Raw genomic sequence first — 57,496 nt, 5'->3', positions numbered from 1 at the left:
GTTTTGATAGAGGTGTTGTAATCCTGAGCAGCCTCGTTATAGTAAACAGTTTCTGTTCTGATGCTGTTCTCAATAGCTGTATATTCTCTCTGGAAGTTAATATACTGCTGGTCTGCTTTTAAATTAGGATAAGACTCCACTACAGCCATCAATCTGCTTAGTGCACCGGATAATTCTCCCTGTGCGGCCTGAAATTTAGCAATATCGGCTTCCGTCATATTCGTAGGGTCAATGTTAATTGAAGTTGCTTTAGAACGTGCTTCAACGACCTGCGTTAAAGTTTCCTGTTCAAATTTTGAATACGATTTTACAGTGTTTTCCAGGTTAGGAATAAGGTTGGCTCTTTTCTGGTATACGGTTTCTACATTAGACCATTTGGTATTCACAGTCTGCTCTTTTGTAACAAAATTGTTATAGCCGCTTTTTCCCCAGAAGAACAGAACAGCAACAATAATAAGGAGGGCAATACCAAGAGTTCCGGCGCCCAGACATCCTTTATTTTTCATAGTTTATTTTTTTAAATTTTTTGTGCTAATCAAATATACAAATTATGTGCTAATTTTGCAGAAAATTATATTTGAATGACAACAATAGTGGTAGCAATGGGAGAGAAGAATGAAATTGGTTTTGAAAACCAGTTGCTTTGGCATCTTCCCAAAGATTTAAAACATTTTAAAGAGATTACGTCAGGGCATCCCGTGATTATGGGAAGAAAGACGTATGAAAGTATTGGAAAGCCTCTTCCTAACCGTACGAATATTGTTGTTTCAGGAAAAGCAGACTGGTTTGAAGAAGGGATTCTTATCGTGGGAAGCATCAAAGAAGCCATTAAGTTTGCTAAAAAGATTGATGAAGAAGTTTTTATAATCGGTGGCGGTACTATTTATGAACAAACGATGGCTGTTGTGGACAAACTTGAGGTCACTTTGGTGAAAGCAGATCTGCAGGCGGATACTTTTTTTCCAAAAATTGATGGTAAAATCTGGAAAAAGACCAGCGAGGTATGTCATGAGAAAGATGAGAAAAATGCTTATAATTTCTGTTTTCAGACCTTTGAAAAAATCAAAAGTGAATAGTTGAAGGAATTCTAGCCTCCAACTACTAGCTTCTAACCTCTAATTTATTTATCTTTGCACTTCTAAAATTTAATAATGAATAAATACATAAAAATTGCAATAGCGGCAGTTCTTATCCTGACAGGAGTTTATATGATGTTTTTTACGAGAAATATCGGTTGGGGTGTTGTCGTTTTTCTTTTGGCTGCATTCCCTATTGTACTTTTCTTTAAAAATGAATATATTCTGCTGGCATTCTGGCAACTGAGAAAACAGAATATGGAAAAAGCTGCAGAATGGCTGACTAAAATTACGGATTATAAGACCCAGCTTCATCAATCCCAATACGGATATTTTCACTATTTGCTGGGATTAACACAAGCTCAGGATCATCCTGCGAAGGTAGAACCTTTCATGAAGAAGGCACTGGAATATGGTTTGAATATGAAACATGACCGTGCAATGGCGACTTTAAATCTTGCAGCTGCTGCAATTTCTAAAGGAAGAAAACAGGAAGGACAAAAACTACTGGAAGAAGCTAAGAGACTGGACAGTGCAGGTATGATGACAGATCAGATCAAAATGATGAAAGATCAGTTAAAGATGCCATCCATGCAAAAGCATATGCACAACCCGAATATGAGACAAAGAGGAAAATTCCTCTAACAAAAACAGAATAAGAATAAAAAAGCACCTATCCGATAGGTGCTTTTTTTATGTTGGTATCGTACTGAATTTACATTTCCGAGTTATGATCATAGCCATAAAACTTAGGCATTTGCCAATGGTATTTTACAGCAAAAGTCCGGATAGCAACGATCAGTAAAATCGTAAAGATCTGGATAAAAGTATAGGATAACGGAGTGTATTTGGTCATCAGTAAAAATGCAGCTCCTCCGAGAATACATGCCGTAGCATAAATCTCTTTTCTGAAAATCAGGGGAATTCTGTTCAGCAAGATATCCCTGATAATACCTCCAAAGCAGCCGGTAATAGTACCCAATGCAATACATATCATAGGATGGATGCCTGCATTTAATCCTTTTTGAATTCCAATGATGGTAAATAGTCCCAATCCGAAACTGTCGAAGATAAATAAAGTTACCTTGAAATTTTTTTCCAGTGATTTGAAAACCATTGAAAAAATACTGGTGACAAGAATCAGTGCACACATCAGAAGATCATGCATCCAGAATACGGGAATGTCCAGCAGCAAATCTCTTACAGTTCCTCCGCCAACAGAAGTCACAAAGGCAATAATAAGTACTCCAAACGGATCAAGCCGCTTCTGCATGGCTGCAAAGCTTCCTGACATGGAAAAGGCAATAGTACCAAGTACTTCTATTGCAAAATTGAACTGTTCGTGCATACGATTATGAGTAATAAATAATGAGCAATCAGTAATAAAAATTATGCCATTTAAATTTGAGATAACCTAAATTGATTTGCAGTCATAACTTTTATAGGTTTTCACATTTTTTTTAAATGTAAAATTTTTTTCGGACTTAAATATTCTAATTTTTAATAATTTTTCAAGCCAAAGTTGGGTCTCATCAGTTTTTTCAATTATTTATTACTCATTGTATAGTGATCTTTATACTCTCACTGAGTCCGGAACCATCAGCTCATATTCTCCGCCATGGGTAATGATTTCCCTTACGATACTGCTGCTGATGAATGATTTTCCTGATGAAGTCAGTAAAAATACGGTTTCCAGCTTTTTGTGAGCTAAAGTTCTGTTGGTGTGGGCAATCGCTTTTTCGAATTCAAAATCGGCCGGATTTCTCAATCCGCGGATAATGTATTGGGCATTTTTTTCAAAACAGTAATCTACCGTTAATCCTTCGAATGAGTCTACTTCTACATTGGGAAACTCTGCCACAGAGTTTTGAATGAATTCCATCCTCTTTTCCAGAGGAAACATATATTTCTTCTGAGAGTTTTGTCCGATGGCAATAATTAATTTGTCGAACAGCGGTGCCGCTCTTTCTATAATATCATAATGTCCTAGTGTAATCGGGTCAAAAGACCCTGGGAAAACAGCAATTTTCATGTTGTACGAGTTATGATTTTGGATAGTGAATTATCTGTTATAAGCTGTAAGAGTATATATCTCTAACGTTTAATCTGTAATTTCTAACTTCTGATTATTTATTAAACGCTTTTTCAACTTCGTTCCCACAGAGATCCATGATGGAGATCCCATAATGTCTGGCCTGTTGCGGAAGGATACTTGCAGGAGAGAATCCCGGATTGGTATTCATTTCAAGCATGTAAGGAATTCCGTCCATTAAGATATACTCACTTCTTGAAAAACCACTCATCCCTAATGAATCATAGGCTCTTTTAGCAATTTCTTCTACTCTTTTTGTCGTCTCTTCATCAATTCTTGCCGGTGTAATTTCTTCAGAAGCCCCTTCATATTTGGCTTCATAGTCGAAGAATTCATTGGTAGGAACAATTTCTGTAATTCCTAATACAATGGTTTCACCTTTGAAATCAATAACTCCTACGGAGACTTCCATTCCGTTAAGGAAACTCTCAATAAGAATTTCATTATCCTCTTTAAAGGCTATTTCTGTAGCCGCTATCAGTTCAGATTTCTCTTTTACTTTAGAAATTCCTAAAGAAGATCCGGATTGATTAGGCTTTACGAAAACCGGAAGACCCAGCTCATCTATTATTTTATCAACGTTGATGTTTTCTCCTTTTCTTAAATAAACGCTTTTAGCGGAAGGTATACCATATTTAGACAATACGGCAAGCGTATCTTTTTTGTTGAAAGTAAGGGCGCTCTGATAAAAATCGCAACCTGTGTATCGTTGGCCGATAGCATCCCAATAAGCCTGAAGAATACCATTTTCACCAGGGGTACCATGGATAATATTGAAGCAGACATCGAATTTTAATGTTTCACCGTTATCTAGAGTGACAGAAAAATCTCCTCTGTTGATTTCATATTTTTTATCATTTTCACCTAAAAAATACCATTCGTTTTTAAGGATGACAACCTTATATACATCATACAGATTTCTGTCTAAAGAATCATAAATCAACTGCCCGCTTTTTAAAGAAACAACATATTCATCAGAATAGCCTCCCATTACTACGGCAACGCTTTTTTTGTTCATAACCATATAGTATCAATTAAGGCAAATTTAAACATTTTATGTCATGCAATAGGGGAAATCCGTAAATTTTAAGATCAAAAATGAAATGTGTTAAATAAAAAGCGCATTCTAAAATTATTAGCTATATTTGCCGTTATAATTAAAGTATTTTTAAGTATGCTTAAATCACTTTTCAATTGGAAAGTTTTACTGAATCTGGTAGTAGCCATCGGCGTTTTCGTGGGATTGGTGTGGCTTACATTCCGTTGGTTGGAATACCACACAAATCATGGCCAGGAAATACCTGTTCCCAATGTAGTTAATAAATCTGTGCACGATGCAATTAAAATATTAGATGACACAGGTCTTGAGTATGAAGTAGATAGTGCTAATTATGATCCTAAGTTCAGACCTTTTCAGGTTCTTCAGATCTATCCTGCGCCGGGTTCCCGTGTAAAGGACGGAAGAACAGTGCGATTAAAAGTTAATCCTAGAACATGGGCTCAGATTGCTGTACCTGATGTTATTAATAAATATTCCGGACTGGCATTCCAACGACTAGATCAGGTGGGACTTAAAATCGGAGATACCATTTATGAGCCTAGTATTCAGAAAGATGCCCTTTTAAGAATATTATATAAAGGAAATGCCGTCAATCCGGGAACCCGTTTACCTAGATTTTCTGTCATTGATGTAGTCGTAGGTACAGGACCTATGAGAAATATCAGTATCCCTAATGTAGTAGGCCTTTCGGTAAAAGAAGCGAGAGCCGTAATTACCAAAAGTATGTTTGAAGTAGGGCTGGTAGAACATGAAGACGGAGGTAAGGATGAATCTGATATTATTTATTATCAGGATCCGGCTTCAGGGGATGTTCGTGATCAGGGAATGCAGATTGATCTATGGGCAAGTAAAAGAACTCCGGCAGAGCTGAGAGCAAAGGTAGAACAGCTTAATTCTATTTACAGAATGAAAGTAGACACTTCTCTGCCACCGGTACGATATGAAGAAGTGCATTCGGAACCAAGCTACGCGCCACCGGTGGTACCTGTTCCCGTTCCTAAGAAAGAAACTCCCAAAGCGGAACCTGTAAAAGCTGAAGCCCCTAAAGCTCAGACAACAACTCCCAAACCGGCTGCTTCAACATCCGGTATGGAAAAATCTAAAACTCCTGCTGGTAACAGCAGCAATCATACCGCAGGAACTCCTGCAAAATCAGCTACAACAACACCGGCAGGACAACAACCTGCTCAAAAGCCAAAAGCTAAAAAAGTAGTAGTAGAGTAACGGTAGAACTATTAGTAACAAAATACAGGCTTCAACTGCAAAATGTTGAAGCCTTTTGCGTAAAAAATATAAAACAATGTCAGAAGATAACGAAGATTTTTTAGATGAAGAATTATTAGATTCCAACAGTATTGACAACATTGATATTGATGAAGAGAATAAAGGATTATATGAGCATCTTAATATCACCGTTGATCATAAACAGGAACCTCTCAGAATTGATAAGTTTCTGTTGATTTACAGACAGAATTCTTCAAGGAATAAAATTTCACAAACCTGCAGAGCAGGAAATGTTATTGTGAATGGAACTGCGGTAAAACAAAACTACAGAGTAAAACCAGGAGATCAGATTTCAGTATTGCTTACTCATCCGCCAAGGGAAAATGTAATTATTCCGCAGGATATCCCTGTTAATATCATTTATGAAGATGATGATCTGGTAGTTGTAGATAAAGAAGCAGGTATGGTTGTACATCCGGGATTCGGAAACTGGGATGGTACTCTTGTGAATGCGTTAGCATTTCACTTCGAAAAAAATGGTGAAAAATCTGACCTTGACAGGGTAGGGCTTGTTCACAGGATCGATAAAGATACTTCCGGATTATTGGTGATTGCTAAAAACGAATATGCTTTAAGCTTTTTAGCAAAGCAATTTTTTAACAGAACGACCAAAAGACTTTATTGGGCATTTGTATGGGGAAATATGCAGGATGATGAGGGAACCATCAGAGGGCATATCGGAAGGCATCCTAAAAACAGAATGCAGATGTCGGTATATGAGGACGGAAGCCAGGGAAAACACGCTGTAACGCATTATAAAGTTCTGGAAAGGTTTAAATATATGACCTGGATAGAGTGTAAACTTGAGACGGGAAGAACGCATCAGATCAGAGCGCACTTCAGACATATTGGTCATACTTTATTTAATGATGAAAGATATGAAGGACATACGCCTTTAAGAGGGGTAAACCTTCCAAAATATAAACAATTCATTAAAAATGTATTCGAAATTTTGCCAAGACATGCACTTCATGCACATACCCTAGGTTTTATACACCCAACAACAAAGAAGGAATTATATTTTGAGAGCCCAATGCCCAAAGATATGGCGGATGCCGTAAAAAAATGGAGAATTTATTTGGAAAACTAAAAATATATTGAGATTTTTTTTATATTTGTTGAATTGAAATCAAGATTTGTTATGAGAAAACTATATGCTATCGTATGTTTAGCTCTTTTGTCAAATGCATACAAAGCACAAGAATCACTACCATACTATCAGCAATATCTTATGGATGGTGAGTTCCTGTTCAACCCAGCTCAATACGGAAAAACAGACTACGTACAGCTTAATGCCAACTATCAACAACAATTTTCAAAATTCAGCAATTCTCCGAATGTACAATCAGTGGGGATTCATGCGAATATTTTTGATAGAGTGGGTGCCGGTCTTTCTGTATTCAGAGATAGCAATGGTCCTATTTCTGCGGGGGGAATTACAGCGGGTGCTTCGTATTTTATTCCGCTAAGCAGCGAGGGCGATAGAAAAGATCAGTTCTCTTTTGGTACAAGTGTTAACTTCTATAATATGAATTTTGATTATTCAAAAATTAATACGGAAGAAGGCGGTGACCCTTTATTAAGAGGAGAAGAAAGTAACATCTTTATGGTATATGCCAATTTTGGTTTAGCGGCTACCTATAGAGGACTATTCGGAGGTATTTCCGTAAATGATATTGCATTGAGTAATGATGCGTCTATCGTAAACAACTATGAACCTTCCCCTATCAAATTCTTTTTAAACCTAGGATATAACTGGAATATTGCAGATAACATTACTTTAGCGCCATCAGCATTGATCAACCTGAATACCAATTCAACAAGAATGATCGACTGGAATTTAATGGCAACTTTTTCTAACGAAATTAACGCTTTCTCTTTTGGGGTAAGCTACAGAACTGTTCAGAACAGATTTAATAATCAGAATCTGAGTATTTCTCCAATTGTTAAAGTGAGATTCAATAAATTTATGATTGGAGCTACTTATAACCTTGGAATATCCGATATCCAGACGTATGGAGGAAACAGCTTCATGCTTGGTCTTGGTTATAACTTCGATAACTTTATTAATGTTAGAGGATTTAGATATTAATCAATTTAATTTAAATAAATTTGAGCTCTGAATTTTTTCAGAGCTTTTTTATGATATATATTCACATTCCCTTCTGTAAACAAAAGTGCAGTTATTGTAATTTTCATTTTTCAACATCCCTGAATTCTAAGGATGAAATGCTTCATGCCATGAAAACTGAGCTTATGCTTCGGAAAGGGGAGCTGCAAAACAAAACATTACAGTCTTTATATTTTGGCGGAGGTACTCCTTCCATTCTTTCCGCAGATGAAATCCATTCTTTAATTGATGAAACGTTAAAATATTTCAGCTTTGAGAATGATATTGAAATTACTTTGGAAGCCAATCCGGATGATCTGAATCAACAGTTTTTAAAACAGCTAGCAGGAACTCCTGTTAACCGCTTGTCTATCGGAACACAAAGTTTCTTTGAAGAGGATCTGAAACTGATGAACCGTGCCCATACTGCTTCTGAAGCCGAAGGATCTATTAAGCGTGCACAGGATTTTGGATTTGAAAATTTAAGCATCGACCTGATCTATGGTTCCCCGACTTCCAATCTTGAAATATGGAAGGAAAATTTACATAAAACCATAGCTCTCGAAGTCCCTCATATCTCCTCATATGCTTTGACTGTTGAGCCAAAGACAGCTTTGGAAAACTGGATTTCAAAAGGAAAAGTAAAAAGCCCGAAAGAAGAAGAACAAAACAGAGAATTTTATTACCTGTCAGAATTTTTAAAGGATAATGGTTTTGAACATTATGAAGTTTCCAACTTTGCCAAACCCGGTTTTTATTCCAGACACAATTCTTCATACTGGAAATATCAGGAATATCTGGGGATAGGTCCTTCAGCGCATTCATACAACGGGCTTGATGTCAGAAGCTGGAATGTTGCCAATAACCAACAGTATATCAAAAAACTTCATGATAAGGTCTTAGCAAAAGAAGAAGAAATTCTTTCTCAGGAAGATCAGTTTAATGAAATGATTATGATTGGGTTGCGAACCATTTGGGGAGTGGATCTTGCCAATTTAAAAAACAAATTCTCAGATAAGATATTAGAACATTTCCAAACAGAACTAAAACAGAAAATAGAGGAAGGTATTTTAATTGTTGAAAATGATCATTTAAAAATTCCTGAAAAGCATTGGTTTATGGCGGATGGAATTGCTTCGGATTTGTTTTTGGTGTAAAATTTATTAGTGTATATTTGAAGTTGAACTTTAAATAAAAACTATAAACTATGAAAAGAAATTTATTGTTATTCTTTCTTTTTTCCAGCACTCTATATTTTTCTCAAAAACCAATTTTTACAAAAGCGAAAGTCAATGCAGTAAATGTATACAAAAGTTCTGCTGAGTTGCAGAATACTGTGAATGTTTCTTTACCTGCTGGGAATTCGGAAGTTGTTATTACCAATATTTCAGATGAAATTGTTGAGAAATCTATACAGATCAATACTAACAATAAAAATATTTCTATTCTTTCTGCTCAATATAGGGATAGTTACCAATCAAATTATTTCGAAAGAAATAATCCTACTGGGAAAAGGATAAAGGACAGTATTTCCATTTTAGAGAATCTTACCATGAAAATTGGAATCGAGAGGCAAACGAATGAAAAGACACTGGAGCTTTTGGATAAAAACCAAGCACTGTTAGTGGGAAGTAATACATCCAGTGTTGCTCAACTCATGCAATTGACTGAATATTACAAAACCAAGAGAAATGAAATAAGTATTGCTCAACTCGATATCAACAAAAAATATAATGAAGCGACATTAAAACTTGAAAATTTAAAAAATCGTTTAAAATCATCACTAAATTCTGAGGAAAATTCTTCTGATGGTGTTATTGTTCTGAAACTTGCAAGCAGTGCATCTGGAAATGCAAAAATAGATATTGGATATTTAGCAGAAAATGTTTTTTGGGAGCCATTCTACGAAGTGAAAGGAACTAAGCTGACTGAGCCACTAGATATAACTTTTAAAGCAAAAGTGAAACAAGATACAGGGCTTGATTGGAAAGATGTAAAACTTTCTCTAATTAACGGAAGATCTTCGAGAAATAATAATGCGCCAACAATGCATCCTTGGTTCTTAGATTCTTACAAAAAAGAAGAAAGGCCGGTTGTTTCTTATTCAAAAGGGAAAAGAGATACTGCTTCGAGCAATATGAAGATTGAAGAAGTTGTTGTGGTGGGATATAGCGGATTTAAGATTAATGAAAACCAATTAAATGTTAGTTTTGATGTTGATATTCCTTATGATATCTTATCTAATAATGAAGATCATTTTATTAATTTAAAGCAGATTAAAGTTCCTGCAGAATATAAATATTATACAGTGCCCAAAGAGGGAGCTAATGCCTATTTAATAGCAAATGTTAAAGATTTCAGTAAATACAATCTTATTTCAGGCCCAGCGAATGTGATTTTTGAAAATATGTACATAGGAGAAACAAAAATAAATCCTAACCAGACAGATGATGCATTAAATATTACTCTTGGCGATGATAAAAGAATAAGTGTTCGAAAGGAGATAATTAACGACAAGGCAAGTGAGAAACTCTTTTCTTCCTATCAGGAAAAAACATATACTTATGATCTTATTGTTCGAAACAATAAAAAAGAAGCAATTACTATTGATATAAAAGATCAAATTCCTCTAAGTAAAGATGAATCTGTAAAGGTTGAGCTTCTGCAAAGTGATAATGCAGAGCTTGATAAAGAGAAAGGATTCTTAACATGGAACGTTAAAATATCTCCTTCTGAAACGAAAAAAATCAGAGTAAGCTATAAAGTGAGATACCCGAAAGATTTTTCGATCAGTAATCTTAATTAAGTATCCGATTATTCACTATTTTTGTATAAAATTTCAGTTTACAATTTGAAAACAAAAAAGAAAGACTATTCGCACCTTTCACCTGGTCAGCCTATTGGTATTTTTGACAGTGGTGTAGGAGGACTTACCGTAGCTAAAGAAATCAAAAGACTTCTTCCCAATGAAGATCTGATTTACTTTGGAGATACTAAACATCTTCCTTACGGAGAGAAGTCTAAGGAAGCGATTATTGAATATTCGACAAAGATTACTAATTTTTTACTTCAGCAAAATTGTAAAGCTATTGTAATAGCCTGTAATACGGCTACAGCCAATGCTTTAAATGAGGTTATGCAATCTGTTGCGGGAAAAGTACCGGTGATAGATGTCATTAATCCCGTTGCTGAAAAAGTGTCTTACGAAATTCATAATAATGTAGGAGTCATTGCTACTAAAGCAACGGTGAATTCAGGACTCTATAAAAAGAGCATCCGCAAGCATAACAAATGGATTAAGGTAGATGAACTGGCCACACCGTTACTGGTTCCAGCTATTGAAGAAGGATTTAAGAATCATCCGATTACCCACGCTATTATTTACAATTATCTCAGCAATAATAAACTGAAGAATATTGAAACACTGATTCTGGGATGTACCCATTATCCGCTGTTAATTGATGAGATTAAACAGTATTACGGAAACAGGGTTCGCGTAATTGACTCCCCGAATATTGTAGCCAATCATCTGAAAATTATCCTGGATAAGTATCATCTTCTGAATGAAAATAATCCTAAACCGAATTATCACTTCTATTTATCTGATCTGACCAAAAACTTTGAAAAGATCTCCAAGAAGTTCTTTGGTAAAAGTATTGATCTGGAATTAAAAGTATTATAAAAAAAGCAGTCTGGATGATCAGGCTGCTTTTTTTATAGTGTAAAGAAAAGTCTATGCTTCTATAATTACATTTTCAGCTTTCAGTCTGATCTTCGGATTAAGTTCGGGCTGATTGGCATCTGCTTCATCTTTCTGTCCAAGAGCCACAGCAAACAAGGTTTCGTATTTCTCATTTTTCAGAATATCATCATACTGACCCGGTTCAATACCTTCCATTGGTGTAGAGTCTATTCCCATGGCTGCACACGCCGAAAGCAATACTCCCAATGATAAATATACCTGATGTTTCATCCAATATTTTATTCCTTCTTCTCCTTTAGGTTTTACAAAGTTTTTATAATAATTGACTGATCCTTCAGGGAGAACTCCATCAATCTGTTTTTCAAAATCATCAGAATTTTTAAGGACCTGAAAAACGATCAGATGGCTGCTTTCCAGAATCTTATCTTTGTTCCAGTAAGAGGCTTCTGCCAATTGATTCCTTACTTTAGAATGATTATTAACGAAAGTGAAATTCCATGGCTGGCTATTAATGGATGAAGGACTGAGATTCAGAATTTCTTTTAATTCAGCGATCTTCTCTTCACTGATATTTCCCTGTGGGTTATACTTTTTTACAGTATACCTTTTTTTCATTTGTTCTAAAAAAGTCATAATTTTATACTATCATTTTTATAGTTACAAAATTAATTTAAGTTTATTAACTTTGCAATAACGGTTAAAAATGATAGTATAAAAATGTATACAATAGATAACAAATCTTACCCTTGCTGTACCAGTGTAACCATGCGGTTTATAGGTGGAAAATGGAAAGCTGTGATTTTATACCACTTAATTGATGGTGCGAAAAGATATAATGAGATAAGAAAAGAAATTCCTACGATTACAGAAAGAACACTGAGCCTCCAGCTTAAGCAGATGGAGGATGACGGTATTATCGACAGAAAGGTATTTACAGAGAAACCGCCGCTTATGGTAGAATATACGCTGACGGAATTCGGAAAAACCCTGTTACCGGTTTTGAATGAAATTACCAGATGGGGAAAAGCAGCTCCGGACCAGTGTAAAAAAATAATCAGGAATTAAATTTCCTGATTATTTTCTTTATTAGGTTCGAAAAAGCTGAAACTTACATTTCCGTATTTTCGGGTATCTGTCAGATTGGGGTGTTCAAGCTTCATACGGCTTTGATGTTCTACAATAAGAACACCGTTTTCTTTTAAATATTTATTGTTTAGTACCAAAGAAATTAATTCATAATATTTTTTCTCTTCCATTTCAAAAGGAGCATCAGAAAAAACAATTTCGAAAGATTTTTTGTTTCTGAATTTCTTAAGCCAGTCAAAGACATCTCCTCTTTGTACATTGATCTGAAGTGCCATATCAAGATCTGAAGCGGTAGAATTAATAAAAGCGGTATGCTTTGGGTTCATTTCTACGGAGGTCACATCCTGACATCCTCTGGAAGCAAATTCTAAAGTGATGGAGCCTATTCCCGCAAACAAGTCAAGAACAGAAATCGACTGCATATCATATTTGTTTTCCAAAATACTGAATAAAGCTTCTTTAGCAAAATCTGTTGTGGGTCTTACATCGAAGTTTTTAGGAGCGGCAATTTTTTTGGCTTTCCATTTTCCGGAAATGATTCTGTACATACTGAAATTATTATAGACAGCGAAATTACTAAATGTTAACTAATAAAAAGAAATCAGAGTCCAATTATTTTTTATTCCGAAAGAATATCTATTTTTGCGCCCAGAAAATGAATAATCATGAATAAACAGTTCTTAACACTATTACTAAGTGTTATGTTAGGTGCTAAATTATCAGCTCAAAACAAATTCGAAAAAGGGTATATTATTAATAATGCCGGAAATAAAGTAGAAGGTCTTATTAAAAATATGGACTGGAGCAGATCTCCTTCTCAGATTGAATTTCAACAAGATACCAATACGCCTGCAAAATCATATGGCATTGAAACCATAAAAGGATTTGAAATCGAAGGAAAAGCTAAATACATAAAGGCAGAAGTAGATGTAGATACTTCCAGTGATGATATCAATGCTCTGAATGATGACGCAAAACCTCTTTTTGTAAAGCAGACAGTATTCCTTAAAACCGTAGTAGAAGGAAAATATACACTGTATAGATATGCAAATCAGAATGTAGAACGTTTTTTTTATCAGAAAGAAGATAAAACAGAACCTTTGGTTTTCAAGAGATATATGGTCTCTGGTTCACATATAGGAAAAAATAATACGTATCTTAAGCAATTAGAAGACGTATCGGATTGCGGAAATACGACTGCCGGTTCTGCTGTAGAGTACAGAGAAAATGATCTGAAAGCGCTCTTCATTAAGTTTAATACATGCGGCAACGAAGAATATAAAAGTTTTGATGAAAAAAGCAATAAAAAACTATTTCATTTATCTATAAGACCCGGAGTTAATTTTTCATCGCTGGAGATCAAAAACAATTCACCTCACAATGTTTTTAATGCTGATTACGGAAGCAAAACCAATTTCAGAATCGGAGTGGAAGCTGAATTTGTACTGCCTTTCAACAATAATAAATGGGCAATAATCGCAGAACCTACTTATCAGTATTTTAAGGCTGATCAGGAAGTATTCACCACAACTATTTTAGGCGAGAAAGTTTCTAATAAGGCTTCTGTAAAATATTCCTCAGTTGAAGTTCCTGTAGGACTGAGATATTATGCTTTTTTAAACGACAAATCCAAACTGTTTTTTAATGCTTCTGCTATATTTGATATTCCTATGGGAGATTCGGAGATTGTATACAATATGCATTATTATGCTGAGGAAAAGTTTAAAATCGAATCCAGTGTCAATCTGGGACTGGGAATCGGATATAAATACAATGACAGATACAGCATTGAATTCAATATGCATACGAAAAGAGATTTTGTGAAGCCGGGTCAGAACGAAACCGCTTATAAAAATTTTTCCATTATTCTGGGATATACATTGTTCTAAATAATTCTAAACAAAAAAGGTACTGTAATCACAGTACCTTTTTTAATTTAATATAAAATTTTTATTGGGAACGTTGTCATAAACAATCTTCAGGTTTCGTACAAACTTCTGAAGTTCGGAAATAAACGTTTCATTTTCTGTAGTCTCTCCATAAGCAAAAAAACTGGTTTCATTGATTCCGAATCCTATTTTACTTAAAGTAAACATGATGAAATAAAGGAAGTCCACCTCGGAATTGACATCCAGGTTATTATACAGAATGATTTTTTTCTGATCGATAGCAAAAAACTCACACTGGTTATGATAAAGATTGATATGAATTTCTTTAGTGTTTTTATTATTGAGAGCACTCAAAAACTTTTCCCCGGAAAAATTAAAATGAACAGGAACTGCGAGTTCTTTTATTTTTTTGTAGTAATATTTAGGGAAAGTATAATAAAACTGGATATTGAATTTCTTGTTAATAGAAAGCATCAGTTCTTCTTTTTCCCGGGCAACAGGAGCATTGAAAGAAATAAGATCAAATCCCGCTTCATGTTCTGAAAACCCTTCCGGCATCAGTGTGAAATGATTTAAGGCAGAAATGACCTGAATCTCATCAAAACGCTGTTTGATAAGAACTTCATCAAGTTTTTCTTCAATAAGATTCGCCGGAGTTTCTTCTGTGACGAAATAAGATTTTTCCTCCAGAATGCTCTTGTTTTTAACAATCTGATAGATTAATCCGTCTTTGGTAAAAAGTAAATTAAGTACGTTCATAATTCAATTCCTGCAAATTTAGTGAAATTCTACCATTACCGCACCTGATTGGTGATGAAGTATTTCCTTATTATAAAAATCAATATTGACCTGGCTTTCCAAGACATCCCGCACCATTCTTTGTAAGGTTCCGTCACCAATTCCATGAACGATTTCGAGCCTTTTTAAATTATTTTTTCTGCAGAATTCCAGGACTTCTATTAATTTCTCCTTCTGAATAAACAACCTTTCAAAGCTATCATAATCATTAGGATTTCTGACTAAATTATGAAAATGAAGGTCTAAAACCAAATGATTTTTCTGATGTTTTTTAGAAATTATTTTTTTAGGCTCGGCTTTTCTGACTACTCTTATATTTTCATACAGATCTGCATTTTTAGGGACTAGTTTTTCTTTCGGATATTGATGAGTAAACCCGTATTCATCTTTAAAAACCACAATATTCCCCTTCACGGAAGTCACAACTCCGCTTAAATCCTCATCTACTACAGAAACTGTATCTCCGATTTTCATAATTCTTTACCTTATTCTTTTACCCTGTATTGCATAATGTACAAGATAAAAGGTATCATGTATTTTGTACAGCAATTATTACATGATGCATCTTACCTCTCTCGTGTACTTTATACATTCATATTCTAAAATGCTGCCATTTTTAAACTCTTGGTCCCAGTTCTATAACTTCCAGATCCTTTATTTCCTCACCGTCCACTACAAACCGCATCATGGTTCTTACTTTATGCCATCCCTGTTTTCCGCAGGCTCCCGGATTGAGATGTAAAAGCCTGTTTTTTTCATCATACATGGCTTTCAAAATATGGGAGTGGCCTGAAATGAATAATTTCGGAGTCTTGTGAGCGATCTCGGCTTTTGTTAATGGGGTATATTTCCCGGGATAACCTCCGATATGAATCATTAAAACTTCAAGATTTTCACAGAAAAATCTGTTGACTTCCGGAAATTCAGCACGGATCTTTGCATCATCTATATTGCCGTAAACCCCTTTCAAAGGCTTTAGCTTCTCAAGCTGTTCAATGACATTCATACTTCCGAAATCTCCGCAATGCCATACTTCATCAGCCTGAGCGGCATATTCCAGGATCCGGTCGTCAATATAAGAATGGGAATCGGAAAGAAGAAGTACTTTTGTCATTATCTAAGGGTTCTTTGTGTAATATTCTCGTCATATTTTTCTTTGAACACAGCTACACGTTCAGGATTGATTTCTCCTTTCTCATTGAGCACTCTTTCCTGTAATAGCCATTTCACGATTTTTTCCATTCCTTTTCTGGAATTCATAAAGTTGGATACCTTTCCAAGGTCTGTAGATTCAACTTTTACTTTTGCCGTTAAAAAATTAAGAATAAAAAAATCATCACGTACATTACTTGGCGTTTCATTATCCATGTATTTATAAAGTAAAATTTCATCATCATCTTTCATAGAGAAAAAAGAATATTGGGCAAGACTGATTTTTTCTGCTTTAAGAATCTGCTTTCCGTCCAGTAACACCTTATTGTCTTTAATGGTTACCTCCTGAGAAAAATATAAGTTACAGCTTATCATTAATAATAAGAAAGCCAATAATCTTTTTACTACCATTTTAATGCTTTTAAATTGCAAATATAAAGAAGCTTTGATGTTATTTACTAAATTTGGGAAAATTAAAAAGTAATGAAGAAGAAACTTTCTTTTTTTGTTTTTCTTTTAAGTGTAGGACTGGCTAATGCCCAGGTAGAAGAAAAAAAAATGGATGAACTGATCCGGAATACCCTGAAAACCTTTGATGTTCCCGGCATGTCTGTAGGAATTGTTAAAGATGGAAAAGTTACCTATTCCAAAGGTTTCGGAGTCCGTTCTCTTACAACAAAGCAGCCGATGGATGATCAGACATTAGTGGGAATTGCCTCCAATTCTAAAGGATTTACCTGTGTGGCATTGGCAATTTTGGCAGATGAAGGAAAACTAAACTGGGACGATAAGGTTTCAAAATATATTCCTGAGTTTCAGATGTATGATCCGTATGTCTCTCAAAATGTTACGATAAAAGACCTGATTACCCACAGGGCAGGATTAGGACTTGGGCAGGGAGATCTTATGTTTTTTCCTGAAGGAGGAAACTTAACGGTAAATGATATTGTTCACAATGTACGATACCTGAAACCAGAAAATCCTTTCAGAACAAAATTAGATTATAATAATATTATGTTTATTGTTGCCGGGGAAATCATCCACAGAATTTCGGGATTAAGCTGGGCAGAATTTGTTGAACAGAGAATTATGAAACCTGTAGGGATGACCTCTAGCTTCGGAAGTTATAACAGAGCAAAGGCGGCAGCTAATAAAATTGATGCTCATGCCCCGGTAGACGGAAAGGCAATTGCTGTTCCGCATGACTGGAATGAAACAGCGAATGCTGCCGGCGGAATCATGAGTAATATTAAAGATATGACAGCCTGGGCAGAATGTCTGCTCAATAATTTCACGACTAAAGACGGGAAAAAATTGGTTTCGGATAAAAATGCACAACAACTTTGGAGCATTCAGATTCCTGATAGAGTAGCGGCAAAAAATCCTTATGATACGAGTTTTTACGGATATGGTTTAGGCTGGTTCCTGAGTGATGTGAAAGGACATAAGCAGGTACAGCACACAGGAGGTCTGATTGGAACGGTTACACAATTTACATTGATTCCGGATCTGAAGTTGGGAATTGTCGTGTTAACGAACCAACAATCCGGAGCTGCTTTCAATACCGTTACCAATACCGTAAAAGATTCTTACCTGGGTGTAGAAGACAGAAACTGGCTGAAAACATATGGGGAAAGAGTGTCTAAAATGGAAACCGAATACAGTAAACAAAAGAAAGATGCTTTTGCAAAATCTGAAATGTTTAAAAAAGAAAAAGCACTTCAGCCGAAAGCAGAACAGTTTACAGGAACCTACAATGATATCTGGTTTGGCGATGTCGAAATTACACAGCAGGAAAACACATTCCGGATTTCATGTAAAAACTCCCCAAGATTAAAGGGAGAATTACTTCCGTATTCTAACAGCTCTTTTATTATCAAATGGGACGACAGAAGCTACGATGCGGATGCTTATATTATTTTCAGTTATGATGAGAACGGAAAAGCCGTGTCGGCAAAACTGAAACCTATTTCTGATGTGACCGATTTCAGTTTTGATTTTGATGATCTGGATCTGAAGAAAAAGTAGTGATACTCAATTTAAAAAGGAACGGGTCTTAGCCCGTTCTTTTTATATATGGCATATGATAACCATTCCTTGAGATAAGTTTTAGTAAAAAATCATTACTGAAATAAAGTAAGATCCTGTTCAGTACGGGAAAGTTCCGTATTGAGATGTTGTTTTTCAAAGAATTTTTTTAATTCAAGCAAACGCTTCTTATGGCTATAGGATAGGCTTGAATTTAGCTTCATCTGACATAGGGAACATGCTCTTGCCGGATGAAAATCTGTTTCTGTAAGGGTATTGGTTCCGTTCATGACACAGTAGGCATTCAGACAGTGACTGATCCCAAACATATGTCCGATTTCGTGCGAACTGATCTTTATAAGTCTTAAAAAACTTTCATTAAAATTAGATTCGGTTAATCCGCCATTTGCAAATCTGTAGATAGAGGTTACCCCTACACCGTCATCATAAGAAGCGAATCCGAAAACGTAGTTCCAGTCTGGTCTGGGGAAAAGATCTTTTTCTGTAATTCCCATAAGAATAACGGCATCCTTGGGTTTGTTTTTAATTAAAATATCATCAAGGACATAGCCTGCCCATATTTGCTCATGTCCTTCTTTAGAAATTCTTTTTGCTGACTTAGGAAAAACAGTAATGGATAAACCGGGCAGTATCTTGGTTTCCAGCTGAAAATAAATCTGCAGATATTCTTGGGTACGTGCTATTTCCTTTCTTTGAAGCGCATCGAAATTTCCGATAGGCTGTAGATAAATTGTTTTTTTTCCCGGTTCGGGTTTTATTTTTTTTGATTTTTGAAAATCTTTAAACTGCTGAAATTTTTCATCATGATGATATCTCCAGCTTCCGGGCTTGGGAGTGGAGAGTTGAATATCATTGGCAGCAATGGTTTGAAAATAATTTTTTTCTTTTTTCTGACATGAGAAAAAGAAAATACATACTAACGGATAAAAAAGGAATGAGATCAAGTTATATTTTCCCGGGTTCATAAAAAAACAGGAGTTTCTTTTTAGCCCCGTCAAATTCGGACCATGAGTTACAATCAACTTCAAAGCCTGCAACACCACAAGTGGGAAAATGGAAAATATCTTCAGAAATGGAATTGGCAAAATTAGAAATTCCATTGTTATGGGAGAAAAAAGCAACTGAGCTTAATTGGTCATCCAGATCATAAATGACGGATTCAAAATTCCTTTCCGAAGGATTATACAATTTATCATTGGTAGAAAAATTAAGCTGGTAAGTCTGATTGAAAATTTTACATGTATTCAAGGCGCGGACTGCCGGGCTTGAAATAAAATGATCAATAGAAATATCATGGCTTTTCAGGAACCTGGACATGTTCATGGCATCCTCCAGACCTTTATCTGCCAAAGGTCTGTCAAAGTCCTCTGTCTCTTCCGGCCAGTCGCTTTTTGCATGTCTTACGAGGATCAGTTTCTTCATATATCTGTTTTTTGGAAGATTAAAATTATAAAAAAAAATACGGAATAAAACATGATTTATATAAAAAAACTGCGTTATGAATAAAATCATTAAATTTTACTAAATTTGCAGACTTATGGGACAAATCCTTGCAATAGACTATGGAAAGGCCCGTTGTGGTATTGCTGCAACGGATGATATGCAGCTTATAGCCAGTGGTCTGGATACGGTGGATACTCGTTTTCTTATAGATTTTTTGAAAAAATATGTAAGTGAAAACAAAGTAGATGAAGTAGTGATTGGGCTCCCCATAGATTTGAAAGGAAACATTTCAGAGGTGGAAACCGATATTTTAAAATTCATTGAAGTATTTAAGAAAGAATTTTCGGATATTGCGGTTCATCGTTTTGATGAAAGGTTTACTTCCAAAATGGCCTCTTTTTTCATTTCTCAAAGTGGGAAAAGTAAAAAAAAGCGGCAGGAAAAAGGATTAATAGATAAAGTAAGTGCAACAATTATATTGCAAAATTTTTTAGAACAAAGATTAAGATGATTTTACCGATAAGAGCTTTTGGAGATCCTGTTTTGAGAAAAGTAGGAAAAGATATAGACAAAGATTATCCGGGTTTGCAGGAACTTGTAGATAATATGTTTGAAACGATGTACAGTGCAAACGGAATAGGTCTTGCAGCACCTCAGATCGGTTTGGATATCCGTCTGTTTGTAATAGATGTAACCCCTCTTGCAGAAGATGAGGATTATGAAGATATTAAGGATGAACTGGCAGAGTTCAAAAAAGTTTTCATCAATGCCAGAATTCTTGAAGAATCAGGAGAAGAATGGAAATTTAATGAAGGTTGTCTGTCTATTCCGGATGTGAGAGAAGATGTGAAAAGAAAAGGGACGATCGTTATTGAATATTATGACGAAAATTTTGTGAAACATACAGAAACTTTTTCCGATATTAGAGCCCGCGTAATTCAGCATGAGTACGACCATATTGAAGGGGTTCTGTTTACCGATCATTTAAGCGCTTTGAAGAAAAAGCTGGTAAAAGGTAAACTGACAAAAATCTCTCAGGGTGATGTCAGCATTGGTTACAAAATGAGATTTCCAAAATAGTTTAAACAAGGATTAAAAAGAGATAATAAAAAGCAAAAAGCTAAAGCTAGTTGCAAAATTTACAAAAAATAAAATTATGCTGTTAGAAAAAATAATTTCAATTTCTGGAAAACCAGGACTTTTCAAATTAGTTTCTCAATTAAGAAACGGATTCATTATCGAGGATGTTACCAATAAGAAAAAAGTGAGCATTGGTAATTCTAGTCAGGTAAGTTTATTGGATAATATCGCGATGTTTACCTTTGAAAAAGAAGTTCCTTTGTTCGAAGTTTTTGAAAATATTGCTAAAAACAACGACTATAAGGAGACTATTTCTCACAAATCTTCTGATTCAGATCTGAAAGACTTTATGTTGACTTCTCTTCCTAATTATGATACAGAAAGAGTATATTCTTCTGATATCAAAAAATTAGCTCAGTGGTACAATATTCTTCAGAAAGCAGGATACATTACTCCTGAAAGCTTCGTAAAAGCAGAACCGGAAACTTTAGAAGGCGAGCCTGCAGAAGAAGTAAGTGTAGAAAAAGAAGCTCCTAAGAAGGCTGCACCAAAAGCAGAAAAGCCTGCTGCACCAAAAGTGAAGGCTACTTCAGCGGCAAAGTCAGCTCCTAAAAGTACACACACTAAAAAAGGATAATTCATTTATTGAATTGAAAATACAGTCCTGTTGAGATTTTTCTTGACAGGATTTTTTTTAGTTTATTGTGGCTATCTGATATCGGAAACCTGAGTATTCCGGGGATCACATTTTTTTGTAAACCTTCAGTAATGAACTTCCGAACTCCTGTCTCCCAACTTTCAATTCAAACGTTTGCAGCGGATCCCAAATAACCCTTACCTTTGTATAAGATTGAATGACTCATTATTATGAATACGAAACAGGAAAAGTTAGAAGCCTTCGGAAGATTACTGGATATCATGGATGATCTTCGTGAGAAATGCCCATGGGACCAGAAACAGACGCTACAGTCACTTCGTCATCTGACTCTGGAGGAAACATATGAGCTTTCAGATGCTATTTTGCAGGAAGACCTGCAGGAAATCAAGAAAGAACTCGGCGATGTACTTCTTCATCTGGTTTTCTATTCTAAAATTGGTTCTGAAAAAGGAAGTTTTGATATCGCAGATGTCATCAATTCTCTCAATGAAAAGCTGATCTTCCGTCATCCTCATATTTATGGAGATACTGAAGTAAAAGATGAAGAAGAGGTGAAACAGAACTGGGAAAGACTGAAACTGAAAGAAGGTAATACATCTATTCTCGGAGGAGTTCCTAAAAGTCTTCCGAGTATTGTAAAAGCTTACAGAATTCAGGATAAAGTAAAAGGGATCGGTTTTGAATTTCATGATGCAGAAGATGCCTGGAAAAAAGTAGATGAAGAAATTCAGGAGTTTCATGAGGAAACGGATCCTGATAAAAAAGAGCAGGAATTGGGAGATGTATTTTTTTCACTTATTAATTATGCCAGAATTTCGGGAATTAATCCGGATTCAGCTCTGGAAAGAACCAATCTTAAGTTTATTTCAAGATTCCAGAAAATGGAAGTTCTTGCTGTTGAACAAGATTTAAAACTAGCTGATATGTCACTGGAAGAAATGGATGTTCTCTGGGAAAAGGCTAAACAACTATTATCATGTTGAATTTGGAATAATTAATGCTACTTTAGTTTCTGTTAAATGTTAAAAAACAAAAAAATGCTGCGCTTTCTTATCTTACCTTTTGTCTTTTTACTGAGTTGTAATCCTAAAGCTCAGAATTCTCCGTCTAATAATGGGGAATTAGAACTACAATTTTCTTTACCTAAAAAATTAAAGGAAGTATCCGGTATTACGCTGTCACAAGATAAAAAAACAATTTGGGTAATTGAAGACCGGGGAAATAAAAATGCGGTATACGGGATGAATGACAAAGGAGAAATGCTTGCCAAAGTTCCTGTGGAAAATGCCGAAAATACAGACTGGGAAGATATTATTTCTGATACTCAGGGTAATATTTATATTGGTGATTTTGGAAATAATGATAATGACAGAAGAGATCTCGCTATTCTGAAAACCGATCTGAGAGATCCTTCCCAAAAAACGACAAAAGTAGTTCAGACCACTAAGTTTCATTATGAAGGACAGACAGACTTTCCGCCTAAAAAATCAAATCTGCTGTATGACTGTGAAGCATTTGTAGAAATGAATGGTAATTTTTATCTGTTTACAAAAAACAGAAGTAAAGGTTTTGACGGTACTTTTTTAGTATTTAAGGTTCCTAATAAGGAAGGTGATTTTGAAGCTAAATTAATCGGAAGACTTAAATTGCAGGGGGGGTACAATGATGCTGCGATTACCTCCGCGACAATCAACAGTACAAAAAATAAAATTGTGCTGCTGACTCATAAGAATGTGCATGTGCTTACAGGATTCAGTGCAGATAATTTCAGTACGGTGAACATTCAGAAAATTCCTCTACATCATAACTCACAGAAAGAAGCTATTGTATTTTCGGATGATAAAACACTGATCATTGCAGATGAGAAAGCTAAAAATGAAGGCGGAAACGTATACAAGTTTTCGCTTTAATAAGATGTTCTGTTTACAATATATAAGAAAATCCACAATACTGATTGTGGATTTTTTCAGATGTTATGGTGTCAGATAAGAGATGTGAATATTTCCGCTTGAAAGCCTGAAATCCTGTGTATAACGACAGCGTATTCTGAATGTATCTCCCACGTTAAAAAAATTAATAGAAGAAAGATTGTGATTCAGCCCTGTGGTACGTTCTCCATGACCGGTGGATAGGGCCGAAAGAGTTACTGTAGAAGGAGAGACTCTCTGGATGTAAGAATTGGCTGTTCCGGCAGTATACCCGTTTCCGTTTAAATTGAGATCATAGGTAATATAGGGCACAATATTATAGTATCCCTGTTTGGCTACGGTAAAAAGACCGGTACTGGTATTATAGGTCAGATAAGCATTATCAATTTTATTACTGATGTTATACACATAGGTTTGTGAATAATTTTCATGAGTACTGACCGGGGTGCTATGTGTGCCTGTATAACTTCCACTACCGGGACTGATTGTTGTTTTGTTTCCCACGAAAACAACTTTCAGGAAATTCTCAGATTCAATACTTCTCCATACAGGAGCATTATCAGTACCATTTGACATGAGAAATTCTCCTCTGTTTCCTGAATTCCCTCTGGTATTTGCAGTTCCTCCTACATTCAGATCTTTTACGACCTGAAGAGAACCGTTAACATGTAAAGAGCTTTGTGGGGTAGGAGTAAGGATCCCTACTTGTGCGTTTGAAATTATGGACATAGCAAATAAGGCCATGTATAATAGCTTTTTTCTCATTCCGAAGTGTTTTTTTATTGAATAATTTTAAGCAAATATAATTTTTTAGAAATATTTAATTTTTTTTAAAGTCGGCAAACATATTCATCTATGGATAAGTGAAGCATGCAACGCTTGAAATATGGTACCTGTTTGAAATTCATATTTACTTTATTGCTGAAAATCTGTAAATTAAATAAGTGAATATTAAATTTTATTTATTTTTGATAAACGTCTGAAAAGTGATTTTTCAACGGCATAAAAAAACAACCACGTATGGGTTGTTTTTATTAGTGTTTTAACATGTATTTTCCGGATATTATTAAAAATTCATTCCGATACCGGCAGAGATTCTTCCACCATCTGAACCATAGAAATAATTTAATCTTGCGGATATCATTTCTACAAGGCTCAGCCAGACTCCGGCTCCAACAGACTGGTGCCATTTTCTGGAATCTTCATTGTCATTCCAGACACGTCCCACATCATAACCAATAAGAATTCCCAGATTGGCAGGGATGATGTTATTCCTTATTCTGCCAAAATCCCATCGTACTTCCGAGTTATTGGTAAAATAAGATCTGCCCGAGAACCTGTCGTTTCTGAAAGCCCTCATTCCGTTGTCCCCTCCAATGGCTGCCGCCTGATAAAATTCAAAATTATTATTATTGATCCAGAAGGCATTGCTGGAATTGGCAAATACAAAATTTCCTTTTTTATCGATTCTGTGATCAATAGCTAATCTTCCTTTTAAGGTCAGGAAATTCCGGTTAAAGTCTGAAAAGGCAGCTTTCCAGTCTGCATTAAGCATAAACTCCAGTCCAAGGGTAGGAAATGCCACATTATCTGCATTTTTATAGCTGAATGTATAGTTGGCTCCTACAAATTGCTGACTGTCAAAAACCTCAGGCCTTACATCCGGTGAAATGTTGATGAAACGATCCGCTTTGCTTTGTACTTTATTATCTTCAAAAGTCAATTGAATCTGATGGGCAAAATTCATCCAGCTTTTTTTGGAGATGGAAGGAGCGAAATTGAATTTAGAGATTCTGGCTCTGTTGTATTCTCTTTCTGTGTTTTCTTTATCATATTCACTTTCATTAGACAATCCAAAGAAGTTCTGGGAAAATCTAGGGGTCGTATAAGCCGCATCCAGATTAAAATCCCAGCCTGAAATAGCTTTTTTGAATATTCCTTTATAAGCAAGGCTGAATCCTGCTGTAGCAGTGTAGAAATTCGCTTTTAAACTATGCTTTTGGGTAAAGGGATCGCGGATGAAATTATTGACTGTATAATTAGCCAGAACACCAATGATTACTCCGTCATCCGGGTTGTAATCAGCATTGGGATAGCCGGCAAATGAATTGTATTTGGGATGTTTATAATTATAGGTATTGATATCATAATCATCACTGATATTCTTTGTAGCGTTATGGGAATTATACGTGTTCTTTTGAGATCTGAAATCATAGATTTTCACCTTTCTTCCGTCTGTAACATTGTAGGTGTCATGATTGTATCCACCTATCAATCTGATATTCATTTTTGGATTCCCGCTACCCGTTACTTCATACACATCATCATCCTCTAATCCGTAGATCCAGAGTTCTTTGGTTTTTGAATCGTCATATGTCTTTTCAAAAACCAACTCGTTTTTATCTTTATTTTTTCCTAATTTATATTGCTGTACCTGTACAGAATGGCCTTGTTTTGTAATCACAAACTTATCAGGATTTACAGTTCCAACAAGCGGAACTTTTTTCTGTAATACATCATAATACTCTGTAGCGTACGTTTGTAACTTTGTCTTCCGTATTTTTAATTTTTTCTGGATATCGGCAATGGTTTCATCCTGCACTTCTTTTGGCAGGTTGTGGAAAGCATCATCAATATCGGTATCGGTAAGGTGTTCCTGAATGTATTTCGCCTGTTCCCGCCATTCTTCCTGAGTTGAACTCTTTAAAAATACCAGATCCATTGGATAGGGCTCCATATTTAACCATTTAACACTGCTGATATCTTCCGTAAATGTTTTCATATGGCGGATGGCCGGTACATTCATAATAATTTTGAAGGCAGCTCCGTCGTATTTACTGAAAGCCTGATCTCTGTCTTTTGGAATAGGTTTGTAAATAACCTTATCTCCGTCTTCATATTCCGCCCATTTCCACTGATCGGAATGTCTGTCCCAGTCTCCGATGAGCATATCAAAAATCCTTGCTCTGATATAAGACTCTCTGTCAACAGAATATTTGGGACTTTTAAAAATGTTTTTCAGAACATCATCGGTAGACAGAATATCCCTGGCATTATCAAGAGAAGCTAATGTTTTGGGATCGGAAGAAAAACGTTCTTCGATCATATACATTTCATCCCCATAGTTTTCGTTGTATTTTCCTAAAGCCTGCTGCTTAGGAATGTAATATAATTTTGGATTACTATGGAAAATATTCAGTTTATCCGACATATTTCCAATGGTAAACGGAGTAAAAGGATGATTCGTTGTATAAAAGTCTAACAAAAACTTTTCAGGAAATGTGTCGTTGAGTTCTTCCCCAAAAGTACTTTTTGTAAAAGCCATATTGTTAAGGAAGCGGATGGCACTTTTTTTCACTCCTCTCATCACGAATTCCTGTCCGTCTTTTGCTTTTAGCCTTAAACTGTTGGATTGATTTCCGCCTCCTTCTCTGAAAGGAATGTATCCTCCATTCAGTTCTGAAAGGTTGGCGGTGGGAGCTTCAACAGGAATTCCGTAGTATCTTCTGTAATGATCCCCCCAAAGCCATCGGTAAAACTTTCCTTTTTGAGTAAGCTGAACCGGATAAATGGTAGAAGTAACAGTTGGTGGTAGTATATTAGGAAAATTATTCACAAATACATCAGGTTTGGAAATGACAGATATATGAGTGAGCTTTTGCAGACGGGCATCTTTTGTTGAAAAAAACTCAACATCTGTGCTTTGATCTTTTCTTACGTTTAAGACGGCAAAACCATTATTTCCATAAGAGAAGTCTGTTTTTTCAGCAATGGTAGACGGGTTGGTTTTAGAGCCTGCTCCGCTGATGATCTGTCTTATATTTCTGTCTTCGTGATATTGTAAATTATGATCGTGTCCTGAGACAAAAACAATATTTTCTTTATCCTGAACAATACTTTTCAACCGGTTGGCAAGATCTGCATAATGCTGGTTGTTGATATCTGCGGGGCTTACTCCTGAGGAACTCCTCAATACATTAATAAAGCTGGCAATAACCGGAACCGGAACTTTACTTCCAAGTGGAAAAAGATGAGACTTTGCGGAGGTAAAACCTGCATGGGTTGAGCTGCTGATCACGGGATGATGCAACGCTACAATTATTCTTTTTCCCTGATTTTTAATAATAAGATCTTTAAACTCATCGAAAAAATCTTCACGGGTTTTGATATCACAATTTTTATTGATTCCCGGGTGCTGGTCCCAGTTGGTAATAGCCCATTCGGTATCAACAACAATTAATTTAATATCTTTAGAAATGTTGATATCATCTATAGGACATCCGTTTTTGGGAAGAAAAGACTTTTTATCATCGAAGTATTTCTTGACAAATGTTTCCTGGGCCTGTAGTCCGTCTAATCCGTTGTACCAGTCATGGTTTCCCGGAATGACTAATGTTTTTCCTTTAAAATTTTTGGTAATATCAAGCTGGTTTTTGAGCTTTTGTTCAGCCAGAGCATAGCCTTTGTCCTTTTTTCTAGGCATTCCGTTGGGATAAATATTGTCTCCCAAAAAAATCAGCATGGAATTGCTATCAGCGGAATCCAGTTTACCTTTCAGTAAATTTAATGTTTTTTGTGCCTGAGGTTCATCTGCATTTCCGGCGTCTCCGATGAGGAAGAATTTAAAATCATTTTCGGATTTTATTTCGGAATCTTTTATTTCAAATACGTTTTTGCCCTTTTGTACGTTATATGTTGCGCAGGAATACAGGACTCCGGCGGACAATACTGTTCTCAGAACAATAGAAGTATTTTTTAGATGAGTTTTAAAGGATAAATTCATAAATTTACATTAACAAAAATTCAGGAATGAGCATTCTACACAAAGCGAAAAATTATGTTGAAATCTTATTCAAAGATAAGCTATCTTCAGTATATTTTTATCATAATTTTATTCATACCGCTTATACGGTTAACAAGGCGGAAGAAATCATGAAAAACACCCCTGTTTCTGAAGAGGAGCAGGAGAAGGTGCTTGTGGCGCTATGGTTTCATGATACCGGTTATATAGAATGTGCACAGAACCACGAAGAGAGGGGCGTGGAAATTATGAGAGATTTTCTGACCAAAGAAAATTATCCTGATAATTATATTGCAGATGTAGCCAGGCTGATTATGGCCACTAAAATCAATTATGAGCCTCAGAATTTACTGGAGAAAATTGTAAAAGATGCCGATTTCAGCCATTTTGCGGGACATGATTATAATGATATTTCTGATGCTTTGAGAAAGGAATGGGAACTGACGAATGTAAGATGTTTCTCCAATAATGAATGGAATACCGGAAATCTGGATATGCTGAAAAATAGGCATACCTATTATACGGATTATGCTAAAGAAAACTGGGAGCCTTTAAAAAAGAAGAATATTAAAAAGATCGAAAAGAAGTTGGAAAAAGAAGAGGAAAAGAAAGAGGGTAAAAAAGAAGACAAGAAAGATAATTCTGAAGGGAAAAAAGATAAAGAAAAATCAGACAGAAGCGTAGATACGCTATTCAGAGTTACTTTAAATAATCATACCAGACTGAGTGATATTGCAGACAGTAAAGCCAATATTCTGCTGTCCGTTAATGCCATTATTATTTCAGTCTGCCTTTCGGTACTGGTTCCGAAGCTGGATGCACCTAAAAACTCGCATCTTATTCTTCCGAGTTTTATATTGCTGCTATCCAGTGTACTGACCATTATATTTGCTATTCTTTCTACTAAACCCAATGTAACGAAAACAACATTCACGGCTCAGGATATCGCAAACAGAAAAGTAAATCTGCTGTTCTTTGGAAATTTCCAGCAGATGTTATTTGATGATTACCACAATGCGATGCGCGACCTGATTAAGGACAGAGATTATATTTACGATTCTATGGTGAAGGATTTATATTATTTGGGAAAGGTACTGGACAGGAAGTATAAGCTTTTATCCATTACTTATAAGATCTTTATGGCAGGAATTATTATTTCTGTATTATCTTTTGGAGTGGCTTTTCTAAGCCTGTAAGTGATAAAAAAGTTTAAAGAAAAAACATATGAAAGCCGGAATCTGTTCTTTCATCGTATTGATCACATGTTTTTTTTCATATGGAAATCTTACTGCAGCCTTGAAAAAAGAAAGGGCTGTTGCTGTTACTTATTATGTGTCTCCTGATGGGAATGACAGTAATTCGGGAACAAGAGCGGGTACTCCCTGGAAGACCATTGCCAAAATAAATTCACTCAGCTTTTCTCCTGGCGACAAAATCCTTTTTAAAAGTGGCGGAATATGGAATGAGATGCTTGTTCCCAAAGGTTCAGGTGCCGATGCTTCCCCAATTACAATTGATAAATACGGAGGAGAGGTTCTGCCAGTGATTAATGGTGGAGGAAAAACTAATAATTCAAGTACTCTTCACCTCAATAAGGTATCTTACTGGGAAATTCGTAATCTGGAAATTACAAATACAGCTCCTGCAGGAACTGATTATGCTCTAACCGGAATTCGTGTGTCTGGTGGAACAATTTCTGAGGATGGTGTTCGTGGTATTACAATTAAAAATTGTTATGTACATGATGTTAATTCAGCAACTGACGGGCAAACTAACTATAATAAAAGCTCCGGAGGAATTATTCTTGATGGAAAAATATACGGTGCTTTAGTTCAAAACTGTCATATAGCAAACTGTGCTGTTGAAGGCTTACGAACTTCCGGCTCGCGAGAGATGCAGGCGCGTTCGAAAGATATCATATTCGATCATAACAGAATTGAAAATATTTATGGGGACGGCATTGTTATGTCAGGAGTGACCGGAGGATGTAAAATTATTTACAACAAAGTTGATAATGTATGTATGAATACCGGACTGCAAAACTATGCCGGTATATGGACGATCGGGAGTATTAATACGCTTGTCGCATATAATGAAGTCTGCGGATTGAAAGGCGGCGGTAAGAACGATGGGATGGCATTTGATGCAGACGGGTATGATGAGCAGAGTACAACTGATGGAGATATTTTTGAGTATAATTATTCTCATGATAACAACGGTGGCTTTTTCTTATTCATGAAAGATGCTAAAAATATTAGTGTACGATATAATGTAAGTGTTAATGATGTAGGGGTTTTAAAAGCCAGGAAACTTTTTCTGATTCAGAATAGTGTGAACACTTCAAGATATGTACATGATAATATATTCTTTATTAAGAACCCTGCAGATAAGCTTTTATGGGAAGGCAGCGGAGTAGAGTTTAAAAATAATATTTTCTATACTGTATCAACTATAAACATTCTTTCTGATAAAGAGATTACCGAAAAGGCGAGGTTTAATAATAATGTTTTTTATCCGGAATCGGTATTCTCATCATTGAATTGGGGAACATCAATTCAGGTCGGGAATCGTTTTTATAAGAAACCTGATTTTAAAGATGTTTTATTAAAAAGCGATTGTAGCTTTGAGAAAACATTTTTGCCCAACATATTCTATCCTCATGTGCAACCTCAGAATATACCTTCCGGGTATAACCGAAATTGCATACCTGTACAGAATAAAAACAATATTCTCAAATAAATCAGTGGAGAGACGATACCAGGGAAACTCTTAACGCAAGGAGCCCTGTAATTCCCTGAAGGTCTTCAACCTTAAGAAATTCTATATCATGCTGTAGAATTTCTTTCTTCTGTAGCTTTGTTACATAGTCCAGATATTCCTTTTGGTTTTCCATACCAAAATAGACAATGGTAATTTTTCCGGGTGCTGTGATTCTTTCCGAAGAATCTTTGACGTGGGCTTTATCCAGACGTTTTTTTATAATTTCATAGTAAGAATTATAGGCACCGTCTACATCAAAACGCTTTTCATCCATTCTGAAACGGATGTCTATTTTTTCATTATACACAAAAATAAGTGAAGCGATATCCAGAGGAATAGGAAGGTCTTTCTTAAAGGACTGGAATTCCTGTTCTATTTTACAGATGGTTTTTAACTGCCAGTATCTTAATTTGTGAACAACCTTTGTCGTATAATGAAGATCAGGTGCGATGGTGGTCCCAATATACAGGTTGTGCTCTATACCGTCAGACTTGAATCGTTCAAAATAATGCGGGAAAATCTGTTGAGCTTTCACCTGGCTTTCATCCAGTATATCTGCCAGTTTCCGGTTGACAAGAGTAATAGAATCATCCAGATTTTTCCGGTGGTTATAAAACAAATCAGTTTGTGCCCTTACTTGCAGGAAGTAATCTTTTATTTTTGATTTTACCTCTCTGGGAGCTCTCATTTCCAATTTCCCCTGCAAAAAAGGATGAATCTCTTCTCTCAGTAATCGCTGAAAGCGTTGTTCTGTATCTGCTTTGATTTCGTTATTCAGTTCGTTTTCAAAAACATCCAGAGCCAGCATGAATTTTTCCGAATCAGAATTCGTTAATATCAAAATTTGATTGAGCCACTCAATCTGCTGATTAAGATCTTCAAGCATTAATCTGAAACGTTTTTCCGATGAGGAACGGATGTCTGATACTCCAAATAACGGAGTGAGATTTTTAAATGATATTTCCTTTAAAGTATATATTTTCTTCCCAAGTGATGCTGTGAAATATTTTTCTGCCTCATTTCTGAACTTCCATACAACGCTGTCGTGAATGGTGGTATATTCACGCTGGATAATGGCTTCGATCTGATAGTTTTTCTCGAAGTAGAATCTGCTCAGTGAGAACAGAATCATATCGGTGAAAAATTCCATTTTTCTGAGTTTTAACCCGTTAAAACTAGCCGCGATAGGGGAGGTAAACTCCATGATGGCCAAGAGTTCATTGTCTTTCATAATAGGAATGACCATGAAGCTATTGACATTGTTGTCTTTCAGAATACTGAAGGAAGGAAGCTGTCTTATGTTCTCATCAAGATTGTTCACATCAGAAACAACGATTGATTTCGAATTATGACTTAAATTACTGAATGTATTTTTACGGGTTTCATCATCAAAGGTATTGATCCAGAAATCCAGAATATGATTGGTCAGAAGGCTTTCATATATGGGGAGTTTATCCAGTTTCTGTTCTTTTTTATTGAAAGTCATTAATCCAAAGCTTAATTCCGGAACATCAAAATAAGACTTGAAAATTTCAGTCAGGTTCTCATTCGGATTGAAATGCTCGGGATCAATCTCTATCATACTTGATTTTAAGTCTGATAATGCCACTTCAGAAGTACAGTCTACAAGAGAAATAATGGTAAATCCCTTTAATACCCATGACTGGGAGGGAAAATACTTTTTCCATAATTTAAAATCGTCGAGGTTTTCCAGCAGCATATCCATAATCTCATCAGATGGAATCTTAGCTTGTTCTGTAGGATAAATTTCTGTGAAATCTGAGTTGACCGTTATTTTATAATGTTTCATGATTCCCTGTTGATTCGGGATATCATAATAAAGCGGGATGGTACTTTTAATATCTTTTTTGAAGTAACTCTGAAGGATCAGGCAACAACAGAATACATAGAATTCGTTATCTGTAATATTTCTGAGTTCTATTTCAAAATCCTTTCCTGCGTCTTTAAGGATCGCTTTAAATCTTTCCGTATAATTAAATGTAATATTGGAAAGTGGGATACTTGCTGCTTTGATTTCATTATGGGTAAGACCGGTAGGAAAAAGGTCAGCAAGCAGTAATTTGATGAGGTCTTCGTGTTTTTCCAGCAGGCTTATATCCTGAAACCCCTCCTTGAGCTCTTTAAAATTTCTGGTACTCTCAATCAGGGATTCCGCATAGTTGACTCTGTATTCCAGACGGTCATTGTAGCGGATATGCTCCAGCACATCCAAGTATTTTTTGAATGATATGTAAACCTGAAAGGGGGAGTCTTTTTTGTAGAGATTAGCCAAAGCTGAAATTTAAAGTAAAGTTATGAAAAAAACATCATTTCCAGCTCTTATTCTTTTAGGATAGACCGTACTTATCGGGAAATTTATTTTATTTTTCTAATTAAAAAAATAAAACATGATATTATTATTTGCCTGAGTTTTCCTTTTAGGAAACCATCAGTAGACTATAATTTTATAAAAAAACCTTCCAGATCAACTGGAAGGTTTTTGATAGTATGTGGATAACTTTTTTTATAATCCGAACACTCTTGCAAACAGATCCGGGAAGATTCCAAGGATAATAATTGTTGCAATAACTACTACCGCAATAATGTTGTAAGTAAGTGTTACTTTTTCTGAAGACTTGAATGTTGATTCTTTAAAGAAGAACATCGCTACAATCAGTCTTAAATAATAAGCAATGGATAATGCTGAACCTAATACGGCTACCAATACTAAGAAAGCGGCACCATTCATAGCCTGAGAGAATAGGGCAAATTTTCCCATGAACCCGGCAGTTAGAGGAACTCCGGCCATTGAAAGCATAGAGATCGCAGCTGCTGTAGCTAATAAAGGTTCTGTTTTTGCTAATCCTTTGAACGCTCCGTAAGAGGTTTCTCTCTTTAATTTCTCTACCCAGATCAGACACATGAAAACACCTACTGTAGATAAAGAATAAGCGAATAAATAGAACGCTAGGTTATAAGTAGAAAGACTGGTCATTCCGAAGAATACCAATCCGATGTATCCTGCGTGAGAGACTGAAGAGTAAGCCAGCATTCTTTTAGCATTGGTCTGGGCAAGACCCATAACGTTTGCCAGTAATAAAGTGATGATTAAGAAGACTCCTAAAACATTGATCCATTCGTGAGTTACTCCTGCGAAACCGATGGTCATTAGTCTGAATAAGGCAAAGAAACCTGAAATCTTAACAACACTGGCCATAAAAGCAGTGATCAATGAAGGAGAACCCGTATATACATCAGGGCTCCACATGTGGAAAGGAGCTAATGCTACTTTAAATGCCAATGCACAAAGGATTAATAATACCCCTAGGATAAACATTACATTCGTAGCGTTGGCTACCCCAAAGTCATGAATTTTATAGAGATCAAAACTTCCTGCACTTCCGTAGATGAACGCAATTCCGAAAAGTAAAAAACCTGTCGCAAAAGCACCCATTAAAAAATACTTAATTGAAGCTTCGTTTGATCTTAGATCTGTTTTGTTGGCTCCGGCCATTACATATAACGGGATAGAAAGAATTTCAACACCTAGGAACATAGTGACTAAGTTCTGGTATCCGAAAAGAACAATCCCGCCACATAATGCAAATAGCATCAAAGCATATAATTCCGACTGGTGGCTTCTGTGATTGCTGAAAGCAAAACCTCCCAGGAAGAATAACAATAAGGTGGTTACAATTGATATTTTAGTGAATAATGCAGTATTAGCACTGTATTCATACATATGCTTGTAATGATCAAAGAATGAACATTCAGGCATGAAGCTTACATACAATGCAATGATTAAACCCAAAATCCCAATGTATCTTGCGAATTTTCCTTGTTCAAAAACTCCTGAAAATAACGCAACAACTGCCGTTAGGAAAACAATAATTAAAACACTCATAATATAGATTTGAGATGCGAGATTTGAAGTTTAAAGTTCAGTCTTTCAGGGTAAAGTTTCAGATTTAAAATCTCCTGCCTGTTTCCCTGTTTCTTGTCTTTTACTCTTCTCTAATCTCTTAATTTTTTAATTTTTAAATCTTTTAATTTTTAGTTGGCCATCGCCGTGTAGATAAACTTCACTGAACTACTCACCATTTCAATTACCGGTTGTGGGAAAATACCTAGTATAATCACAAAAACCGCTAAACTTGCCAGTACAGAAAATTCTACTCCTGATAAATCTTTTGCTGTACTTAAAACGGCTGCATCTCCTTCTCCAAACATTGCTTTTCCGTAAAATCTCAATAAGTATACTGCACAAAGAATTACTGTAAGACCAGCAATAATTGCTGCAGTTCCGTTGAAATCATACACTGATTTTAACAGGATAAATTCTCCGATGAATCCATTCGTCAATGGAACTCCCATTGAACCTAATATAATGATCAGGAATAAAACAGCAAATTTAGGCGCTACTTTAGCTAAACCACCCATTTGTCTGATGTCTCTTGATTTAAATCTTTTGTATAAAATGTCACAGCAGTAGAATAGTCCCACTACGTTGATACCGTGAGCGAAAGTCTGTACCAATGCTCCTTCTGCCCCTTCAACATTGAAAGTTCCTTTTAAAGTAACTACCGCTGAAGCGAAGATACCTGCTACCATCAATCCTACGTGAGAGAATGATGAATAAGCAATAATTCTCTTCATATCAGTCTGGATGATCGCGATCAATGCTCCGTGAACAATTCCAACGATCGCGAGAATGATGACAATCTGCCCTGAAATTCCTGCAATCGGAAGCGGGGTAATCGGAAGTAAATAACGCATTACACCATACACTGCCATTTTAAGCATAATTCCCGATAATAACATCGATCCCTGAGTAGGAGAGTAGGTATAGGTATCAGGTTGCCATGTATGGAAAGGGAATACCGGTAATTTCACTGCAAAAGCAAAGAAGATAAACCAGAATACCACAGTCTGTTGTGTTTCGTTCAGTTGTGCATTGTAAAGATCTGTTAATGCGAATGATGCAGAGTGGTTGTACACATAGATCAGCCCGGCTAACATAAATAAAGATCCTACGAATGTATACACGAAGAATTTCGTAGTGAATTCAAACCTTTTATTCTCCTGTCCCCAAAGTCCGGCAATAAACCAAATTGGAATCAATGTTACTTCCCAGAAAATGTAGAATAATAATCCGTCTAAAGAAGTAAATACTCCTACAAGACCGAATTGCATCAACAGAATCAGACCATAGAAGGTATTTCTGTAATTTACACTTTCGTTGAAAGAAGATAAAATAATGATCGGCGCCAAAATGTTTGTCAGCAATAAAAGAAGCATGCTCATCCCATCGATACCGAAGTGAAGAGAGCTCTTCATAAATTGTGACCAGGGGTAATTGATCTCGTGCTGCAATACACTGTCTACAGTCGGCGTAAAATCGAAATCCGAAAGTATATAAAATGTAAGGAGCATTTGTACCAATGCAATTCCCAGTGCCAAATATTTGCTGGAATTATTCTTCCAGGCAAAAACTAATCCCGAACCTACTAGAGGTAATAGTAATAATGTTAATAATAAACAAGACATTATTATTGTAATAAAAAGTTAACAATTAATATAATTCCCACAGCTAAAGACATGATAAGAATATACGTCTCTACATTTCCGTTTTGAACTCGCTTCATAGCTTTTCCGCTGTCTTCAGCTCCATCCCCTACAAAGTTTACAAAACGATCTAAGATACCCTTATCAAACATTTTTCCACCGCGTCCTAATCCTTCAACAGTTTTTACAATCAATGCGTTGTAAAGTTCGTCAACATATAATTTTTTAGCAGAAAGCTTTTCCCATCCGGTATAGCTTTCTTCTGCAATAGCCATTTTTTTCTTTTTCACATAGGTATTTCTAACGATAAACCATACAGAGAAGAACATAAGAACTGTCGCTGCTAATAAGATCATTTCAGTATTGAAATCTACTCCTGAAAGAGTAGCTTCCATCTGACTGTAGCTTTGTTCCGTAAGAACAGGCTTCAACCATTCCATCAGTTTGGCATAATGGCCGTGTCCGATAAAATGCGGAAGATTTATTAAACCTCCGATTACTGAAAGAATAGCCAATACGATCAATGGTAATGTCATATTAGACGGGCTTTCATGTAAGTGGTGTTTTTGTTCTTCCGTACCTCTGAATTCTCCGTGGAATGTCAGATAGTAAAGTCTGAACATATAGGTTGCAGTGATTGCCGCTAAAACAAATAAAATGACCCAGTAAATAGGGTTTTTAGCGAAAGCTGCTACTAAAATTTCGTCTTTGGAGATCATCCCTGATAATAAAGGAAAACCTGAGATCGCTAATGTTCCGATCAGAAATGTAGCGTGAGTAAGAGGAATATATTTTTTAAGACCTCCCATAAAACGCATATCCTGTTCGTTACTCATCGCGTGGATCACAGAACCGGCACCTAAGAATAGTAATGCTTTAAAGAATGCATGCGTCATTACGTGGAACATCGCTGTAGTATACGCTCCAAGACCTAAAGCAATGAACATAAATCCAAGCTGTGAAACGGTAGAGTAGGCTAATACTTTTTTGATGTCATTCTGACGAAGTGCATAGAATCCTGCTAAAGCTGCCGTCAGGAATCCGATGAATAAAATAACTCCCTGTACAGTAGGTGCTAAAGTAAATAAGAAATTTGATCTTACTATCAAATAGATCCCTGCCGTTACCATCGTTGCTGCGTGGATCAACGCTGATACAGGAGTTGGTCCTGCCATCGCATCCGGTAACCAGGTATATAAAGGAACCTGAGCAGATTTACCGGTAGCACCGATGAATAAACTCGCTGTGATAAAGATAATCACGGTTCCGTCTAATTCAAATTTTGAAGCATTTTCAGCTACAGAAAGATAATCTACAGCGTTCGTTTGAGAAGCAATCATAAAGATACCAATCAATAACGCAAGGTCACCGATTCTGTTCATGATGAAAGCTTTTCTTGCCGCTTTACCATATTCTTCATTGGTATACCAGAATCCGATCAACAGATAAGAACAAAGACCTACCCCTTCCCATCCGATGAATAAGATCAGGTAGTTGCTTCCCATCACTAAAAGTAACATAGAGAAGATGAAAAGATTCAGGTAAGTAAAGAACTTATAGAATCCTTTGTCATGACTCATATATCCGATAGAGTATAAGTGGATCAGTGAACCGATACCCGTGATGATCATTACCATCATTAAAGAAAGCTGATCAATCTGGAATCCAAAATTAATTTGAACACCATTGACTCTAAACCATTCAAAAGCTTTTACGATTACAGGCTGGCTTTCAGAATTGAAATTCATGAAAATACTTACCGCAATACAGAATGATCCGAAAACCATAGCTGTTGCCAAAGATCCAACCAGTATTTTTGGAAGATTTTTTCCGAACAAACCGTTAATAAGAAACCCTAAAAGTGGTAAAAGTACTATTGCATATACTAGATTCTCCATTCTTATCCTCTTAATTTATTAAATATACTAACATCTACAGAACGGGTATTTCTATACAGCATGGCAATAATTGCCAGACCTACCGCTACTTCCGCAGCAGCAACCACCATAATGAAGAAAACTAAAAGTTGTCCGTCGCCGTTGCCTTTATACGCTGAAAAAGCTGCCAATAAAAGGTTTACAGAATTCAGCATAAGCTCTACACAGCCCAGAATCACAATAGCATTTTTTCTAAGCAATACGCCCATCACTCCTAAGCAGAACAATACTGAACAAAGGATGATGAAGTAATCCAAAGGAATGCTTTGTATAAATGTATTTACTTCTCCCATAATTTTATAAATCTTTTTTACCGATTAATACCGCGCCTACAATACCTGCCAGAATTAGGATGGAAGCAAGCTCAAACGGTAAAACATATTCATTAAACAAAAGTTTACCCAGATTTTTTGTAAGACCAATTCCTCTGTCTACATGATCAACAACAATGTGCTTGTCTTTTACTCCTCTGAATACTCCCAGTACTCCTACTAAAAGAAGACCTGCTGTAAAAACCCCAACAAATTTTAAAGTATTGTTCTTCTTACTTTCGTCTCCTTTATTAAGATTAAGCATCATTAGGATGTAAAGGAAAAGTACCATAATGGCACCTGCATAAACTATAATCTGGATAATTGCAAGGAACTGAGCATTTAAAAGAATGTACATTCCGGCAATTGAAAACATCGTAACAATTAATGACAAAATAGCATATAGAGGATTTCTTGCAAATACAAAGTAAACTGCACTTGCCACTGCTAAAAATGCCACCAAGAAAAATAAAAACTGATCCATTATTTTACCGCATTTTTTTGTTTCTCGGATTGTCTTGTCGTGATGTCAATCCTTTCATTTATTTTTTCAACTAATTTATCTTTTCCATAGATAAAAGAACCTCTGTTGGTTTCTACATCTACCAGTCTGTCTGTAAGATAGATGGCAGATTTAGGACAGGCTTCTTCACACATTCCGCAGAAAATACATCTTAGCATATTGATTTCATATACTGAAGCATATTTCTCTTCTCTGTAAAGGCCTTTTTCCTCTTTTGTTCTTTCAGCAGCCGTCATTGTAATGGCTTCTGCAGGACAGGCTACCGCACAAAGACCACAAGCGGTACATCTTTCTCTGCCTTCTTCGTCTCTTTTCAAAACGTGCTGGCCTCTCCAGATAGTCGTTCTTGGCTTCTGTACTTCCGGATACGAATATACTGCGGGAGCACCCTTTATCACGGTTCTTACAGCATGCTTAAATGTAATCCCCATCCCTGTAAAAATAGCAGGTAAGTAGATTTTTTCAGCAAGGGTCATTTCTTTGTTGGAAACAACTTTTGATCTGTTTGTAAGTTTCATTTAATTATAGATATTAGATGTTAGACACCAGATTTTAGACTAATCTTGTCTGCTATCTTAATTATTTAATATTGATGATTGAATATGATAGGCTAAAGATAAAACTTTGATTTCATTATCAAATTTTCAAATCAGCTCATTTTCAAATTTTCTTAGTTTGCAAATGCTAAAATTACAGCTCCTGTAATCAATAGGTTTACCAATGCCATTGGGATTAATGTTTTCCATCCTAAGTGCATTAACTGATCATATCTGAATCTAGGAAGCGTCCATCTGATCCACATGAAGATCAGAATTCCGATTACTGTTTTCGTTAAGAATGCTACGATACTTAAAATACCGGCAGTATTCTCACCCCAGTTCTGAGTCACCCATTCAATACCAGGATAGTTATACCCTCCGAAGAAAAGAACCACCATGAAAGCATTAGAGATAAACATGTTCACGTATTCCCCGAACATATATAATCCTAATTTCATGGAAGAGTATTCTGTAGAGTATCCCGTTACCAATTCAGATTCACACTCAGGCAAATCGAACGGGTGTCTGTTGGTTTCTGCTAAAGCAGCTACAAAGAAAACAAGGAAGGCAATAGGCTGATAGAAAATATTCCAGTTCATCCCGGAAACCCAAGGAATGATTCCCCATAGTTTTCCATGAGTCTGATTCTCAGTGATTACTTTTAAATCTAAACTTCCTGACATCATAATGATAGAAAGAAGTGCCAATCCCATTGCCAATTCATAAGAAATCATCTGAGAAGAAGCTCGGATAGCACCTAGTAATGAATATTTATTATTGGAAGCCCAACCTCCGATCATGATTCCGTATACCCCGATTGAAGCCATTCCGATGATGAAAAGTACCCCAACATCAATATTAGCTACCTGAAGATCAAAAGAAGTACCTGCAATATTTAAACTTTTACCCCAAGGAATAACTGCTCCTGTGATTAATGAAATAAACATTACTAATGCCGGTCCCAATACGAAAAGAAATTTTTCAGCATTGGCAGGCGTAAAGTCTTCTTTGAAGAAGAATTTTCCACCGTCAGCAAGAGGCTGCAGTAATCCGAAAGGTCCGGCTCTGTTAGGACCAATTCTATCCTGCATGATAGAGGCAACTTTTCTTTCTGCCCAGGTAGAGTAGGCTGCAATCGTTAATGATAGCAGGAAAAGTGCTAGTACAAGTATAAGTTTAAATGTAAGTAAATCCATTTTTGTTTTAAAGATTTTTAGATGTGAGATGTCAGATACTAGATATGAGATTAAGTCTGATGTCCTGTGTCTGAAATCTAATTGTCTTTATTAAAATTATTTTTCGTCTTTTTCACTGATTTCCTTAGCCATCGGATTGTCTAAAACTCTTAGCTCATCTTTTGGCTTTTCGTAGTGGTTCAATGAAATTACAGAATGTCTGTCGATATGTCTAGGCCCTTCGATATTCCAGTCTGATAATGCTTTTCTTTCGAAACGACATGTATCGCAGATGAACTCTTCAACTTCACCCCATTGGTCTTTTCTTGCAGTTACCCTTACAATTTCGTCACCTTTCATCCATACTACAGCTTTTCCGGAACATTTATCACATTGACAAGAAGCATTCATTGGTTTTGTAAACCATACTCTGCTTGCAAAACGAGCCGTTCTGTCTGTTAATGCTCCTACAGGGCAAACGTCAATTACGTTTCCGATGAAGTCATTATCTAAAGCTTTATTTAAATAGGTAGAAATTTCAGCGTGATCTCCTCTGAAAAGAATTCCGTGTTCTCTTGTCTCTGTAAGCTGATTCGCGGTTAATACGCATCTTGCACAAAGAATACAACGGTTCATGTTCAGTTTGATGTTCGGACCAAGATCATCAGCTTCGTAAGTATTTCTTTCGAATTCTGTTCTTGTATTCTCTACACCATGCTCATATCCTAAGTCCTGAAGGTGGCATTCTCCTGCCTGGTCACAGATCGGGCAGTCCAGCGGGTGGTTTACCAATAAGAATTCAGTAACGGCTTTTCTTCCTTCCTGAGCTTTCTCAGAAGTAAGATTTTTTACTTCCATCCCGTCCATTACATTTGTTCTGCAACTTGCTACCAGTTTTGGCATAGGACGCGGATCTGCTTCAGATCCCTTAGAAACTTCCACCAGACAAGTTCTGCATCTTCCTCCACTGGTCTCTAGTTTGCTATAGTAGCACATAGCAGGAGGTACAGATTTACCGCCGATTTGTCTTGCCGCTTCCAGAATAGAAGTACCAGGCAAAACTTCAGTAGTCTGTCCGTCTATAGTTATTTTGAATTTTTTAACTTCTTCGCTCATATGATATGCTTTAAGCTTTATGCGTTAAGCAATAGGCTTTGTTATTTATATTTTTTCGTATTAAATGTATATCCGATTCCTGCAAGAATCTGTCCGAAAACGAAATCCTGCTGGGCTTTGTCAGGCTTATTATTCAATGTGGTTTTGATGTCCCACATATTGATATAACCGGCTTTTCCTTCTAATCTTACCATTACGTGATCCCATAGAACAAGGTTAAGACTGGCTCTTACGTCAGTACCAAGACCTGCTACGTGAAAACGGTCGCTTCTTTCATTTCCAAAAAGTTTTACATTACTTTTCGGAAACATAAAACCAAGACCTGCTCCGTAAGACCAGACTAAATCAACATTTTTTTTGTTGATAAGACTCTGGTATTTTTCAAGACCTAAGTTTTCATAATTAAGTCCGTCTGTATGTTCAAAAGTAAGGAACTTCTCATCTGCCAGGTTTACCTGTCCGTTTTGTACCATTGCCGCATATTCAGGATCTGAGATATGTCCTTTGAAATTGACGGTCTGGTTTTGATCCATTACATATTTCATATGGTCAATACCTAATACAAGAGCTAAATTATCCTTGATGAAATACCCTGCTCTGAAGTTATACTGTACAACGGTAAACCATCCCGGATTGATATAAACAATACCAAATTTGGTAGGTCTGTCCTGAGCTGTTACATTATTCAGCTGAAAATCATAGCCGTTTCCTGTAAAACGGATATCAGAATTACTGAATATTGCCCTGTTCCATCCAAAAAAAACGAACATTTGTCCTTTCTTACTTAAAGGCTCAGGTTTCTTTTCAGGAACCACCGTAAGTGCTTCCATACTTCTGTCTATTAAAGTATCTTTTTCTTTCCTTTGTCCGAAAGCAAAACTCGACATCATTAAGCCGACAACCAATAACTTTTTCATCTATGCATTTTTTTCAACAGCCGGAATAGGATCAGCATAATGTGCCAATCCATAGTTCTGGGTCTGAGACAACTCAGGGTTTTTTATGTGCCATTCAAATTCGTCTCTGAAGTGACGGATTGCTGCTGCAACCGGCCATGCTGCGGCATCACCCAACGGACAAATCGTGTTTCCTTCGATTTTTCTCTGGATATCCCAAAGAAGATCGATATCTTCCATTTTTCCTTCTCCTTTCTCTATTTTTTTCAAAATCTTGTACATCCATCCTGTACCTTCACGGCAAGGGGTACATTGTCCACAGCTTTCGTGATTGTAGAATCTCGCCAAAGTCATGGTGTGATCTACAATACACTGATCTTCATCTAAAACGATGAAACCTCCTGAACCCATCATCGTTCCGGTAGCAAAACCACCATCTGCCAATGATTCATAATTCATATATCTCGGCTCTCCGTTTACGGTTCTCAACAATAAATTAGCCGGAACAATCGGAACAGAGCTTCCTCCAGGAATACAAGCCTTTAGTTTTTTACCATCTTTAATACCGCCACAATATTCATCAGAATAGATGAATTCTTCTACTGTGATGGTCATATCGATTTCGTATACTCCCGGTTTGTTGATGTTTCCGCAAGCCGAAATCAATTTTGTACCTGTAGATCTTCCTACACCGATTTTAGCATACTCAGCACCTGTAATATCAATGATCGGAACAATTGCCGCAATAGACTCAACATTGTTTACCACTGTTGGTCTTTCCCAAAGACCTTTTACAGCCGGGAATGGTGGTTTTAATCTTGGGTTACCTCTTTTTCCTTCAAGGGATTCAAGCAATGCCGTTTCTTCACCGCAGATATAAGCTCCACCTCCTCTCTGTACATAGATTTCAAGATCGAAACCGGTTCCTAAAATATTTTTACCTAAAAATCCTGCTGCTTTGGCTTCTTCAATAGCTTCTTCCAGAATATCCGGAATCCATGAATATTCTCCACGGATGTAGATATAAGAAGTATTTGAACCTAAACAGTAAGATGAAATGAGCATTCCTTCAATCAACAGGTGAGGTAGGAATTCCATCAGATATCTGTCCTTAAATGTTCCTGGTTCAGATTCATCTGCATTTACGACAAGGTGTCTTGGAACCCCTTCCGGTTTTGCCAGAAAGCTCCATTTCATCCCTGTCGGGAATCCGGCTCCTCCACGTCCTCTTAATCCTGAAACTTTTACTTCTTCAAGAATTTCGTCAGGAGTCATCTTTAAGGCTTTCTCAGCTGCTGTATAACCTCCCTGCTTACGGTAGGTTTCAAAGTAGCGAATACCTTCTATATGTGCGTCTTTAAGTAAAAGTTTTTTACTCATTGTTTATTATGCTTTTCGCTATAGGCTTTTGGCTTCTAGCTTTTTATAATTATTTAAAAAATTAACCAGGTTTAAATCCAAAATTCAAAATCAGGATTCAAAATCTTTATTAGTCCAAAGCAACCTGTCCCTGTCTGCAAAGATCAAGGATTTCATCTACTTTTTCTATCGTTAAATTTTCGTGAAAGAACTTTCCAAGCTGTAGCATTGGTGCGTATCCGCATGCTCCAAGACATTCAGCGGGCTTTAGAGTAAACATACCGTCTTCAGTAGTTTCTCCATCCTTAATGTTCAGTTTCGTTCTGATATGGTCAAGGATTTTTTCGCTTCCACAAACCATACAAGGTCCTGTTCTGCAAACTTCCAAAACATATTTACCTACCGGCTTCATGTTGAACATGGTATAGAAAGTAGCCACTTCATATACTTCAATTGGTTGGATACTTAATAGTCCGGCAACATAATCCATCACAGGAACATCTAACCATCCTCCGAATTCTTTCTGTGCCAAGTGAAGTACAGGAAGAAGAGCAGATTTCTGTCTTCCTTCAGGATATCTTGCGATAATTTTGTGTACCTGTGCTAAACTTTCCGGTTTAAAAGCTATTGTTTCGCTCATTTTTGAAATTTTAGATTTTAGATTTTAAATTCTAAATGAATAACGGTCTAAAATCAATTTATAATTTATAATTCAAAATTTATAATTCCAGTTATGCGTCTAATTCTCCCGCAATAATATTCATACTACACATCGTTACAATGGCATCTGAAATTACAGAGCCTGTAATCATTTCAGGATAAGCCTGATAGTAGATGAAACATGGTCTTCTGAAGTGAAGTCTGTAAGGGCTTCTTCCTCCGTCACTCACAAGATAGAAACCTAATTCTCCGTTTCCACCTTCTACAGCGTGATATACTTCTCCTTTAGGAACCTCGGTTTCTCCCATTACAATTTTGAAATGGTAGATCAATGCTTCCATTTTCTGATAAACATCTGCCTTCTCAGGAAGATAAAAATCAGGAACATCCGCATGGAATGGCCCTTCAGGAAGGTTTTCGTATGCTTGTTTGATAATTTTGATTGATTCCCAGATTTCCTGTTGACGAACCATGAAGCGGTCGTAAGTATCTCCTGAAGTTCCTACAGGAATAATGAAGTCGAAATCCTCGTATGAAGAATAAGGTTGTGCAACTCTTACATCGTAATCTACACCAGCTGCACGTAAGTTTGGTCCTGTGAAACCGTAGCTTAATGCTCTTTCTGCAGAAATAGCTCCTGTACCGATGGTTCTGTCCATGAAAATCCTGTTTCTTTCCAGTAGTGTACAGAATTCTTTGAATCTTGGCGGGAAAGTCTTTAAGAAGTCTTTTAATAACTCATGGAATTTAGGAGTGAAATCTCTTTCAAATCCTCCGATTCTTCCCATATTGGTGGTCATCCTTGCTCCACAGATCTGCTCATACATATCATAGATACGTTCTCTTTCGATGAACATATAGGTAAGACCTGTAATCGCTCCCGAGTCCATTCCGGTTACCCCGTTACAGATCAGGTGGTCACCGATTCTGGCTAATTCCATTAGGATGACACGCATATAGTCTACACGCTTTGGAACTTTAACGCCGATCAGTTTTTCTACTGTCATGTGCCAACCCAGATTGTTGATCGGTGCAGAACAGTAATTCATACGGTCAGTAAGGGTAGTGATCTGAGAGTAATTTCTTCTTTCAGAAATTTTTTCAAATGCTCTGTGGATATATCCTACCGTTTGCTCTGCATGAAGAATTCTCTCTCCGTCCATCGTTAAGATATTCTGGAAAATTCCGTGAGTAGCAGGGTGAGTAGGTCCTAAATTGAGGGTATATAACTGTCCGTCAATCTGTTCCTTGCTTTCGTACTGGTTTAGTATATTAGATAATGAGTTATCTTTCATAATTTAAATGCTTTGGGCTATAGGCTCTAGGCTTTAAGCTTACTGCTTATTGCTTATTGCTTATTGCATTATTTTTTATCTTCCGAACATACTATCGTTCTTGTCGGTTCTTGTACCGTCTTCAAGGCGATATTCCTTCAACATCGGGTGGTATCCTAGATCTTCCATATTCAGAATAGGTCTCAGATCCGGGTGTCCTTTAAATTTTATCCCGTAGAAATCATACGTTTCTCTTTCCATCCAGTTGGCTCCGGCATATAAATCCGTAAGAGAATCCACTTCTATATTTTCTCTGGACATAAATATTTTCAGACGTAATCTGAAATTAGCCATCATATTATGTAAGTGGTATACAACCCCTATTTCCTTGTCCGGAAATTCAGGATAATGAATTCCGCAGATATCGGTAAGGAAATTGAATTCCAATGATGAATCTTTAAGATAGTGAATGATTTTCTTGATATCTTCTTTTTTTACTTCAATAGTCAACATTTCATACGGCTCTGAACTTGAAATAACAGATTCCGGAAATTCTCTTGTGATGGCTTCTAATACAAATTCGTTTGTCATTTCCGTTTAGTTGCTTATGTTGTAAGAATCTAGTAATTTCTGATATTCAGGCATATCTCTTCTTCTGATGCTTTCGCTTTCTGCAAGAGCTTGTACCTGCATTACTCCTTCTATAATCTGTTCAGGTCTTGGGGGACATCCGGGAACATAAACGTCTACCGGAATAATTTTATCAATTCCCTGAAGGACGGAATAGGTATCAAAAATACCACCACTTGAAGCACAGGCTCCCACTGCAACTACCCATTTTGGCTCAGCCATCTGAGTATACACTTCCTTAAGGACCGGTCCTAGTTTCTTTGATATCGTTCCGCAAACCATCAGCATATCTGCCTGTCTTGGAGAGAAAGAGTTTCTTTCCATTCCAAATCTTGAAGCATCATAAGTAGGGTTCAGGGTAGCCATAAACTCAATACCGCAACAAGAAGTAGCAAATGGTAACGGCCAAAGTGAAAACTTTCTTGCCATCCCGATTACACTGCTCAGTTTTGTTGCGAAAAAACCTTCTCCTTCATATCCTTCGGGAGCAGGTGCATCTGTTCTTATTACTGGTTTTTTATCTGACATTTTCTTTGATTTTAGATTTTGAATTATCAATGTTGGATTATTAGTTCAAAATCCACCATTCAAAATTCATAATTACTTTTATTTATCCCAATCTAACGCGCCACGTTTCCAAACATAGAAAAACGCTACGAAGAAGATCGCAACGAATGTAAGTACAGCAAGGAAACCTTCCATGCCGAATTCTCTGAAGTTTACCGCGTATGGATAAAAAAATACGATTTCAATATCGAATAGTACGAACAATACCGCAGTCAAGAAGTACTTGATAGAAAACGGTGTTCTTGCATTTCCCTCTACAGGAACTCCACATTCCCAGCTTTGGTTTTTTACAGAGTTTCCTTTTTTTTGCTGTGGCCCCAAGAAATGTGCACCCAGCAAAGAAACCGCTACAAATCCTACTGCTACACCAGCCTGGATAAGGATTGGAATATAACTTTCAGGTAAATTCATTTTTGCATTATTATCTCAATTTGCAAATTTAGCGAATAAACAAGAAAGCATGAAATTTATCAGCTTAAAAGTGGATTTAAAATGGGTAAAACCGGTAATTTAGAATCAATAAAAATTAGCTTCCGATAATTAGTTTTTTTGTATACTTTTCACCTTTTTTTGTATTGACTATCAATAAATATAAGCCGTTGGATATGTCTGATATATCCAGGCCGCTAACCCTTTCCTGATTCGGAAAGTCTTTTATGAGTCTGCCTGAAGTGTCAAACAATTGTATAGAAAAGATTTCATTACGGTCAATATTGGTTTGTATAATCAGCCTGTTTTTTGCCGGATTGGTAACGTTGAAATAGAGATCGGAGGGTGGTGTTTCCCGAACTCCTAAATTCAGATTGCATTGAGCATTTACGGAAGTCTGGTTGTAAAGAGTTGCAGCACCGTAAATCAGCTGGCTGTAGGTTCTTATTGGGTTTCCCAGCTGCTTGTTGATCATATCCACCTCGTATAGGGTTGTACTTAGGAAAAAGCTGCTTAAAATGTATGCTTTGGAATAAGTTCCGTAATCAATAGAAAAAGCAGCATACGGATTAGATACATTCAATTTCATAAACGGACAGCTGACGGATGGATTTACCATGTTGATTTCCAGGATTCCGCTAATGGTTGTTAAGAAAAGTTTGTGGTCATAAAAGAAAAGATCTCCTGCGGGAGCTTCACCGGCTGGTAAATCACCCATTGTCATAAAAGTACCGTTACTTATATCGTATTTGTATAAAGTGGAGGTGGAGCCTATAGCGTAAATATAATTTCCGGAGTCTGCTACAAGCGAGTTGATTGTGTCACCGGCAGCGGTGGTAAAATCACCCAGAAATTCACAACTCACTTCACTGGCGTTTTTTTTATATAGCAGTCCTGTAGCGGTGACGTAATACATGTTATTCTGACTGTCAATAGCGATGTCAGTATAGTATTCTCCCGCAATAACCGTTGGCGGGCAGAAATTTTCAGTAATTTCAGAGGAATTTGAAATATTGTATCTGAATATTCTATTGGGGGGAATATTACCGACCGCGCTTACATAAAATTCCTGAGCATATGACAGGGGAGAAATAAGGAGTACTCCAACAAAAAAAAGTAATATTTTGTTCATTGTGTGGTTATTAGCGGTTTAAAATTAAACTTTTATTTTAAATAACCACGATAAATAGTAAGTTTTTTGTATTACTTTTTCATCTTTTTAAGAAGAGCGTAGGCCATAAATGAGATGTACCCAAAAAGAATACTGGCAAAAACAATGTTAATGATCGTGTTCATTTTGTCATCCGGCGACTGAAAAAAGAAGTTGTAGGCAATAAATGCTGCAATTAAAATAGCGAAAACGATAAGGTGTGGCTTCATGGAGTAAAGATAAGGTATTTATGGGTTTCGGATGTGAAAACGGAATTTTTTAAGTTAGATCGGGAGGATTGACATGCTTTTCATCAGATATCGGCTTTTAGTCACGAATCATTGTGTAATATATTTCTCACTTATCATGTGCAGGATGTACGCTATACATTGTATACTGCAGAAATAAAAAATTACTCGTTTACTTCCATTGAATAAGTTCTTCTTCTCTTATGATTGACAGGATTGTAATCCTGCCATAAAAGCTGAATACTTTTATTTTCTTCCAGTTCCGGATTGGTTTCCAGAAACTTTACTCCTTTCTTCTTGAAAGTGTCGAAGATCTCTTTAAAAATAATAGAAGTGACTCCTCTTCTCTGGTAGTCCGGATGAATACCGATCAGGTAAAAATTAGCTCTGTCGTTTTTCTTTCCGGCTCTTAAAAAGTGCCACCATCCGAACGGAAGAAGCTTTCCTCCTGATTTTTGTAATGCTTTCGAATAAGAAGGCATTGTGATAGCGAAAGAAATCAGCTGATTGTTTTCATCAGTAATACATACGATGAAATCTTTATCAATCAGTTTGAAATATTTTTCTTTGTAGGTTTTACGCTGTTCATCAGAAATAGGAGTATAGGTAGAAAGGTGTTTATAGGTTTCATCCAATAAATCAAACATGGGGTCTACATACTGGATGATCTCTTCTTTTGTTTTAAATTTTAAAACCCTGAGCTTGTATTTTTCAGAGATTAAAGCGTTGAATTTATGAATTTTTTCAGGCAATGATTCCGGAAACATGATTTCAAATTCCACCCATTCTTTTTCCTTGGCCAGACCTAGTTTTTCAAGATGACGAGGATAATACTCGTGATTATAAATACCAATCATGGTGGCCAGCTGGTCGAAACCTTTGATCAGCATTCCTGCCTTGTCAAGATTGGTAAATCCCATCGGACCTTCAATTTTGGTGATGTTTTTTTCGTTGGCATAATCAATAGCTGTCTGAATTAATGCACGGGAAACTTCTTCATCATCAATAAAATCTATCCATCCGAAACGTACTTTTTTGATGTCCAGCTCTTTTTCCTCTTTATGGTTAATAATAACAGCAATTCTGCCTGCAATCCTATTATTTTTGTAGGCTAAATACTGCTTGGCTTCCGAATATTGAAGCGCAGGATTTTCATCAGCATTCCAAATGTTGATTTCGTCATTGATAAAGGAAGGGACATAGTACGGATTGTTTTTGTACATATCCATTGGAAATCTTACGAATTGCTTGAGTTGATCAGCTGTTTTTACTTCAATAATTGAAACTGTAGACATGTTTTTTGAGGGTAATTTGAGAACAAATATAAATAATAATATCGTATACTTTGGCACAGTTTTTATATGATTATGGATAAAAATTAAACACAAAATCTATATAAAATGGCGGGTTATTATATCATTATTGGTATTTCAATGCTGGTGAGCTGGTGGGTTTCGTCGAGATTGAAATCTAAATTTGAATATTATTCCAATGTACATCTTCGAAATGGTCTTTCGGGGAAAGAAGTAGCGGAAAAAATGTTGAGAGATAGCGGGATTAATGATGTTCAGGTCATATCAGTTCCCGGGCAGTTGACGGACCACTATAATCCGGCAGATAAAACAGTAAACCTTTCTGAAGGAGTTTATATGCAGAGAAATGCAGCGGCTGCTGCAGTAGCAGCTCATGAATGTGGACATGCCGTACAGCATGCCGTAGGATATTCCATGTTGAATTTACGTTCTAAACTGGTTCCGGTTGTGAATATTAGCTCCAATCTGATGCAGTTTGTTCTTATAGCGGGAATCGCAGTGATGGCGGCATCACGAACCATTGAAAATCCTAACGGAAATACAACGGTGCTCGCTATTGGAGTAGCTATGTTTGCTGTGACTACTTTATTTGCCTTTGTAACCCTGCCTGTAGAATATGATGCAAGCAACAGGGCAATGAAATGGCTTAAAGATACAGGGACGGTAACTGCCGAAGAATTTGTCGGAGTACAGGATAGTTTGAAATGGGCAGCAAGAACATATGTTGTGGCTGCTTTGGGGTCTTTAGCACAGCTTCTTTACTGGGGATCTTTGCTTCTCGGCGGAAGAAGAGATTAATCTTTAAATTCAAATGTTACATATTGCATCTCGGATAATTTTTCCGAGATGTTTTCTTTTTGTATGAGTTTTAATGATGCGGTAAGGATACAGTTTTCATGAGCATCAAAATTCAGCACTTTAGCATCAAATTTGGAAAGAAGTGTAAAGATTGTATTTTGCTGGTTAAAATTGAACTGAATTTCAATTTCTGTTTCCAGTTCCCGGGTAATAATATGAGCTTCTTCCAAAGTGACCTTTGCGGATTCCTTATAGGTTTTTACCAAACCTGAAACGCCAAGTTTGGTTCCCCCGTAATACCGTACAACTATTACAAGTACATTGGTGATTTCATGAGCCAGTAACTGATTGTAGATGGGTAACCCTGCACTTCCGGAAGGTTCTCCGTCGTCATTAGCCCGATAGTTTTCTCCGTGTAAGCCCATTCTGAAAGCATAGCAATGATGGGTAGCCTTTGGGTGTTCTTCCCTGATCTTTTCCAGTGCATTTTTAAGTTCACTTTCATTATTTACGGGATAAGCAAATCCGATAAACTTACTGCCTTTTTCTTTTAATAAGGTATTTTCTATGGGGCTTTCTATGGTTTTGTATTCGAAGGTCATCTGAAGTCTGGCTTTGTGACTGCAAAAATACGGATTTTAGAATTTTTAAATTTAATGAAAGGGCTGGTTGAACGGATAAAATAAAAAAAGAGCCCTATAGGCCCTTTTATTATTTTTTATGTGTTATTTAAATCTGTTCTACTCCTCCGCATGCAAAGGCTGAACATCTTCCAAACTGATTCATGCATAATGGCCATCCACAGCCATCATCTACCCATGGTGCTTTAACGGCACCAGTAATTTTTTTCAGATCTTCTCTTTTAAGTGTTTTTAATTTTCTCATAATAATTAGTTTTTTTGTTTTTCCTACTCTAAAAACTTTTCGGATTGCGTTTTATTTTTGGTTAAGTTACTAATATTATTTTATTTGAGTTAAAAAAAAATCATTAAAATTACAATTTTATTGAATTTTTTGTTTAAAAATCTGAATTATATTATCTCTTACTATCGTGGAAGTGTAGATTTCATGGCTGAAAAGGGGAGCTTTTGTTCCGTTTTCTAATTTCAGATTTTCATTTCTGATGACAAAAGCTTCGTCCCAAAGACCTGCATCAATAAATTGTTGAAGGGTATATCTGCCGCCTTCAATGATAACGGACTGAATTTGTTCCTTGTATAAAGCATCCATTAATTCCTGCAGGAAATTCTCTTTGTTGATGGTGATGAATTTGACATTGTTTTCTATTCCTTCTTTAAGAGAATTGATAACCAGGGTTTTAGCCTCATTGTTATAGATGTTAAAATTCTGAGGAACTTTCAGGTCAAAATCAATCAATATTCGGACAGGGTTTGAGCCTTCGGTATTTCTTACGGTTAAGGCGGGATTATCATTGAGTGCGGTCTGTGTTCCTACCAGAATAGCATGTTCATCGGCTCTGAGCTGGTGAACAAATTGATTGGCTAATGTATTTGAAACAGGAGTAGGTTTGAAGTCTTTATCAATAAATCCGTCACCGGATTCTGCCCATTTTAAAATAACGTAAGGTCTTTTCTTTTCATGATAAGTGAAGAATCTTTTGTTGAGTTCAATGCATTCTTTTTCAAGAACTCCTGAAATAGCTTCTATTCCTGCGTCCTGAATGATTTTTTTTCCTTTTCCGTTTACCTTATCATGAGAATCCATGGCTCCGATAACTACTTTTTTAAAGCCCAGTTCTTTTATTTTTAGAGCGCATGGCGGAGTTTTCCCGTAATGAGCACAGGGCTCAAGAGAAACGTAAATAGTGGATTCCGGAATAAGATCTTTATTTTTGACAGAGTTTATAGCGTTGATTTCTGCATGGTTTTCTCCCGCTTTGTGATGATAGCCTTCGCCGATGATTTGTCCGTTGTGTACAATAACACTTCCCACCAGAGGATTGGGATATGTTTTACCCAGGGCTTTCCGGGCCAGCTCAATGCATCTTTTAATATATAGTTCGTCGGTATTCATAAGGATAAAAAGAAAAAGCGAAGACAAATTACTTTGCTCCGCTCTGATGTATTGTTTAAAGATTTATTCTCCAGTAATGATATTGTGGAGATTCTGTTTTAATGTTTCCAGATGAGCTTTCTTTTCATCAATTGTATTGTATGTATCTCTGAGAAGAGGATTTTCTCTTGATGGTTTGTTGAAGAAAGCAAGATTGTTCTCCAGCTTTACAATTTCAGCTTCAAGGTCTGAAATCTGATTTTTGATTTTTCTTGCCTTGTCGGTAAGCTGATTTTCAGATAAACCTTCTTCTTTCAACTCAAGTTCATTGATTTTATTGATCTTCAGTTTCTCTCTTAAAGTCTTGTTGAATTCAGTATTGATTGAAATTTTATCTCGGGGAACTTTTCCGATATTGTTCCATGCCGTTTTGATCTGTTCAATTTTTTCAATACTTCCTTCTTCGTTGGAAACCATTTTTAATTCATCAAGAAGAGCCTTCTTGTTTTTATAATTTTCTTTCCAGTTATCGGTAGAAGTATTGCTTTTTTCTCTGTAGTTGTTGAAGAAAGCATTGCAGGCATCACGGAACTCATCCCAGATTTTATTCGTCATGCTTTTAGGAACGTGTCCTATTTTTTTCCAGTCTTCCTGAAGCTTTTTGAATAATGGAACCACAATATCCCATTCTTCGTTATTCATATTGTCTTTAGCAGTCTGAATCAGTTTTAGCTTCTCTTCAAGATTAGCTTGCTGAGATCCTTTTAAAGACTTATAATAGTTATTTTTTGTGGTATTGAAACCTCTTAATGTCGTTTTGAAATCGTTCCAGTTCTGGTTGGAAAGTTTTCTTGGAACACTGCCTGTTTTCAGGAATTCAGAACGAAGATCTTCCACTCTTTTAATAGCATTTTGCCAGTAGTTGTGGTTGGGAGTTTCTGATGGTTCGGAAAGCTTTTTGATTTCAGTAATGATCTGATTTTTCTTTTCAAGATTGACAGTCTGTTCTTTTTCAATGACTGCAGAAAGCTCAGATTTTCTTTCATGAATTTTATTGGAGATTTCTTTGAATTCTTCCCATGTTTTTTCACGGAATTCTTCTGCTACAGGCTCAGCTTCTTCTTTCCATAATTTGTGAAGATACTGAAGCTCATTTAAAGCTTTCTGGATCACAGGTTCGTTTTCCAGTTCCTGAGCACGGGCGATAATGTGTTGTCTTTTTTCTAAGTTGTGGCTGTATTCCTGTTCTAAAAATTCTTTATTAAGATCCAGCATTTGATAAAATTGATTCAGATGGTGGAAATAATTATTGTTGAGAATTTTAAATTCAGATTTTGCTACCTGCCCGGCTTTTGACCAGTCTTCTTTAATCTCACGAATGGATTTGAAAAGATTTGTTCCGGGTTCAGAATTGGTATAAAGATTTTTTAATCTTTCAATAATACTTTGGCGATAATCCAGATTTTTTTTCTGCTCTTCTTCCTGTCCTTTCTGAAAATGATCATGTTTTTCTCTAAAGATATTAACTAAAGCAGAAAGTCTGGCCTGTGAAGGATGTTCATAACTGAAATTTTCAGGGGCATTTCCGCCTTCAGCATATTCATGCTTCTTATCTTCCACTTCATCGTGGATATAGTGACTTGCTTTTTCCTTCAGCTGATTAAATCTTTTGAAGTTTTCACCGGCATTGGGCGTGTTGATGATTTTTTCCATTTCCTTCAAAGCATCAGCCAGGGAGATGTCAACATCATCATGTTCTTCCATATGCTCGGTATCATCTTCATGAGGAGTGGCATCCTGGGAATCTTTATTTCCTGATGTTTCCTGAGATACTTCGGTCGGATTTTTCTTTTCTTCGTTTTCAGAAAGATTGTTTTCTGTAATCATAGCAAATCTTTTATGTGAGTGGCGTTAATAATATCCTTTGAATATAGCTCTAAAGCCAATTAAAGCACTAATTTATGTTATTTTTTTTAAAAATTCCAAATTTCCCAGGCTTTTTCTGCTTGTTGTTCAAGCATATAATAACCGTTTACTGTTTTTGCTCCTTTTTCGGAAGCATTCATGATAAACCTGGTATAATTGGGGTTGTAAATTAAATCTATCACCAGGTGATCTGAAGAAATTCCTTCAAAAGGAAATTTCAGGCAATCTTCAATATTGGGAAAAGTGCCCACCGGAGTACACTGAATAATAATTTTGTATTCTCTGACTGTTTCTTCATCAAGATTTTCAAAATTAGTTTCCGTGTTTCGGGAAATGGTTTTAGAAGGTATGTTATGTTTGTCCAAAACATATTTTACCGCTTTTGCGGCGCCTCCGCTTCCTAAAATAAGAGCTTTGTCCTGTGATGGTTTTTTGTGTAGAAGAAGCGTTTTTTCAAAACCGAAAGCATCCGTATTGTATCCTGTTTTTTTACCATTATGGATAAGTACACAGTTTACAGCTCCTATTTTTTCAGCCTCATCACTCAGCTCATCCAGGTAATCTATTATTTTTTCTTTGTAAGGAATGGTTACATTGAATCCTAATAATCCGGGAGAAGCAAACAGATTTTCTACTTCATTGATTTCGTTCAGGTCAAAAATATCATAAGAAAAGTCCTTAAGCATAAGCTTTTGGAACTTGTTTTCGAAGAATTTTTTAGAAAAAGAATAGGAAATATTGCGTCCTATCAATCCTAATTTTTTATTGGAATCCATTAATCAAAATTAAAAAAAAGACCGGATAAATCCGGCCTTTAATTTGAAATATTTTTTAATAATTAATCTACGATAAATTTCGCAGTGTTATTATCTGTTTTTAAGATGTATGTTCCTTTCACTAATCCCTGAAGGCTGATTTTATTTGAATTCTTAAAAGGATTGGCAATGGTCTGAATTAATTTTCCTGAAAGATCATAGATTTCACCTTTTGAAATTTTACCAAGGTTTTCACCTTTTACAAACAATTCATTATTTTTTACCGGATTAGGGTAGATGGTAAATTCCGTTTTATTCTTTTGAGTTTCGGAAGTAGCCAGTGTGTTGAAGCAAGACCAGCTAAGATCATCCAGTGCCACTCTGTTTGAGGTAGAAGAGTTTGTCAGCTTAATCACAACATTTCCGCTTACGTTGATATTGTAAATGGTGGTGGTGGTTGCAACGTCACTGTAAGGAATCGTTCCTACATTCACATTATTCACGAAGACATTGATGTTGCCTGCGTTTCCGGTGAATTTCAGCTGAGTGGTTAACGTTAAGTCCTGAATTCCGCCTGAAAGTGTTGAGCTGGTTAAGTTACCGTTTCTGATGGTGATTGCCTTATTGTTGATGGTCTGGTCAACTCTTGCGTCTGTTGCAGTCCATGAAATTCCGTTATTCGTCCAGTTTGCTGTCAGATAAGTGTTGGCTGCGCCGGAGATCATTTCAAAATCTTCAGCTCCGCAACTTCCGCTAACCGGTCCGTCAAGAGTTGTTGCTGTAGCGGTAGCACTTTGTGGAGAAGAGTTTCCGGCTGCATCTTTAGCAATAATGTAGAATGTATATGAAGTCAGCGGAGATAACCCGGTTACCACAGTAGACGTTGAAGTTCCCGCAACAGTACTTCTTAATGTACCATTGGCGTAAATCTGATAAGAAGCTACCCCTACGTTATCGGTAGCTGCTGTCCAGCTTAATGCGATTGAGCTTGATGTAGGGTTGTTGGCAACCAGATTGGTTGCAGCGGTAGGAGCCTGTGTATCAAGAGCAGGAGTTCCCCAGATTTGAGTCACATATTCAGGGTGATCAATAAAAGGGTTTCTGTTTCCCTGGTAAGCGTAAGAAGCGTTATTTCTTGCAATTTCTTCTGCTGATACAGGATCCATAAGATGCCATGCGATATATTGATTCAGTGCCCAGGATTGCAGACCCGGAAAAGCTGTATTGCCAAGCATTCCTCCGGAAGTAAAGTTAGGAAGTTTGTCTTCATATCTGGTTACAAAATAAAGAATCATTCTGGCGATATCTCCTTTAAAGGCGTCGATAGGTTCAAATACGGTTCC

General features: G+C 36.4%; 58 protein-coding genes (2 of these 58 cut by a window edge). 19 read left to right on the top strand and 39 right to left on the bottom strand.

The features are described 5' to 3' along the window. Positions 1–506, bottom strand: partial view of a LemA family protein gene (locus JO178_RS09135; RefSeq protein ID WP_291934542.1) — the 5' portion only. It extends 100 nt beyond the left edge of the window; only the first 506 of its 606 coding nucleotides appear in the window; it begins with the start codon at positions 504–506; its stop codon lies beyond the left edge, outside the window. A gap of 75 nt (positions 507–581) precedes the next feature. Between JO178_RS09135 and JO178_RS09130 the strand changes: the two genes are divergently transcribed. Both JO178_RS09130 and JO178_RS09125 read left to right on the top strand, forming a co-directional pair. Then, positions 582–1,076, top strand: coding sequence for a dihydrofolate reductase (locus JO178_RS09130; RefSeq protein ID WP_291934540.1), 495 nt, complete (start codon positions 582–584; stop codon positions 1,074–1,076). Positions 1,077–1,151: 75 nt separating this feature from the next. Beyond that, positions 1,152–1,721, top strand: a complete 570-nt coding sequence (locus JO178_RS09125) for a DUF2892 domain-containing protein (protein ID WP_291934538.1) — start codon at positions 1,152–1,154, stop codon at positions 1,719–1,721. 70 nt (positions 1,722–1,791) lie between these two features. Here JO178_RS09125 and JO178_RS09120 read toward each other — a convergent pair whose 3' ends face one another. From JO178_RS09120 to JO178_RS09110, 3 genes are all read right to left on the bottom strand, one after another. Then, positions 1,792–2,424: a trimeric intracellular cation channel family protein gene (locus tag JO178_RS09120; protein ID WP_291934534.1), complete on the bottom strand. Its 633-nt coding sequence runs from the start codon at positions 2,422–2,424 to the stop codon at positions 1,792–1,794. A 225-nt stretch (positions 2,425–2,649) separates the two neighbouring features. After that, a complete protein-coding gene (coaD, locus tag JO178_RS09115; protein WP_291934532.1) occupies positions 2,650–3,108 on the bottom strand; it encodes a pantetheine-phosphate adenylyltransferase in 459 nt (152 codons plus the stop codon). Between the two features lie 94 nt (positions 3,109–3,202). Next, the gene (locus JO178_RS09110; protein ID WP_291934529.1) at positions 3,203–4,186 is read right to left on the bottom strand and encodes a D-alanine--D-alanine ligase; all 984 of its coding nucleotides are present in this window, start codon (positions 4,184–4,186) and stop codon (positions 3,203–3,205) included. A gap of 156 nt (positions 4,187–4,342) precedes the next feature. Here JO178_RS09110 and JO178_RS09105 point away from each other — a divergent pair, with 156 nt between their 5' ends. The 6 genes from JO178_RS09105 (at position 4,343) to murI (ending at position 11,304) form a co-directional block, all read left to right on the top strand. Further along, the gene (locus JO178_RS09105) at positions 4,343–5,452 is read left to right on the top strand and encodes a PASTA domain-containing protein (protein WP_291934527.1); all 1,110 of its coding nucleotides are present in this window, start codon (positions 4,343–4,345) and stop codon (positions 5,450–5,452) included. Positions 5,453–5,528: 76 nt separating this feature from the next. Then, positions 5,529–6,602: an RluA family pseudouridine synthase gene (locus tag JO178_RS09100; protein WP_291934525.1), complete on the top strand. Its 1,074-nt coding sequence runs from the start codon at positions 5,529–5,531 to the stop codon at positions 6,600–6,602. Between the two features lie 51 nt (positions 6,603–6,653). Beyond that, positions 6,654–7,604 carry a PorP/SprF family type IX secretion system membrane protein gene (locus tag JO178_RS09095; protein ID WP_291934523.1) on the top strand — a complete coding sequence of 317 codons (951 nt, stop codon included), beginning with the start codon at positions 6,654–6,656 and terminating at the stop codon, positions 7,602–7,604. A 50-nt stretch (positions 7,605–7,654) separates the two neighbouring features. Next, the gene (gene hemW, locus JO178_RS09090; RefSeq protein WP_291934521.1) at positions 7,655–8,779 is read left to right on the top strand and encodes a radical SAM family heme chaperone HemW; all 1,125 of its coding nucleotides are present in this window, start codon (positions 7,655–7,657) and stop codon (positions 8,777–8,779) included. Positions 8,780–8,829: 50 nt separating this feature from the next. After that, positions 8,830–10,428 (top strand): DUF4139 domain-containing protein, encoded by a 1,599-nt coding sequence (locus tag JO178_RS09085; protein ID WP_291934518.1) that lies wholly within the window; start codon positions 8,830–8,832, stop codon positions 10,426–10,428. Positions 10,429–10,473: 45 nt separating this feature from the next. Then, positions 10,474–11,304 carry a glutamate racemase gene (gene murI, locus JO178_RS09080; RefSeq protein WP_291934515.1) on the top strand — a complete coding sequence of 277 codons (831 nt, stop codon included), beginning with the start codon at positions 10,474–10,476 and terminating at the stop codon, positions 11,302–11,304. 51 nt (positions 11,305–11,355) lie between these two features. Here the strand turns inward: murI and JO178_RS09075 are convergent, their stop codons facing one another. Continuing rightward, on the bottom strand, positions 11,356–11,940 hold the full coding sequence (locus JO178_RS09075) for a nitroreductase family protein (protein WP_365866288.1): 585 nt from the start codon (positions 11,938–11,940) through the stop codon (positions 11,356–11,358). Positions 11,941–12,042: 102 nt separating this feature from the next. On the opposite strand from JO178_RS09075, the gene JO178_RS09070 reads away from it, so the two are divergent. Continuing rightward, positions 12,043–12,390: a helix-turn-helix domain-containing protein gene (locus tag JO178_RS09070; protein WP_291934510.1), complete on the top strand. Its 348-nt coding sequence runs from the start codon at positions 12,043–12,045 to the stop codon at positions 12,388–12,390. Here the strand turns inward: JO178_RS09070 and JO178_RS09065 are convergent. Continuing rightward, positions 12,387–12,959, bottom strand: coding sequence for an RsmD family RNA methyltransferase (locus JO178_RS09065; protein WP_291934508.1), 573 nt, complete (start codon positions 12,957–12,959; stop codon positions 12,387–12,389). The genes JO178_RS09070 and JO178_RS09065 overlap by 4 nt on opposite strands. A 117-nt stretch (positions 12,960–13,076) precedes the next feature. Here JO178_RS09065 and JO178_RS09060 point away from each other — a divergent pair, with 117 nt between their 5' ends. Next, positions 13,077–14,300 carry a porin family protein gene (locus JO178_RS09060; protein WP_291934506.1) on the top strand — a complete coding sequence of 408 codons (1,224 nt, stop codon included), beginning with the start codon at positions 13,077–13,079 and terminating at the stop codon, positions 14,298–14,300. Between the two features lie 42 nt (positions 14,301–14,342). On the opposite strand, the gene JO178_RS09055 is transcribed toward JO178_RS09060, so the two are convergent. From JO178_RS09055 to JO178_RS09040, 4 genes are all read right to left on the bottom strand, one after another. Next, positions 14,343–15,059: a DUF3822 family protein gene (locus JO178_RS09055; protein WP_291934504.1), complete on the bottom strand. Its 717-nt coding sequence runs from the start codon at positions 15,057–15,059 to the stop codon at positions 14,343–14,345. Positions 15,060–15,077: 18 nt separating this feature from the next. Beyond that, positions 15,078–15,572 carry a Smr/MutS family protein gene (locus JO178_RS09050; RefSeq protein WP_291934502.1) on the bottom strand — a complete coding sequence of 165 codons (495 nt, stop codon included), beginning with the start codon at positions 15,570–15,572 and terminating at the stop codon, positions 15,078–15,080. A 142-nt stretch (positions 15,573–15,714) separates the two neighbouring features. Next, complete coding sequence (locus JO178_RS09045; protein ID WP_291934498.1) at positions 15,715–16,212, bottom strand: metallophosphoesterase family protein; 498 nt, start codon at positions 16,210–16,212, stop codon at positions 15,715–15,717. Continuing rightward, complete coding sequence (locus JO178_RS09040; RefSeq protein ID WP_291934494.1) at positions 16,212–16,661, bottom strand: hypothetical protein; 450 nt, start codon at positions 16,659–16,661, stop codon at positions 16,212–16,214. Before JO178_RS09040 ends, JO178_RS09045 begins: the two co-directional genes overlap by 1 nt. 72 nt (positions 16,662–16,733) lie before the next feature. On the opposite strand from JO178_RS09040, the gene JO178_RS09035 reads away from it, so the two are divergent. Further along, positions 16,734–18,278, top strand: a complete 1,545-nt coding sequence (locus JO178_RS09035) for a serine hydrolase (RefSeq protein WP_291934491.1) — start codon at positions 16,734–16,736, stop codon at positions 18,276–18,278. 95 nt (positions 18,279–18,373) lie between these two features. Here the strand turns inward: JO178_RS09035 and JO178_RS09030 are convergent, their stop codons facing one another. Both JO178_RS09030 and JO178_RS09025 read right to left on the bottom strand, forming a co-directional pair. Continuing rightward, positions 18,374–19,264: an archaemetzincin gene (locus JO178_RS09030; RefSeq protein WP_291934488.1), complete on the bottom strand. Its 891-nt coding sequence runs from the start codon at positions 19,262–19,264 to the stop codon at positions 18,374–18,376. Beyond that, positions 19,245–19,721 carry a histidine phosphatase family protein gene (locus JO178_RS09025; RefSeq protein WP_291934485.1) on the bottom strand — a complete coding sequence of 159 codons (477 nt, stop codon included), beginning with the start codon at positions 19,719–19,721 and terminating at the stop codon, positions 19,245–19,247. Before JO178_RS09025 ends, JO178_RS09030 begins: the two co-directional genes overlap by 20 nt. A 115-nt stretch (positions 19,722–19,836) precedes the next feature. Between JO178_RS09025 and ruvX the strand changes: the two genes are divergently transcribed. From ruvX to JO178_RS09000, 5 genes are all read left to right on the top strand, one after another. Next, entirely contained in the window at positions 19,837–20,253 is a 417-nt protein-coding gene (ruvX, locus tag JO178_RS09020; protein WP_291934482.1) for a Holliday junction resolvase RuvX, read from the top strand. Beyond that, complete coding sequence (gene def / locus JO178_RS09015) at positions 20,250–20,822, top strand: peptide deformylase (protein WP_291934479.1); 573 nt, start codon at positions 20,250–20,252, stop codon at positions 20,820–20,822. Before ruvX ends, def begins: the two co-directional genes overlap by 4 nt. Before the next feature lie 76 nt (positions 20,823–20,898). Continuing rightward, the gene (locus tag JO178_RS09010; protein WP_291934476.1) at positions 20,899–21,459 is read left to right on the top strand and encodes a DUF5606 domain-containing protein; all 561 of its coding nucleotides are present in this window, start codon (positions 20,899–20,901) and stop codon (positions 21,457–21,459) included. Between the two features lie 230 nt (positions 21,460–21,689). Then, entirely contained in the window at positions 21,690–22,463 is a 774-nt protein-coding gene (gene mazG, locus JO178_RS09005) for a nucleoside triphosphate pyrophosphohydrolase (RefSeq protein WP_291934473.1), read from the top strand. Positions 22,464–22,517: 54 nt separating this feature from the next. Continuing rightward, positions 22,518–23,390, top strand: coding sequence for a hypothetical protein (locus tag JO178_RS09000; RefSeq protein ID WP_291934471.1), 873 nt, complete (start codon positions 22,518–22,520; stop codon positions 23,388–23,390). A gap of 63 nt (positions 23,391–23,453) precedes the next feature. On the opposite strand, the gene JO178_RS08995 is transcribed toward JO178_RS09000, so the two are convergent. After that, positions 23,454–24,173, bottom strand: a complete 720-nt coding sequence (locus JO178_RS08995; protein WP_291934469.1) for a hypothetical protein — start codon at positions 24,171–24,173, stop codon at positions 23,454–23,456. Positions 24,174–24,474: 301 nt separating this feature from the next. Continuing rightward, complete coding sequence (locus JO178_RS08990; RefSeq protein WP_291934467.1) at positions 24,475–28,191, bottom strand: metallophosphoesterase; 3,717 nt, start codon at positions 28,189–28,191, stop codon at positions 24,475–24,477. Positions 28,192–28,217: 26 nt separating this feature from the next. On the opposite strand from JO178_RS08990, the gene JO178_RS08985 reads away from it, so the two are divergent. Next, a complete protein-coding gene (locus JO178_RS08985) occupies positions 28,218–29,405 on the top strand; it encodes a Pycsar system effector family protein (RefSeq protein WP_291934464.1) in 1,188 nt (395 codons plus the stop codon). 28 nt (positions 29,406–29,433) lie between these two features. Continuing rightward, entirely contained in the window at positions 29,434–30,948 is a 1,515-nt protein-coding gene (locus JO178_RS08980) for a right-handed parallel beta-helix repeat-containing protein (protein ID WP_291934462.1), read from the top strand. 1 nt (position 30,949) lies between these two features. On the opposite strand, the gene JO178_RS08975 is transcribed toward JO178_RS08980, so the two are convergent. From JO178_RS08975 to JO178_RS08885, 19 genes are all read right to left on the bottom strand, one after another. After that, positions 30,950–33,196, bottom strand: a complete 2,247-nt coding sequence (locus JO178_RS08975) for a GAF domain-containing protein (protein ID WP_291934460.1) — start codon at positions 33,194–33,196, stop codon at positions 30,950–30,952. A gap of 297 nt (positions 33,197–33,493) precedes the next feature. Then, the gene (locus JO178_RS08970; protein ID WP_291934457.1) at positions 33,494–34,873 is read right to left on the bottom strand and encodes an NADH-quinone oxidoreductase subunit N; all 1,380 of its coding nucleotides are present in this window, start codon (positions 34,871–34,873) and stop codon (positions 33,494–33,496) included. Positions 34,874–35,022: 149 nt separating this feature from the next. Beyond that, positions 35,023–36,516, bottom strand: coding sequence for an NADH-quinone oxidoreductase subunit M (locus tag JO178_RS08965; protein ID WP_291934455.1), 1,494 nt, complete (start codon positions 36,514–36,516; stop codon positions 35,023–35,025). 2 nt (positions 36,517–36,518) lie between these two features. Next, on the bottom strand, positions 36,519–38,432 hold the full coding sequence (gene nuoL / locus JO178_RS08960; protein ID WP_291934453.1) for an NADH-quinone oxidoreductase subunit L: 1,914 nt from the start codon (positions 38,430–38,432) through the stop codon (positions 36,519–36,521). Positions 38,433–38,434: 2 nt separating this feature from the next. After that, the gene (nuoK, locus tag JO178_RS08955) at positions 38,435–38,764 is read right to left on the bottom strand and encodes an NADH-quinone oxidoreductase subunit NuoK (RefSeq protein ID WP_065396642.1); all 330 of its coding nucleotides are present in this window, start codon (positions 38,762–38,764) and stop codon (positions 38,435–38,437) included. 4 nt (positions 38,765–38,768) lie between these two features. Continuing rightward, a complete protein-coding gene (locus JO178_RS08950; protein ID WP_291934449.1) occupies positions 38,769–39,266 on the bottom strand; it encodes an NADH-quinone oxidoreductase subunit J in 498 nt (165 codons plus the stop codon). Continuing rightward, on the bottom strand, positions 39,266–39,823 hold the full coding sequence (locus JO178_RS08945) for an NADH-quinone oxidoreductase subunit I (RefSeq protein ID WP_040996950.1): 558 nt from the start codon (positions 39,821–39,823) through the stop codon (positions 39,266–39,268). Before JO178_RS08945 ends, JO178_RS08950 begins: the two co-directional genes overlap by 1 nt. Before the next feature lie 152 nt (positions 39,824–39,975). Further along, positions 39,976–41,040: an NADH-quinone oxidoreductase subunit NuoH gene (gene nuoH / locus JO178_RS08940; RefSeq protein ID WP_291934436.1), complete on the bottom strand. Its 1,065-nt coding sequence runs from the start codon at positions 41,038–41,040 to the stop codon at positions 39,976–39,978. 96 nt (positions 41,041–41,136) lie between these two features. Further along, positions 41,137–42,135 (bottom strand): 2Fe-2S iron-sulfur cluster-binding protein, encoded by a 999-nt coding sequence (locus JO178_RS08935; RefSeq protein ID WP_291934434.1) that lies wholly within the window; start codon positions 42,133–42,135, stop codon positions 41,137–41,139. Positions 42,136–42,176: 41 nt separating this feature from the next. Further along, positions 42,177–43,025, bottom strand: a complete 849-nt coding sequence (locus JO178_RS08930; RefSeq protein WP_365866308.1) for a hypothetical protein — start codon at positions 43,023–43,025, stop codon at positions 42,177–42,179. Positions 43,026–43,052: 27 nt separating this feature from the next. After that, positions 43,053–44,411, bottom strand: a complete 1,359-nt coding sequence (gene nuoF / locus JO178_RS08925) for an NADH-quinone oxidoreductase subunit NuoF (RefSeq protein ID WP_291934430.1) — start codon at positions 44,409–44,411, stop codon at positions 43,053–43,055. A 109-nt stretch (positions 44,412–44,520) separates the two neighbouring features. After that, entirely contained in the window at positions 44,521–45,030 is a 510-nt protein-coding gene (locus JO178_RS08920; protein ID WP_034693429.1) for an NAD(P)H-dependent oxidoreductase subunit E, read from the bottom strand. A gap of 91 nt (positions 45,031–45,121) precedes the next feature. Continuing rightward, positions 45,122–46,345, bottom strand: a complete 1,224-nt coding sequence (gene nuoD, locus JO178_RS08915; protein ID WP_291934428.1) for an NADH dehydrogenase (quinone) subunit D — start codon at positions 46,343–46,345, stop codon at positions 45,122–45,124. 75 nt (positions 46,346–46,420) lie between these two features. After that, on the bottom strand, positions 46,421–46,915 hold the full coding sequence (locus JO178_RS08910) for an NADH-quinone oxidoreductase subunit C (protein WP_291934426.1): 495 nt from the start codon (positions 46,913–46,915) through the stop codon (positions 46,421–46,423). A 6-nt stretch (positions 46,916–46,921) separates the two neighbouring features. Then, positions 46,922–47,482 (bottom strand): NADH-quinone oxidoreductase subunit B, encoded by a 561-nt coding sequence (locus JO178_RS08905; RefSeq protein ID WP_002983540.1) that lies wholly within the window; start codon positions 47,480–47,482, stop codon positions 46,922–46,924. Between the two features lie 78 nt (positions 47,483–47,560). Next, on the bottom strand, positions 47,561–47,932 hold the full coding sequence (locus JO178_RS08900) for an NADH-quinone oxidoreductase subunit A (protein ID WP_034693436.1): 372 nt from the start codon (positions 47,930–47,932) through the stop codon (positions 47,561–47,563). 115 nt (positions 47,933–48,047) lie between these two features. Then, positions 48,048–49,082, bottom strand: a complete 1,035-nt coding sequence (locus tag JO178_RS08895; RefSeq protein WP_291934424.1) for a T9SS type A sorting domain-containing protein — start codon at positions 49,080–49,082, stop codon at positions 48,048–48,050. Between the two features lie 71 nt (positions 49,083–49,153). Further along, positions 49,154–49,330 (bottom strand): hypothetical protein, encoded by a 177-nt coding sequence (locus JO178_RS08890; RefSeq protein ID WP_291934422.1) that lies wholly within the window; start codon positions 49,328–49,330, stop codon positions 49,154–49,156. Positions 49,331–49,512: 182 nt separating this feature from the next. Beyond that, positions 49,513–50,643 (bottom strand): GNAT family N-acetyltransferase, encoded by a 1,131-nt coding sequence (locus JO178_RS08885; protein WP_291934420.1) that lies wholly within the window; start codon positions 50,641–50,643, stop codon positions 49,513–49,515. A 105-nt stretch (positions 50,644–50,748) separates the two neighbouring features. Between JO178_RS08885 and JO178_RS08880 the strand changes: the two genes are divergently transcribed. After that, positions 50,749–51,459 (top strand): zinc metallopeptidase, encoded by a 711-nt coding sequence (locus JO178_RS08880; RefSeq protein ID WP_291934418.1) that lies wholly within the window; start codon positions 50,749–50,751, stop codon positions 51,457–51,459. On the opposite strand, the gene JO178_RS08875 is transcribed toward JO178_RS08880, so the two are convergent. The 6 genes from JO178_RS08875 to JO178_RS08850 form a co-directional block, all read right to left on the bottom strand. Continuing rightward, entirely contained in the window at positions 51,456–52,061 is a 606-nt protein-coding gene (locus JO178_RS08875) for a YigZ family protein (RefSeq protein WP_291934416.1), read from the bottom strand. The two genes, JO178_RS08880 and JO178_RS08875, sit on opposite strands and share 4 nt — an antisense overlap. Before the next feature lie 127 nt (positions 52,062–52,188). Continuing rightward, positions 52,189–52,344, bottom strand: coding sequence for a hypothetical protein (locus JO178_RS08870; RefSeq protein ID WP_291934413.1), 156 nt, complete (start codon positions 52,342–52,344; stop codon positions 52,189–52,191). Between the two features lie 117 nt (positions 52,345–52,461). Continuing rightward, positions 52,462–53,493, bottom strand: a complete 1,032-nt coding sequence (gene ribD / locus JO178_RS08865) for a bifunctional diaminohydroxyphosphoribosylaminopyrimidine deaminase/5-amino-6-(5-phosphoribosylamino)uracil reductase RibD (RefSeq protein WP_291934411.1) — start codon at positions 53,491–53,493, stop codon at positions 52,462–52,464. 63 nt (positions 53,494–53,556) lie between these two features. Then, positions 53,557–55,359: a DUF349 domain-containing protein gene (locus JO178_RS08860; RefSeq protein WP_291934410.1), complete on the bottom strand. Its 1,803-nt coding sequence runs from the start codon at positions 55,357–55,359 to the stop codon at positions 53,557–53,559. Positions 55,360–55,445: 86 nt separating this feature from the next. Then, positions 55,446–56,174 (bottom strand): shikimate dehydrogenase, encoded by a 729-nt coding sequence (locus JO178_RS08855; protein WP_291934409.1) that lies wholly within the window; start codon positions 56,172–56,174, stop codon positions 55,446–55,448. A gap of 62 nt (positions 56,175–56,236) precedes the next feature. Beyond that, on the bottom strand, positions 56,237–57,496 hold the 3' portion of the coding sequence (locus JO178_RS08850; protein WP_291934408.1) for an endonuclease. The gene runs 522 nt beyond the window's last position; the window shows 1,260 of its 1,782 coding nt (coding positions 523–1,782); its start codon lies beyond the right edge, outside the window; it ends in the stop codon at positions 56,237–56,239.

It is taken from the genome of Chryseobacterium sp. (assembly GCF_019236175.1).
GTDB lineage: Bacteria > Bacteroidota > Bacteroidia > Flavobacteriales > Weeksellaceae > Chryseobacterium.
Note: the sequence above shows the minus strand (reverse complement) of the source record. Positions and strands in the feature narration are given on the sequence as shown.

What these genes read in the sequence shown, in the direction of transcription:
- JO178_RS09035 (WP_291934491.1), top strand. Translation starts at nt 16,734, where the DNA reads ATGAAGAAGAAACTTTCTTTTTTTGTTTTTCTTTTAAGTGTAGGACTG.
- JO178_RS08985 (WP_291934464.1), top strand. Translation starts at nt 28,218, where the DNA reads ATGAGCATTCTACACAAAGCGAAAAATTATGTTGAAATCTTATTCAAA.
- JO178_RS09000 (WP_291934471.1), top strand. Translation starts at nt 22,518, where the DNA reads ATGCTGCGCTTTCTTATCTTACCTTTTGTCTTTTTACTGAGTTGTAAT.
- JO178_RS08995 (WP_291934469.1), bottom strand. Translation starts at nt 24,173, where the DNA reads ATGAGAAAAAAGCTATTATACATGGCCTTATTTGCTATGTCCATAATT.
- def (WP_291934479.1), top strand. Translation starts at nt 20,250, where the DNA reads ATGATTTTACCGATAAGAGCTTTTGGAGATCCTGTTTTGAGAAAAGTA.
- JO178_RS09095 (WP_291934523.1), top strand. Translation starts at nt 6,654, where the DNA reads ATGAGAAAACTATATGCTATCGTATGTTTAGCTCTTTTGTCAAATGCA.
- JO178_RS09085 (WP_291934518.1), top strand. Translation starts at nt 8,830, where the DNA reads ATGAAAAGAAATTTATTGTTATTCTTTCTTTTTTCCAGCACTCTATAT.
- JO178_RS09070 (WP_291934510.1), top strand. Translation starts at nt 12,043, where the DNA reads ATGTATACAATAGATAACAAATCTTACCCTTGCTGTACCAGTGTAACC.
- ruvX (WP_291934482.1), top strand. Translation starts at nt 19,837, where the DNA reads ATGGGACAAATCCTTGCAATAGACTATGGAAAGGCCCGTTGTGGTATT.
- JO178_RS09130 (WP_291934540.1), top strand. Translation starts at nt 582, where the DNA reads ATGACAACAATAGTGGTAGCAATGGGAGAGAAGAATGAAATTGGTTTT.
- JO178_RS09045 (WP_291934498.1), bottom strand. Translation starts at nt 16,212, where the DNA reads ATGACAAAAGTACTTCTTCTTTCCGATTCCCATTCTTATATTGACGAC.
- mazG (WP_291934473.1), top strand. Translation starts at nt 21,690, where the DNA reads ATGAATACGAAACAGGAAAAGTTAGAAGCCTTCGGAAGATTACTGGAT.
- JO178_RS09125 (WP_291934538.1), top strand. Translation starts at nt 1,152, where the DNA reads ATGAATAAATACATAAAAATTGCAATAGCGGCAGTTCTTATCCTGACA.
- JO178_RS08910 (WP_291934426.1), bottom strand. Translation starts at nt 46,915, where the DNA reads ATGACAAACGAATTTGTATTAGAAGCCATCACAAGAGAATTTCCGGAA.
- JO178_RS08860 (WP_291934410.1), bottom strand. Translation starts at nt 55,359, where the DNA reads ATGATTACAGAAAACAATCTTTCTGAAAACGAAGAAAAGAAAAATCCG.
- JO178_RS08890 (WP_291934422.1), bottom strand. Translation starts at nt 49,330, where the DNA reads ATGAAGCCACACCTTATCGTTTTCGCTATTTTAATTGCAGCATTTATT.
- JO178_RS09105 (WP_291934527.1), top strand. Translation starts at nt 4,343, where the DNA reads ATGCTTAAATCACTTTTCAATTGGAAAGTTTTACTGAATCTGGTAGTA.
- JO178_RS08965 (WP_291934455.1), bottom strand. Translation starts at nt 36,516, where the DNA reads ATGTCTTGTTTATTATTAACATTATTACTATTACCTCTAGTAGGTTCG.
- JO178_RS08935 (WP_291934434.1), bottom strand. Translation starts at nt 42,135, where the DNA reads ATGAGCGAAGAAGTTAAAAAATTCAAAATAACTATAGACGGACAGACT.
- JO178_RS09040 (WP_291934494.1), bottom strand. Translation starts at nt 16,661, where the DNA reads ATGGTAGTAAAAAGATTATTGGCTTTCTTATTATTAATGATAAGCTGT.
- hemW (WP_291934521.1), top strand. Translation starts at nt 7,655, where the DNA reads ATGATATATATTCACATTCCCTTCTGTAAACAAAAGTGCAGTTATTGT.
- JO178_RS09075 (WP_365866288.1), bottom strand. Translation starts at nt 11,940, where the DNA reads ATGAAAAAAAGGTATACTGTAAAAAAGTATAACCCACAGGGAAATATC.
- JO178_RS09120 (WP_291934534.1), bottom strand. Translation starts at nt 2,424, where the DNA reads ATGCACGAACAGTTCAATTTTGCAATAGAAGTACTTGGTACTATTGCC.
- JO178_RS09055 (WP_291934504.1), bottom strand. Translation starts at nt 15,059, where the DNA reads ATGAACGTACTTAATTTACTTTTTACCAAAGACGGATTAATCTATCAG.
- JO178_RS09065 (WP_291934508.1), bottom strand. Translation starts at nt 12,959, where the DNA reads ATGTACAGAATCATTTCCGGAAAATGGAAAGCCAAAAAAATTGCCGCT.
- JO178_RS08920 (WP_034693429.1), bottom strand. Translation starts at nt 45,030, where the DNA reads ATGAGCGAAACAATAGCTTTTAAACCGGAAAGTTTAGCACAGGTACAC.
- JO178_RS08900 (WP_034693436.1), bottom strand. Translation starts at nt 47,932, where the DNA reads ATGAATTTACCTGAAAGTTATATTCCAATCCTTATCCAGGCTGGTGTA.
- JO178_RS08855 (WP_291934409.1), bottom strand. Translation starts at nt 56,174, where the DNA reads ATGGATTCCAATAAAAAATTAGGATTGATAGGACGCAATATTTCCTAT.
- JO178_RS08870 (WP_291934413.1), bottom strand. Translation starts at nt 52,344, where the DNA reads ATGAGAAAATTAAAAACACTTAAAAGAGAAGATCTGAAAAAAATTACT.
- JO178_RS08990 (WP_291934467.1), bottom strand. Translation starts at nt 28,191, where the DNA reads ATGAATTTATCCTTTAAAACTCATCTAAAAAATACTTCTATTGTTCTG.
- JO178_RS08875 (WP_291934416.1), bottom strand. Translation starts at nt 52,061, where the DNA reads ATGACCTTCGAATACAAAACCATAGAAAGCCCCATAGAAAATACCTTA.
- JO178_RS09030 (WP_291934488.1), bottom strand. Translation starts at nt 19,264, where the DNA reads ATGAACCCGGGAAAATATAACTTGATCTCATTCCTTTTTTATCCGTTA.
- JO178_RS09050 (WP_291934502.1), bottom strand. Translation starts at nt 15,572, where the DNA reads ATGAAAATCGGAGATACAGTTTCTGTAGTAGATGAGGATTTAAGCGGA.
- JO178_RS08930 (WP_365866308.1), bottom strand. Translation starts at nt 43,025, where the DNA reads ATGATGTCGAGTTTTGCTTTCGGACAAAGGAAAGAAAAAGATACTTTA.
- nuoL (WP_291934453.1), bottom strand. Translation starts at nt 38,432, where the DNA reads ATGGAGAATCTAGTATATGCAATAGTACTTTTACCACTTTTAGGGTTT.
- JO178_RS09060 (WP_291934506.1), top strand. Translation starts at nt 13,077, where the DNA reads ATGAATAAACAGTTCTTAACACTATTACTAAGTGTTATGTTAGGTGCT.
- JO178_RS08950 (WP_291934449.1), bottom strand. Translation starts at nt 39,266, where the DNA reads ATGGATCAGTTTTTATTTTTCTTGGTGGCATTTTTAGCAGTGGCAAGT.
- JO178_RS08905 (WP_002983540.1), bottom strand. Translation starts at nt 47,482, where the DNA reads ATGTCAGATAAAAAACCAGTAATAAGAACAGATGCACCTGCTCCCGAA.
- nuoH (WP_291934436.1), bottom strand. Translation starts at nt 41,040, where the DNA reads ATGGATTTACTTACATTTAAACTTATACTTGTACTAGCACTTTTCCTG.
- nuoF (WP_291934430.1), bottom strand. Translation starts at nt 44,411, where the DNA reads ATGAGTAAAAAACTTTTACTTAAAGACGCACATATAGAAGGTATTCGC.
- JO178_RS08970 (WP_291934457.1), bottom strand. Translation starts at nt 34,873, where the DNA reads ATGAGTGTTTTAATTATTGTTTTCCTAACGGCAGTTGTTGCGTTATTT.
- JO178_RS09025 (WP_291934485.1), bottom strand. Translation starts at nt 19,721, where the DNA reads ATGAAGAAACTGATCCTCGTAAGACATGCAAAAAGCGACTGGCCGGAA.
- JO178_RS09100 (WP_291934525.1), top strand. Translation starts at nt 5,529, where the DNA reads ATGTCAGAAGATAACGAAGATTTTTTAGATGAAGAATTATTAGATTCC.
- JO178_RS08885 (WP_291934420.1), bottom strand. Translation starts at nt 50,643, where the DNA reads ATGTCTACAGTTTCAATTATTGAAGTAAAAACAGCTGATCAACTCAAG.
- coaD (WP_291934532.1), bottom strand. Translation starts at nt 3,108, where the DNA reads ATGAAAATTGCTGTTTTCCCAGGGTCTTTTGACCCGATTACACTAGGA.
- nuoD (WP_291934428.1), bottom strand. Translation starts at nt 46,345, where the DNA reads ATGAAAGATAACTCATTATCTAATATACTAAACCAGTACGAAAGCAAG.
- ribD (WP_291934411.1), bottom strand. Translation starts at nt 53,493, where the DNA reads ATGAATACCGACGAACTATATATTAAAAGATGCATTGAGCTGGCCCGG.
- JO178_RS09110 (WP_291934529.1), bottom strand. Translation starts at nt 4,186, where the DNA reads ATGAACAAAAAAAGCGTTGCCGTAGTAATGGGAGGCTATTCTGATGAA.
- JO178_RS08980 (WP_291934462.1), top strand. Translation starts at nt 29,434, where the DNA reads ATGAAAGCCGGAATCTGTTCTTTCATCGTATTGATCACATGTTTTTTT.
- JO178_RS09010 (WP_291934476.1), top strand. Translation starts at nt 20,899, where the DNA reads ATGCTGTTAGAAAAAATAATTTCAATTTCTGGAAAACCAGGACTTTTC.
- JO178_RS08945 (WP_040996950.1), bottom strand. Translation starts at nt 39,823, where the DNA reads ATGAAACTTACAAACAGATCAAAAGTTGTTTCCAACAAAGAAATGACC.
- JO178_RS08880 (WP_291934418.1), top strand. Translation starts at nt 50,749, where the DNA reads ATGGCGGGTTATTATATCATTATTGGTATTTCAATGCTGGTGAGCTGG.
- nuoK (WP_065396642.1), bottom strand. Translation starts at nt 38,764, where the DNA reads ATGGGAGAAGTAAATACATTTATACAAAGCATTCCTTTGGATTACTTC.
- JO178_RS08895 (WP_291934424.1), bottom strand. Translation starts at nt 49,082, where the DNA reads ATGAACAAAATATTACTTTTTTTTGTTGGAGTACTCCTTATTTCTCCC.